Raw genomic sequence first — 55,020 nt, 5'->3', positions numbered from 1 at the left:
CGGAGGGCGACCTCATCGAGCACGACCCCGGACTCACGCTCACTGAGTGGGGGAACCAACAGTGGATGAGCCAGACGCTCAATCACGACCCGGCCTACTGGCGGACCGACGCCGCGGCGGCACGCGGATTCGAGGAGCCGCCGATCCACCCGGACTACCTCACCGCCGCCACCCTCGGCATCACCGTCGAGGACCTGAGCGAGAAGGGGGGCTACTTCCTCGGGCGGACCGACGTGCGGTTCCCCGGGACGCCGGTCTACGCGGGCACTGAACTCCACGTCGAGAGCGAGGTCGTCAACTGCGCGACCTCGAGTTCCCGGCCCGAGTACGGCATCGTCTCGTGGCGCACCCGCGGCAAAGACGCCGCAACCGGCGACGTGCTCTGCTCCTACGAGCGCACGAACATGATCCCGCGCCGCGAGCCCGTGGCGACGGACGGGAGCGGCAGTGCCACGGCCGCCGAGGAAGACGGCGACGAGCCCGAACTCCCCGACGAGTTCATCTCGCCCGAGGGCGGCTACTACGAGGACTTCGTCGAGGCCCTCGAGCGAGCCGGCGACGAGAACGCAGCTGTCGCCTATCGACACGAACGGGGTCGCACGCAGGACGACGTGACCGTCGCGTCCCTGCCGCTGGCGACGCTCAACACGGCCAAACAACACCACAACGTCGACGTGATGGCCGACTCGCCGTCGGGCGACATCGTCACCTACGGCGACGTGACCCGGTCGACCGCGCTGGGCCACGCCCGCTCGGACGAGCGGACGTGGCGCGAGGTCGGCTTCGACGACGAATCGTTCCACACGTTCGTCGCCGTGGGCGACACCGTCTACGCGTTCACGCGCGTGATCGAGGCCGAAGCCACGGCCTCGAGCGACGAGGCCGGCACCGTCACCTTCGAGCACATCGCGTTCAATCAGGACGACGAACCGGTCTACTCGGGGACGCGAACCGCCGAGATCCGAACGCGACCGAACTGAGACGCACGACCAGACGAACGACCGCAGCCAACCGCGAATCCAGACACGACCACAGACACATGAGCGAGGACATCCGACTCTGCCGCACGTTCCAGACCGCACCGGCCGCCGTTCCGAAAGACGACTCGGCGAAGTACCTGACCTCCGCGCTCGAGGCGGAGGGTTTCCAGGCCCCCGACTGGCTCGTCCCCGACATGGAAGACGGGACCGCACCGGACATGAAAGCCGAGGGGCTCGAGAACACCATCGAGAAGGTGCCCCAGTATGAGTTCCCCGGTGAGATCTGGCCCCGCGTCGAGTGGAGCTACGAGGACGAGGAGTACTGCGAGAAAGGGCGCGACCAGATCGACCGCCTCGTCGGCGAGCTCGGCGACGAGATCGACGGCGTCGTCGTCCCCAAGGTCGGCCGCCTCGAGGACGTGAAACGCGCCGCCGAGGTCGTCGCCGAGGCCGAGGCCGAACACGGCTACGACGACGGCTCGATCGGCCTCTCGATCATCATCGAAACCGGCCGCGCCCGCTCGGACCTCCGCGAAATCTCGAAGTTCGGCGAGGACTCCCGACTCACCGCACTCGTCTTCGGCCCCGTCGACTACGCCGCCGAACTCGGCGGTCGGGACCTCGGCGACGGCATGCCCCGCTGGGACGGCCTGCTCGAGGCCCTCTCGAACGAGGCCAGCGCCGGCAGCCTGCTCTCGATCGGCGGCCCCTTCGACGACCTGTTCAAAGAGCGTGCCGGCCTGACCTACTACAACGCCGACGAGTACGCCGACCAGGTCGAACACGAAGCGCAACTCGGCCTTGACGGCTCGTGGTCGCTGTACCCTAAGCAGACGATCCAGGCCAACACCGTCCACATGCCCACGCCTGAGGAACTCGAGCGCGACGTCCACAAGATCGAGCGGTTCAACGAGGCAAAACGCGAGGGCACCGGCGCGGTCACCATCGACGGCCAGATGGTCGACGAAGCCACGTTCAAGAACTTCCGCAACACCGTCCAGAAGGTCCGCGCCATCGACGACATCCGACCCGCACAGACCGAGGAGTACTACGACGAGGATCTGCTCGACCGGGCGCGGGACCTCGAGCTGTCGTACCGCTGAACGGTCGAATCACGCTGAATCGCCGGCCGATCGATCTAGTTTTCGGCGTCGGTAGATCGGTATCGGAGCCGCTCACCGTTTGCCCTCCGTCTCTCGGTAGCGGTGTCCGCGACTCTCGCCGCCGTCGAGTAGTTATCAGACCTGACAGCCGGAAAACAATAATTTACTATGATCGTAAGGATTAATAATAGGTGTGGGATGGGTACGATTCACGCATGGCGTTTATACCGCTGCAAGCGGTGGACTTCGCGCATAGTCCGTTAATTACGTTCGTCATCGGTCTTATCGCAGTCGTCGCGTTGCTGGTCTGGCTCGACCTCCCGGCGTTTATTGGCTTGATCATCGCCGGGTTCACCGTCGGCGTCGTCAACACGGTCTTCGTCGCCGACTTCGGCGCGTCCGATGCCGGCTCTCAAGTCGCGACCGCCTTCGGGGAGAACATGGCCGGGATCGGTATCCCGATCCTGATGGCCGCAGTCATCGGCAAATCGATGCTCGAGAGCGGGGCGGCCCAGCGGATCGTCCGGAGCTTTCAGAACGTCCTCGGCGAGTCCAACTCGGACATCTCCCTGCTGGGAAGCAGTTCCTTCCTCGCCGTCCCCGTCTTCTTCGACAGCGTCTTCTACCTCATGGCACCCCTCGCACGGTCGATGCGCGCCCGCGTGGGTCGGGACTACACGCTGTTCATCGTCGTCGTCGGGGCCGGCGCGGCGACCACGCACGTCTTCGTCCCCCCGACGCCGGGTCCGTTGGCCGTCGCGGCCGAACTCGAGACGGATCTGGGGATGACGATCGCCATCGGAATCGCGACCGCCATCCCGGCGGCGATCGTCGCCGGCCTCGTCTACGGCCGGTGGATCAACGCCAGGCTCGACATCCCGTTGCGCGACACGATGTCGACGACGACCGAGGAACTCGAGACCGTCGCCGACAAGCCGACGAGTTCCCTCCCAGGCATGCTCGAGTCGTCGGCACCGATCGTGCTGGCCGTCGTCCTCATCGCTTCGCTGACCGTCGTCGAGGGGTTCCAGGAAGTCGTGCCCGCGCTTGGCGTCATCGAGCCGGTCGCCGCGTTCCTCGGCGGCAAGAACGTCGCGCTCACGATCGCCGCCCTCGCCGCGGCGTACACCTTCATGCGGCACAACAACCTTTCCCAGAGCGAGTGGACTGACGAACTCACGGAGGCGCTAAAAAGCGGCGGTAACATCGCGGCGATCACCGCCGCCGGTGGTGCCTTCGGTGCGCTCCTCGCCGCCTCCGGGATCGGCGACTACCTCGCAGGTGCCCTCCAGGGCATCGGTATCGGCCTGCTGGTCACTGCGTGGCTCATCGCCGCGATCGTTCGCATCGCGCAGGGATCGGCGACGGCCGCGATGCTCACCGCCGCCGGGATCATGGCCCCGCTCACCGGCCAGCTCGAGGTGCACGTCGCCTATCTCGTGATGGTGATCGGCGCTGGTGCCAACATCTTCTCGTGGTACAACGATTCCGGCTTCTGGCTGGTCAAGGAGATCGGCGGACTCACGCAGGGCGAGACGCTCCGAACGTGGACCGTCCTGACGACGATCATCTCCGTCTCCGGACTGCTCACGAGCCTGCTGCTCTCGACGCTCTTCCCGCTCGCATAGATCCGGAGCGGTTCTTCTGCTTTGGCGCTCTCTTTTCACTAGCTAGCGCTTGGTGTCGCGTCTCTTCGAGCCGTCCGGACTGATCGACCACCGCGATGGCGCGCGCTGTTGGCCGGCTGAGTGAAAGCGAAGCCGGCCGACAACAGTGTGCGAGGGATGAGTGAAGCGAGCAGGGCGAGCGAACGAATCGGTTGGGGAGGGCGTGGCGATTCCGTGTTGCCACGATAACAGGACTAGCGGTTTCAATCACGGTATTAGATCTTGTCCGACCTGTTCTCCCCCCCTTGTTGCGTGTGGTCAAGAATTGTTGGGAATAGTAGGGATTGTATTTGAACCACGGTCGTTTCGCTCGCTGATTCAAATTCTACTGTTTAGATCGCAGAAACGCTCTTGATCGGATGGGTTAGAGCCAGCCAACATCTGTCTTTGCGTCCTCAGCCATTACTCTAACATCTCGTGCCTTTTCGACGGCATTTCTGGTTGGAGGCCCCTGTTCAGAACTGGCGCGTGTATTTCTTATTCTATCAGCTCTCAGGAAGGCCCGTGCGTTTTCACATTCGGCTGCTAACTCTTCACAACGGTTGAGGATTTCAGTGTCAACATCACTTGGGGAATCCATTAAATGCTCCGTCAGTCGTCCAATTACGCCTGATAGTGCATCCCCAATATAATCCCCACTTCCGTTAAAATCCTCTGAGTGAATTCGTTCTACTCGTTTCGCTAATAATATCGTTGTGTTATACCATTCTTTCAATTCTTTACGTTGTTTTCGCCGGCTTTGATATTCTGAATAGGATATTCCAATGAAGCCACTAATAGCCCCACCGAGAACTGTTAGTATCCCGACAGCAAGATCATTCACCATATTTCAGATATAGAAGTGGAATGTATTTAACCCAATGATGAAACGCTATGACAGTCGTAGGATCTTCCTAATAGGGCCCCCATCTGTCTCTCAATATATCTATGATCGATAGTATGCTGTAAATAGAAACTATAAAGATAAATGATAATCCGATGATGGCAATTGGTTGCTCAATGCCTACACCTGTTGATGACTCGTTCACGGTATTCGACCAACCTGCAAGAAGACCGAAGATAAGCGAAAATACGGAAATCAATAGGCCAACGGTGCTGGCAGTGGCAAAATTTAGAATGTCAAACTTATCGTCTATCCGTCCCAACTGAGAGTAGTGTTCTTGGAGTGTTACCCGTCGTGCCATTCTGTGGGTTAATATACTGCTTGTGAGTGACCCAATCCAGAAGACAATTCCATTAATTGTATAAGATGAATTGATAACATTCTCGATGTAGTCACTTCCACCTGTGTTCAATGTCAGAGAAAGTATTGAAATGTATATTACAATTAAATACAAACCTGCTCTAAATATATTTAGGGCATCATCCCCAATCGCTCTAAGAGAGTCTCTCTCATTTGCGCCAATTTCACTCACACTATCTGACATTGCTACGGCCATATACTGCTACTCCTATAAGGATACAGATTCTGTAGCACATTATCGCTTCTCTCGGTGAGATCCTTATCTAGGTGAGAGCAGTTCGAGGATAGAGCTGATGGTGATACGATCCCTTAAAATCGCAAGGAAGCAGTGGGGATGGGATTTGAACCACGGTCGTTCCACTCGCTGCGCTCGTTTCACTCCCTGATTCAAATCCCATCGACCTCGCTGTCGCTCACGGGATTGTTCGCGACAGCAACGGTGGGGATGGGATTTGAACCCATGAGGCTTGACAGCCACCTGCTCTCAAGGCAGGCGCGTTGGGCCGCTCTGCCACCACGTGGAGTCTCCCTACGGTTCGACTCCACTATTCCCGCCGAAATCGTACGATTTCGGACGGAACCCACCTCACCTCGTGTTCGCTCTCGCTAAGGGAGTGACCAAACCATGATGCTAATCCAAGCTCGATTGGATGAATTATTGATCGAAATAGGGTATCGAATATAATGACAGTACACGAGGAAGCTGACTTCGATACTCAACGTACGCCAGATAAGGACACAATCAGTACTGATGAGGGAACGATTGTTCTTATCCCTGAGCCAACGAGAGAGCGATTGAATACTAAGCAGCGGACTGACTACCGACATCACCGTGAAGAACTAATCAACTGGATGCTACACCTCGGGAAAGATCCTGATTCAGCCAAGGGATATTCCTTCGATGTAGTAAAGCGGCGTGCTCACGATACTGACGTATTCTATAGATGGGTCTGGGACAACAACGATGGATACACTACTGCTGTTACGACAGACCATGCAGATACCTATACACAAGAGTTAGCCTATAGTGACTACAGTGAGAGCCACAAGTCGAATATCCAGAAATCGCTGAAGATGTTCTTTCGGTTCAAAGGGGATGAGTGGGAACCAGAAATCACCTTCAATGGCGCTACAGGAACATCACCACAGGACTATTTGACCAGAGAGGAACGTCAGAGGCTTAGAGAAGCAGCACTGCAATGGGACTCTATTCCCGCTTATGCAGCTATGTCGCCAGAAGAACGACAGCGGTGGAAAGAATACCTATCTTATCGTCTTGACAAACCAGTATCAGCAGTACAGCCCTCTGACTTTGAAAACGCAGAGGGATTCAAATACGCCTCTCTCATTTGTGTCTCACTTGATGCTGGTTTACGCCCCATTGAAGTAGCGAGGGCAACAGTCCAGTGGGTCGATATCGATAACGCAGTTCTCCGTATCCCCAAAGAAGAGTCGAGTAAGAACCGTGAGAACTGGATTGTCTCACTACAGCGATCTACAGCAGAGTTGCTACAGAATTGGCTCAGGGAGAGACAACTGTACGATAAGTATACAGATAGTGATCAACTCTGGTTAACCCGTCACGGAAATCCATACCGCTCATCGTCGCTCAAATACGTACTCGAAAAAATAGCAGAGGTAGCAAACATCAATATGGAGAATCGCTCACTAACATGGTACAGTCTTCGCCACTCTGTAGGGACGTATATGGCGAGAGAGGGTGGCCTTGCAGCGGCACAGAGCCAGTTACGGCACCAATCCCCCCGAACGACCTTCAAGTACGATCAAGCCCCTGTAGAAGACCGCAGGAACGCTCTTGATCGTATGGGATAGTTCTCTTTCTGAATCTGTTAATCGGGTTCTCAACCAGTAGCCAGAAATATGGGACCCAATTGGCCGAAGGGGGATTCCATATATGCTGAGATAAATTTGGTTCTCTCACGGAAAGTCATTCCACCCCAGCCCTGTGAATTAGTGCCACGGCAATGGTTCTAATTTCCAAGGGGTGGGAGAAGGGAATATACACAAGTTCTTTGTCTACTTGCTTACGGGGAGTATCATTGAGGCGCTTCTTTATAAGTGATATTCGGCTTGGAGAGACTAACCGCCACTTTGATAAGCGAATAGTTCTAACAACTTGTGTAGAACATGGTAGCCATTGAGGAAGCAAGCAGTGGGCGTAAGAAATGCTGGTTGAACCGTGACGAATGCAAGCAACTCGAGCAAGCAGCAGGTCGAACCGATTGGCAAAGGGAGATCGCTATTCAATTCATGACACAGTGCGGCCTTCGGAGTGATGAAGTACCAAAGGTCACACTGAACGATATTCGGTGGAGCGAAGAAGGTGACTGTTGGCTGTTCCAGGTAGAGGGTAAGAACACAGACGGTGGAGATCCGAAAATGCGTGATGCGTGGATGCCAGAGAGAGTAGAGCGGAATATCTCTAAGTTCACTCGAGAAAGAGATCGGGATGAAGATGAATCAATTATCTCAGTATCAGCATCGTCAGTCCGTAGATGGGTCCGTGAAGCCGCTCAAGACGTAGCAGAGGAAACTGATAATGAAAGATGGATCAACGTATCTTCCCATGATCTACGCCGCTCATGGGCCAATTACCACCTCACAGAAAGGGAAAACACTGTTGACGCCCGTACTATGATGAATATCGGTGGGTGGAATAGCTATAATGCGATCAAACCCTATCTCCATGCGCCAACTGAACGACGTATTGGAACAGCCATGGCGGAATAACCCTCAATTATCTCCTAAGCCAATTGCAGACTCATAGATCCGTCTCAAGATTGTCTGAATGGTTTCCATCGTCTTGAAACCGAAACGTCCCTCGAGCCAAACTATGGACATAGGAAGAGCTTCACCTACTTGGGTAAGTATTAAGTTGATACAGTTCATAGTATTGTAGTAAGGTGGGGAGTGTAGTGGTTGCGGTGCGGTTCTAAGGGAATTTCTGTGTCCTATTCGGATTGATTTTCTTTTTCCTCTTCAGGCTGAAGTACTGCTAAGCGGAAGGAGTTATATTTTTCAAACTCGCAGTATTGCAAATCAACATTCTCAGTCGTGTTATCGCCGAATTTACCCAACTGTTGGCTGGTTGCACCTACCTCTTCCTCGTTTCTATACAATCTCACTCCGATATAGCCTTCCGCTGGTTTCTGATTTGCGAAAACTACAGAAATCGTCGCCCTGCAAGCTCCATCGATTGAATATTCGACTGATTCGATTGCAGTCTCATTGTGCTCTTCAGTGGTCCCAACATACTCTGCGTTCATCACAGGATCTTCCTGTTGCTCACCATTCCCATTACCTTCATTACTGCTACTCGAGAGACATCCACTAACCAGGACAGTACCGAATGCTGTGAGTACCTTTCTCCTTTCCATATCAGAGTGACAGGGTACCGAATGGAAAAGTCTTCTTAGAATGTGAATTGCATTCACTGTTGTTTCTGCGATATCCCTCCTAATGAGATTCTGGCCCTTACGTGCGTGCGCTCAAGCAAGGCATGGCCGTCCGCGAAAATAGGAGGATATCAGCGCGAAAAACTACCTTTCCGTTACTACACTATCCCCATGTCCCTACAACCGATATCGATCTATCCCCTTATACAGTCGATCGAGAGTACCTTGCTGGAATCCATAACACACGTATGGTAGAAGTTCATTCCGCTCTTGAGGATCGTCAGTCACCTGTTCTGCCGCCCAGAGAATCTCTTCCCTCGGATTGATCTTTGTTCCATTGGGGAATTGGTCTGCTACCCCGCTTGCAAGATCCTGCGCGTATTCGTAGCCACTTCGAACTGCTGCACGTTCGTTTTCCGCCATCATGGACTGCATCGGTACTTCCCTCTCTCGAGTACTTTCACTTAATTTCATATCACCAATAACTCCCCAAATGAATACCAGATAGTTACCGAATCACTACCTCTTTCGGTTTTTCAGGCCAAATCGCAAGACTGCATGGCTGTTGTTTTCACTTTCACCCCGATTTTATAAGTATTCGAATTTACCTGTAATTAGTCACATAATAGAGGCAGTAGGACAGAGCGACCTATGAAATTGGCTGACCCAATCACTCGAGTTAGCCAGTGAATCACCAATGTACGAGAGAATTGGTGATCTAAACGGGTGAACTGTCATGCTGTCTGTGCTACACAATTATGGCAAGTCGAGATAAGACCGTACGAGTCTCAGAACGCGAAAAGTTCGTCGTTAAGACCACCAAGCACCTGATTTACGGGGATAGTTTCGTTCCCCAAGGAAAGGTAATTGAAGAGGGTTGCAAGGCCCTACTGCGTGAAGAGGGTGAAGAAACGATTGAGGAAATTTTCTAATAATGGCTGCTATCAATAAATATCGAGTTAGCGAGGGAGAGAGTATCGAACTACCTACAAACATTACTGAAAGTGCGATCCATGTTAGTGGAGAATGGTTGTATGTGGTTGAAGATGAAAGTGAAACTACTGCAACCTATACACGTCGTAGGGAATTGGCGGGTAACAACCCACAGCCCCCTATCGCCACTGATGTGTTAGTTCTTAATTTTGACTCAACCAGTTTCGAGTATCTTGAGGAAGTCTAAGAATGGCTACAGAAATCTATTCAACTGATTTCAAACCCGAGAGCGGGAAAATCGTCGAGTTGCCAAGTAACATCAAGCGGATCACCACTGATAGACTTGGTAGCCCACAGTTGGGATATGGCACACTTCACATTGGAGTAGGTGGTATTGGAGAGATAACTGAATACGTAATTCTGGCTGTTGATGAGGGAGAAATTGAGTTAGAATCTGGCAGCCAGTTTCTTGCAGTTGATTGTGCGACAGAGAAGGCATTTTACGCAGTTCCAAGGAGTGAATATTAATATGATTGAAGCGAAGGACATTATCGAGGGGAGAAAGCGGGATGGAAAGGCAAAAGAAGGGCGTTCAGACGACGTAGAAGAGATTCTGTCTGATAGAGAGATAGTTGGCTTTCAGACTGAATTGCCCCTCTTAGAACGCGGATATAGTGATTACCCAGATGAAGGGGAGTTGTTGAGACCCAGTAACAACGACATCGAAAAACTCGCTAATCATGGGAGTATCCATGACAAGGAAGAGATAGCCGCCGAATTGAACGTGGATGTAGGAGTTGTGGATAAAGCTGCGGAGCTTCACGGGATTGACCTTCCAACAGGCGGGAGTTTTGATGTATCTGTTTCCCGTCTTGACCAACTTCTTGGCGACGAGCTACCAGAGGACATGATCGATCCACAGAACCCGCTTTTCTTGTCAATCCTCTATCTTGAACATGGTCTCTCTATCAGCGAAATGGCTGATATTCTGGCCGAGAATTTTTCTACCGCCAATATCCGCTCGAGTGAAGTTCGACAGACTCTCGTTGATACTCGTGTTTTGAAGGGGAAAACGAGTGCGGAGCAAGAAGAACGCCATAAGCAGAATCGGGGTGAGGTGAACCGAACAACCAACGGTGGAATCAATATCAGCACATCTCAATTCTAATGGATGAAATCACCACTGTTTGCGGTGAGACAGAGTACCGTTCTGAGAACGACACTGAAAATGAAGAGGGGTCTAAGGAATTTAAATAAATATGGTCGAATTTCTACAATTAGAGTCTGTTAACCTACTTGGGAAGTGGGAAAATCCACTACTCCAAGAGGAAACTTATCGGTTCTATGTTGATGTAAGTAACTGTCCTGCTGACGTGACAAGTGCTGTCTATAGTGGAAGTGGTGTGAATCCAAGTGACGACGCAACTGCCAGTGTCATTTCAAGTGAGCAACTTAGCTACAATAGATACAGAGCACACATAGAACTGAAAGTTGAAACTGAAGAGCTTGATCTTGAGAAAGATCAACTTGGAATAACAGTTTCCGCCGAACACGAGGAGAGTTTCACTGGTGCTCGGAGACAGGATTTCAATCTCTCAGAATACGTCGATCCAGACAATCTCACTACTCAAAGTCTCGTTCGCGACCTCTCTACAAAGTCAGAAAACCCGCCAAAAAAGGCTGAGGCTCGAGTGGAGATTAAAGATGGCGACGAATGGGTCCGAATTCCGATAACGCTCTGTGAGTTGTGGATCAACAAAGATGGTCCAGCGGATATCACCCGCACTGCAAAGGTTGAATTCCCCGCTGAATGGGATGGCGAATCTATCATTCAGTATATCAATGGTTTCCAGACCGATGGAGACGAGTACGACGAATGTAGGATCTATCTCTACGATCATGATTATGACACCTACCAGATAGCCCACTATGGCTACGTGGGTGGAGTAGGTCCAGCGAGTCAGAATGGTTCAATGAAAATGTGGGTCTACGACCCTGCGGACCTAATGAGAGGCATTCAGGTCTCCAAGTCGTATGAAGAACCAACGATAGAGCAAGTTATTAACTTCGCCATTGATGGAGTTGATGAAGCGTCACGTCCTGTTGGTATTCAACGTCGTACCATTTTTGACGACGTGAAAACGTATATTGCTGGTATTCAGTCGGTTAAAGCGGAGAAAGAAGATACGTCCAACCTCGGTGGAAACGAAGCTCGTTCGGAAGACTTTGCACTTACTGGCGATCTACCAGTTGTAGGTCAATTCCAACTCAACGTTGACGATCTTGTCGACGATATATTTGATTGGGCGTTTGGCACTGACATAACCAGCGGAATTAGAGGTGGCCAAAAACACTTCCAGATGAATCGTAATAATATGGTTGATCTTCTAAATTGGTTTGCTGGAAGGCTTGATGGGAAGTGGCACTTTGAACCGAGCGAGCAGGGACCAGTTCTCCTTTTCGATAACACGAATGCTGGTCTTGGAGAGCCAAGTGAAGACACTGATATTGGTGCCTTCAGTCGTAGATTGTTTTCCGACGAGGAGTGGAAAGAAGCAGGCGATGCAACTGGCGATATAAGTGACATAACTGATCGTGATGCCTTCGCGACAATAACCACCCTCGAGAATCAGGCTCTCTACGACATTAAACCATTCAACACGTTAGAAGTGTATGGTGAATCGCACATGGAAGCCATGACAAGAAGTGTGGAGGAGGGGAGCTATCGTCCAAGTGCGTGGACATCTTCACGTTTTGCTCGAGTGAAAGTGACGTACCCACCGCTACTCGAGCGGACAGGTGGGTATGAGTATTCTGGTCCTGTTGTAGAAGCTGATACAAAAGTACTTGAAGACACAATTCGGGAAGCAAAGAAGGAATTTAGAAAACATCTCGAAGAAGAAACTGAAGGAAATATCACAATCAAAGGAGAGCCATACATTCTCCCATACGATTATATCAAATCAGTAATGGCTTGTAATGGTGTGTTCGAAAACAGCGATATGCCACCTATCACGTATGAAGTGAATGGTGTTAAACACCGCGTTGCGGCTGATGAGCGGTATACGACCGAACTTGGCGTTAGCATATCATTCGATGAAACGCAACTCGAGATAGAATCCGAATATATGCAAGAATGAAATAATATTCTTTCTCGCCCCACGGTTGCATAAATTTTTAAACAGTTAATTCGACAGCGGAACACTGTCGATTTCTTTCCCATGTCTCAAGCAAGTACATATAGTTACGATTGTAGAGTTGGCGAGCAGATCGGTGAAACAGACGATGAACAACCTGTTGTTGCAGGCAAAGGTGATGGTTCTCTTACCAGCGGTGAAGCCTTAAAAGATCAAGATAGACCGAAAAATCGGCATGCAGCCCAAGGACAGCAACGAACGACGTTTCATGCCGATCAAGCCAAAGACTCAGCAAAATATAGTCGACTTTGGAAACATCAGCATGGCTACTACAATGATGATACTGGTAAAAGATCAAACGCTGATAAGGTGAAACTTGCAGAGTCGTTGTGTGACTCACTCCACCTTTCTACCCGCCTCAAAGACGATGTGAAACGTTTGGTTCAACAGTTGGATGGAAGAGGCTTCAATAGGTTTGGCGGGCTTGAGGCGCTTGCTCTTGGCTCTATTTTAGTTGCTCAAAATAGGACAATAGAGCGGCCAGAAGAGTATGAAGATAGGATTCAGGTGAGAGATATCATGGACCACAATGGTGAACGTGTATACAATCACGATCTCCCTCGATTCAAGCACCTTGCCGAGAAATACAGTGTAGATTGGAGAAAAGCAGCTACAAAAGTAAAAGAACTGACAAGCGAGTGATAAGGAACAGATAGTCTCACCCGCTTATCCCATGTCTGACGATAATACATTCGATATTTCGGTTGATATCGATAATGGTTTGCTTTGTAGAAGTTCTTCTAACTCCTACATCAAGTAAGACTGAATTTGATACTTATAAAGGATTGAAAGACAGATCCAGTTGAATGCGGAGGGGAGTTTCACAGGATTATGCTTTCTTCCCAACCAACACCGTTTTAGGAGTGCTCCGTAGGTGGAGGTGCTATTCTTACGTTCTTTCGTAAAACCCGAATCCCCACCTTGTGTGGGGAGAGGGTTTTGTGAACCTGAATTTTTTCTACTACCTGTATTGGAGTACCAATGTGATCCATCTCACCAACCTACTTCATCAATAGATGCTACTGTTCTTGATCCCTTATAAAAGATAATGTGGTGGAATACCAAGGTGAAGTCGTTCCACTTTCATACCGTATCTGGGGTGGGTAGCACTACTACAAGGCGGTTGCTTGCGGGGAATGCGGTAAGAATCCCTCCCGATGCTGTAACCGTAGCGAGGTTTGAGATTCAATCCTACTTCGATTAGCCTTGGACCACCGTGGCGGAGATTTATCACCGTGGATCAATCTTATCTGGGTGAGAGCGACTCGAGGATTGACAAGTTGGTGATCGGTTTCACCAAAATCGCAAGGAAGCGGTGGGGATGGGATTTGAACCCATGAGGCTTGACAGCCACCTGCTCTCAAGGCAGGCGCGTTGGGCCGCTCTGCCACCCCACCTCACCTCCCGCTTTGCCACACGTTCAAAAAGGGTTGTCGGTCTATTCGCGCTCGAGGCTGCCGTCGTCCCCGACCGTCAGCCCGAGTTCGTCCACGAGCGCCGCCGTCGCTTCCGCGCCCGGTCGCTTGGCCGCCTGCCGGGCCTCGAGTCCGGCGACGGTCGCTCGGAGCCCGGCCGGGGTCGCCACGGTCGGGAGCGTGGGCGCGAACCCGACGCCGAGACCGCCCTCGCTCGCGCGGCGGCTCAGCGTCGAGAGCGCCGGCGTGGCGTACGCGTCGGCGAAATCGATCGGGTCCGAAAAGCCCGCGAAATAGACGCTCCCCTCGTCGGACGGGCCGAGGACGACCTCGTGGCGGCGCAGCGACATCGCCGCCCCGTCGATCTCCGTCCGGTTGACCAGCGGCACCGTGGGCTCGAGCACCCCCACGCTCTGGGCCCCTTCCTGCTCGAGCAGGTGCGTGACGGTGTTGCCGACGCGAGCCGACCGGCTCGAGCCGACCTGCCGTTCGAAGCGGACCTCTGCATCGCCGCCGAGCGCGTCGAGGGCGAGCGCCCGAACCTCGGCTTCGGCGTCGCCGTCGGCGTGTGCCTCCGGCAGGGTCTCGGCGTCGCGATAATTGAGCAGAAGGTCGCCGCCGCTCCCTGCGACGGCCCACAGGACATCGGCGACGGCGGCCTCGTAGAGCGAGCGCGCCTCGGCGTCGGTCAGCGGCGTCTGGTCGACGAGCGACGAGAGAACGAGCCCGTCTCGCGGCGGATCGACCGGAACGACGACGATCATACTCGATACTCGAGCGCACGGTCCTTGAACGCGGCGCTTCCGCGGATCGAGTGGCCGAACGAGCGACGGGATGGCGACGAATTATAATGGAGTAGCGTCTCCGGTCCGGTATGGACGAACGATCGATCGCCGGCCTGCTCGGGACGCTCGTGATCGTCGCGCTCGCAGCCCTCGGCGTCTACGGATTCGGCAGCGGCTACCTGACCAATACCTCCGGCGAGTACTTCGCGTCCACGATCGGCGTGCTCGCCGTCGTGGTCCTCGTCGTCGGCGCGTTGACCCTCGTCGGTGCCCGATCGAAACGCTGGCTCGAGAACGCCTACTGGTAGTCACCTGCAGTCGCAGGTATCGCAGTCACCTATCGTCCCCGCCGGCCCTTCGTCTGCCGATAGTCCGTCGCCATCAGCTCCGCGAAGGCCTCGAGCCACGCTTGGGTCTGGTCGTCCGTCTGCTCGCGCGGCTCGATCATGGGGACGAGTTCGAACCCGCGACCCCGAATCCGTTCGGCGTGATCGTCGGGCAGCGCGAGATCCTCGACCGGCGTCGTCGTGTACTCGACGCCGAGTTCCGTCAGCGCCCGCTCGCCGACGGGAACGAGGATCTCGGGGTTGATCATCCGAATCTCGGCGCTGAGATAGGGTTCGCAGTTGCCGATCTCCTCGTCGGTCGGCTGCCGGTCAGGGTCCCGACAGCGGGTGAGGTTCGTCAGGTAGACGTTCTCGAGTTCGGGTTCCTGGGCCGGCGCGGTCACGTCACAGAGGCCCAGCCGCTCGAGCATCCGTCGCAACCCGCCGTCGCCGTCGCTGCCACCCTCGCCGGCGAAGGGGATGCCGGTCTCGTCCGCCCGCGCCGTCGGGCGCTCGCCGACGAACAGGAAGTCAGCGCCGACGTCGCCGTAGCCGTGGACGACCTGCGTGCGCGTCTCACAGAGCGCCGGACAGTTCGTACACTCCTCGTCCATGCCGTAGGGGTTCGCTCGAGACCGTTGATTCGCGTCCACACTCGTTTCTCGCGTGGCAGCCCCAAAAGCGACGCGCTCCCGCTGGCTCTCGGTCCGCCGCCCGAAAAGGTGGGGGACGACTCGATGGCGAGCTCAGCGGCCGAGACCGCCGCGCTCGTTGACCTCGAGAATGAACTTCACGTTGCGGACGATCTCCTCGGGCGAGGTCTCCTCGGTCTCGTCGTAGAGGTCGCTCGTTCGGTACAGGATGTTGGCGAGCTGTTTGCTCTCGCTGGTGTCGCCGCGAACGTCATCGGCGATCTCGCGGAGGCGCTTGACGCGCTCGGGATCGGGGTCGAACCCGTCGTCGTTGTCGGCGGCGGTTCCCTCCCCGCCGTCGTCGCGGCCGGAACTCATCGGTCGGGCGAGGCGGCCTCGCTGCGCCGGGTCTGGGAGATCCCTTGCCGGTGGACGATCCCGGTGTTGTTGGCGACGTTCTCGGTGATCGTGCGCAGGGCGTCGCTGGTCCCGTCCGCGTCCTTGAGGACCGTCGGCTTGCCGCCGTCGCCGCCCTCGCGGACGGCCGGATCGAGCGGGATCGAGCCGAGGAAGGGCAGTTCGTGTTCGTCGGCGAACTCCTCGCCGCCGCCGGAGCCGAAGATGTCGTGTTCGCCGCCGCAGTCGGGGCAGGCGAACGTCGACATGTTCTCGGCGATGCCGAGCACGACGGTATCGTGTTTGGCGAACATCTCGAGGCCCTTGCGGGCGTCGTCGAGCGCGACGTCCTGTGGCGTCGTGACGATGACCGCGCCGGTGACGGGCATCGTCTGGAGCATCGTCAGCTGGGTGTCGCCGGTCCCCGGCGGAAGGTCGACGACGAGGTAGTCCAGATGGCCCCACTCGACGTCCTCGGTCAACTGGGTGATGACTTTGTGGACCATCGGACCGCGCCAGATGACGGGGTCGTCCTCGCCGGTGAGGAAGGCCATGCTCATCAGCTTCACGCCGTACTTCTCGGGGGGAACGAGGGTTTCGTCCTCCGTCGCCATCGGCGGCTCGTCGGCGTCGACCATCCGCGGGACGTTCGGCCCGTAGACGTCGGCATCGAAGAGGCCGACGCGCGCGCCGAGCTGCGAGAGGCCGGCCGCGAGGTTGACCGCAACGGTCGACTTGCCGACGCCGCCCTTCCCGGAGGCGACGGCGATGACGTTCTTGACGTTCGGCAGCACCTGTTCCTCGCTGGTCAGATCGTCGCGATCGGGGACGCTCGCGGTCAGGTCCGGCTCGAGGCCCTCGGCGGTCAGGACCTCGCGGACCTCCGCGGCGATGTCGCTCTCGGTCGGCGAGTAGGGAGCCCCCAGCGCGAGGTCGATGTCGACCTGCTCGCCGTCGACGGTGATGTCGTTGACGAGCCCGAGCGACACGATATCGTCGCCGAGTTCCGGATCCTCGACCGCACGGAGATGGTCGCGAACGGCGTCTTCGTCCATGTCACTAGCTACTTGCCAGCGTCGAAAAGGGTTGTGTTCGAACCCGTTCGGCCGACGCAGCTGTCCGCTTCAATGGCGAACCGACGATCAGTCCCGCGTGACGGGCTCGTTCCTGTCCTGCCAGATGCTCTCGCCGTCGGAAGCGCGTTCGAGGCCGAGGAGACCACCGACGACGCTCGGATCTTCGGGACTGTCCATGCGGTACAGATCTAGCGACGAAGCGCCATCGTACTCGGTCGAAATCACGAGCGAGATCATCTCTCGGTGGTCCGGAACGCCGTCGGGCATTTCCCCGATGGGACGGCCGTCCACATCGACCAACCGACGAACGAACTCGCCGTTGTTCCCTTCCCAGAGCGTGTCGCCGTCGCGACGAACACAGAGTACGTGACATCGATCGCCCCTGTCGAGATCGTCGGGGAACGACGGATCGTCCATCCCCTCGAACTCGAAGGGTGCGTGGTCTTCGCACATCACGATGTCGCTGGCCAATTCGCCCTCCTCGAGGTCGCGAAACGGGTCCACGTACGTGCGCCGTTGACGTTCGATTTCGGCGCGTAGCTCCGCGAGTGATTCGCCCCCGAAGAGGTAGTCGTCCGTCGACGGAGCGGGTCCAGAGTCCGTGTCACTGCGATCAGTCCCCGGTATCGTCGACTCGCGGACGAGTACGGCACCGTTTTCGAGGTCGCAGACGTTCCGCGCCGGTGCCTCGAGTAGCCGCTCACGACCCCCAAACTGCTCGTGAAACGGCTCACCGAACACCGTTACCCACCCCAGCCGCTCAAGGCGGGTCTTCGGCGGATACCCCTCCGGATACGGATGGACGTCCTGATGGGGATAGGGGATCCATCCGACGGCGAGCCACGGGTCGATCTCGACGGCAAGGTCCGCAATCGCATCGGCGAGCCGATCTGCGCGGTCGCGGGCCGTATCAAGCGGGACATCATACTCTTCGAATGCGGATTCATCCGGCCCGTCAAGCCACAGTACCGTGTCCGGCGCCTCGGCTGATGCCTCGAAATCGAACCGAACCTCGATGGGATAGTCGTCGAGTCGAACTTCGATACTCCCGCCGTTCCCTGTCGCGATGTCGGCGGCAGCGTCGTCGAGCGCGGTGTCTGTATCAAGACCGTTCTCGCGAAGTCGCTCGACGGTCCGGCGGACGAACGGCTCGCCATCCGGCATCTCGTCGGCGAAAAAGAGCGTCCTCGTCGAGTAGCTCCCTCCCATACGCCGACCTGAAGTGGTATCCTAATGCCTGTTTCTACTCCTCGGTGCTCGCGGTCCAGTCAACTTCAGTGATCTGGCACGGACCGAAAGCAGAGCTACGCGTTGAAATCGAACCGCGGCCCGCCGTAGGTCGGGGGATCGGGATCGAGTTCGACCCCCTGTTCGTAGCGCACGAAATTGAGGTAGAACGGCCGGCCACAGCCCTCGAGCGGCTCGCCCTCGAGGTCGGTGACGGTGCCGTCCTCGCCGCAGATGAACTCGATCCCGTCGGCCGACTCGCGGTCCGGATCGTCCGGGGCGGCGTACTCCCAGCCCGGCTGGCTGACCGTCGTCACCGACCGGTCCGCCAGATCCGGCGGGCGCTCGAGGCTCACGACGGCTCCGCAGTGGGGACAGGTGTACCGGACGGTGACTGTCATCGGCGGTCCTAGGGGCCTCGAGAACGTAAGCGTGCGGGCGGCGGCGAGACTGTGGGGAGACGGCGGCGTCCCGAACCGTTTACCCGGCCGCGCGCCGACGGACGGTCTATGACCGAGTTCGACCCCGAGAAGTTCGAGGAGAAATACGTCTACTACTTCGAGGAACTCGAGGAGGCCTACTCGTCGGCCTACCAGCAACTCCACGGCCAATACGACTCGACGGTTCTCAAGGCGATCGACCGGCAGGTGCTGAGCGAGAGCGAGCCGTTCTACGAGGGGAACGGCGAGTTCCGCGTCGAACTCCCCGAGAACCCGCAGGAGCGAGTCGGTGCGGTGGCCGACCACGAGCAGTTCGATGCCGTCCTCGCGGAACTCGTCGACCGAATCGAGAGCGAGTTGCAGCGGCTATTCGAATTCGACGGCGACGCGTAACGACGGCGGCGGAGGCCGGCGACCGCGCGACGGGACCGCTGAGAGCACCCGGAACACCTTTTGCGCTGACCGGAAACCATCAGAGTATGATCGACGAGACGGCCGAGGAAATTCGGGAGATGCAGACGCACAGCTCCTCGGTGGTTGCGGTCCACGCGGCCCAGGCCCTCGAGGAGTTAGTCGAGCGGGACTTTGCCACCGTCGAGGAGTACACCCGTGCACTCGAGCGCAACGGCTCCGTGCTCCGGCGGGCGAACCCCTCTCACGCCTCGCTGCAAAACGCCGTGCGGGAGGTCGTCGGCGACGTGACCGACGCCGATCCCGACACCGTCGAGGCGGCCCGGCGGCTCACCAGCGAGAAGATCGACGAGGTCGTCTCGCGAATCGAGTCCGGCAAGCGGCTGGCGGCCGAAAACGCCGCCGAGGCCCTCGAGGACGGCGCGACGATCTTGACTCATGACTACTCTTCGACGGTAATCCAGGCCCTCGAGCAGGCGACTGCGGCCGGCAAGACGTTCGAGGTCTACGTCACCGAGGCCCGGCCGCGGTACATCGGACGCAAGACCGCCCGGACGCTCGCCGACCTCGAGGGCGTCGAGACGACACTGATCACCGACAGCGCCCACGGGCTCTACCTCGAGGAGTGTGACCGGGTCATCGTCGGCATGGACTGTATCGTCGACGACACGCTGTACAACCGCGTCGGGACGTTCCCGATCGCGGCGACGGCCGCCCAACTCGACGTACCGGTCACCGTCCTCGGCTCGGCCTCGAAGATCGTCAGCGAGGGGTTCGTCTTCGAGAACGAGTTCCGGCCGGGCAGCGAGGTCATGCCCGAGCCCGCCGACGGGTTCGACGTCGAGAACCCCGCCTACGACGCGACGCCGGTCGAACTGCTCGAGAGCGTCGTCACCGACGAAGGCCGGCAGGAACTGTAAGCGCGCTCACGCGCGCTCGCCGAACGTCCGTGGCGAGCCCTCCGTCGGAGCGGCCCAGTCGACGGCGTTGCGTAGCACCCGTCGAACGACCTCGTTCTCGTAGATCGGATACGTCTCGTGGCCCGGTCGGAAGTAGAAGATCCGGCCGTTGCCGCGCCGATAACAGATACCCGACCGGAACACCTCGCCGCCCTCGAACCAGCTGGCGAACACCTGCCGGTCGGGTTCCGGAACGTCGAACGGCTCGCCGTACATCTCGGTTTTCGGGAGTTCGATCGATTCCTCGAGTCCGTCGGCGATCGGATGTCCGGGATCGACGACCCAGAGCCGCTCGGTGCCGCCGTCCTCGCGGTACTGCAGGTTACAGGAGGTTCCCATGAGCCGCTTGAAGGGCTTCGCGTAGTGACTCGAGTGCAGGGGGAGAAAGCCCATCCCCTCGAGGACGCGTTCCTGGACGCGGTCGGCGATTTCGTCCGCGACCTCGTCGTGAGCCTCGTGACCCCACCACAGCAGGACGTCCGTCGACTCGAGGGCGTCGTCGGTGAGTCCGTGCTCGGGTTCGTCGAGCGTCGCGGTCCGAACCTCGTGGTCGTCGACGAGGATTTCGGCGAGGGTCTCGTGGATGCCGTCGGGATAGACGGCCGCGACGGCGTCGTCCTCGCGTTCGTGGCGGAACTCGTTCCAGATCGTGACTGCGACCATGGCGGACCGGTCCGCGCGACGGATGCTTATACTATCGGCTGTTACCCGTGTGATTCCGACGAGCGATCGCGGCAACGCGTCGCTGTCACACCGCCGGTATCGCTCGGTCGATCCGCGCGACGTAAACGTCGAATTGGAATACTAGATTCAGTCAATACATCTGAAGTCTGCTGCCGTAATTGTATAGTAATACGTGAAATACGGAATGGTTGCACAGATTAATCGGTCACAACCCTTATTTCGATCGCCGACTCCCATCCTCTATGGAACGGGATCGGACACAACTGACATCGAAACAAATGGTTTCTCACTGCACCTTTCTCTCTGCTGGGACGGAACCGAGGGCCGACACATGATCGGCGACGGAATCGGTGTCGGCATCGTCGGCCTCGGTGGCATGGGCAATCTCCACGCACGAAGCATTCGCGACCTCGGCGCTGATGTCGTTGCGGGCGTCGACCTCGTCCCGGAGCAACGCGACCGCTTCGCCGAGGAGTTCGGCGCGCAGACCTACGAGACCCACGACGAACTCGTCGTCGACGACGCAGTCGACGCCGTCATCGTTACCACGCCCAACCGGTTCCACGAACCGATCGCCGTCGCTGCCCTCGAGCAGGGACTCGACGTCCTCGTCGAGAAGCCGCTCGCACACACCGTAGAGAGCGCGGAACGGATCGCCGAGGCGGCGGCCCGATCGGACGGCATCTGTATGGTCGGCTTTCACAACCGCCACGCCGCGTCGATGGCCATGTTCGACGAACAACACGCCCGCGGCCGCTTCGGCGACCTGACCCACGTCGAGGCCGACTACGTCCGCCGGCGCGGCGTCCCCGGTCCCGGCTCGTGGTTCACCGACCCCGAACTCGCCGGCGGCGGTGCCTTACTCGACATCGGCGTCCACGCGCTCGACCTCGCGCTCTACGCGCTCGACTTCCCCGAGATCACCGAAGTGTCGGGCGTCGCCCGGACGACGTTCGGTACCGACGCGGAGTACGCCGATCCCGACGGCTTCGGCGACAACTGGGACGCCGAAGCGGAGACCTACGAGGTCGACGACTCCGTCAGCGCCTTCATCCGCACGGCGGAGGGCCAGACGATTTCCCTCGAGGCCGCGTGGGCGACCAACCGCGAGGAGAGCATGGACTTCAAAGTCCGCGGCACGCAGGCGGGTGCCCAGTTCGATATCGGCGACACGAACCTGCGGCTTCTCGAGGCCGGCACGGCCGGCTGCGATCACTACGCCGATGTCAATATGACCGGCGACGAGACGCTGACCGGCTACGGGAAGCAAGACGAGCAGTTCCTCGAGACGATTGCCGTGGGTGCGACGCCGGAGTCGAACACGGTCGAAGAGGCCCTGACCGTCCAACGGGTCATCGACGCGATCTACCGCTCGAGCGAGTCCGGACGGGCGACCCGGCTCGAGGAGTCCCGGATCTCGGAGGCGCAACTCGAGCAGACGACGCGACTCGACTAGTCGGCAGTTTTCTCCCGTCGTTTATTCGCGGCCCCTTCGCTCGCACGGTCCTCGTGTCCACTACTCGTCGAACTCGAAACGCCGCTGACTCGACAGGCTGACCGCTGGGCGGCGGAGAAAACAGAGAAGCTGCCCGTTTCGACCCGTTAGAGGACCTCGTCGAAGTCGTGGTGGCCGTGGATGTCGACGCCCTCGTCGGTGATCTCCGCGAGGAAGACGCCGTTGCCCGAGCCGGTGTCGCGCTCGACGGCGGACTTGATGCCGCGGGCGGCGACCGTCTTCGCTTCCTCGTTGGACATGTCCGGTTCGTAGGCCTGTTCTAAGTGCCCGTAGGCGAGTTGCATCCCGCTCCCGGTGACGGTGTAGTCGTCTTCCATGACGCCGCCTGCGGGGTCGATGCTGTAGACGTGGCTTCCCTCCTCGTCGACGCCGCCCAGAATCGGGTGGATGGCGAAGAACGGGCCGCCGCGGGCGAAGTTACCGGCCAGCGTCGCCAGCGCGTCGATGCTCATTCCCTCGCCGCGTCGGGCCTCGTAGAGGTTGACCTCGGCGCGGAGCGTCGAGATGAACGACTGGGCACCGCCGACCGATCCGACCAGCGTGAGCGCGGCGGTCGGGTGGATCTGCTCGACCTTCTGAACGTTCTTGTTCGAGACGAAGCGGCCACCGAGGCTGGCGCGCATGTCCGTCGCGATGATGACGCCGTCGGCGGTGGAGATGCCGATCGTCGTCGTCCCGGTCTTGTTGACGTTGTCCAGATCGGCCTGCGTCAGGTCGTTCTGGGGCATCGATCCGACCTCCGGCTCGTAGGGGTTCGGATCGTCGGCCAACTGGTCGACCGTCCGAGAGAAATCGGAGTCGTGTGTGGGCGTACGCATTGATCGTACCGTACGACCGGGACGGTATAAAACACCGGCGGTCACCACTGCGGTTTCCGCTTCCCTTGGCCCCCGATCGCGGCTCGAGCGGCGAGCCGGCCGCGGCTTCGAGTCCTGCGGGTCGGCGGTCGGTGGGCGGGAAAATCAGTCGGCGATCAATCGCCGTCGATCAGTGCCGTCCTTATCGCTGCGTGTCTTCGTAGGCTTCTTCGACGTTTGCGAGGACCCGGTGGATCGGGAGGGTGAGACCGGCCTGACGGGCGGCCATCGCGACCGGCATCGCGACGATGCCGACCACGATACAGAGTTGGTACAGTGCGAACAGGGTCGCGTGGTACGCGCGGGATATCATCAGCGTTCATCGATGCCCAGACGGAGGGTGTATATAAGTCTTCTTGAAAAACTGAATTTATAACGGTAGTTAACACACAATTGGGTCGACGCCCGCTCGCGATTAAACTGTAGTTGTTGGAGGAACAACTGGATATTCACTCGAGCCGATGTACAGGTATGTCGGTGGCAATCGATGCGGGGGTGTCTCGTAACGTATGAGAATTATCCCGTTCACGTGCGCACGCTCGGCGGCCGGGAGCGCGACGGCGCGGACGAACCGCAAAGCAGGAAACCCCTCGGACCAACCACCCCGTATGGGAAACTATCTCGTCGCGATGGAAGCGGCATGGCTCGTTCGTGACGTCGATGCGATCGACGACGCGATCGGAGTCGCCGTCAGCGAAGCCGGGAAGCGACTCAACAGCGAAGACATGGACTACGTCGAAGTCGAGGTCGGCGCGACGGGCTGTCCCGCCTGCGGCGAACCGTTCGACTCCGCCTTTATCGCGGCCGATACCGCGCTCGTCGGACTCGCACTCGAGATGGAAGTCTTCAATGCCGACGGCGAAGAACACGCCTCGCGAATCGCGAAGAGCGAGGTCGGCGGGGCGCTGCGCGACGTACCGTTGTCGGTCGTCGATCTCATAGAGACCGAAGAAGACGACGAGGACTAAGACCGAATCCACCGATTCGGTGCTCGAGCCGTTCGATCGGTGTTGCAAATACTTATAGTAGCCACTGAAAGTCATTGTACATCTGATCGCACGACAGCGTGGCGATCAGTATGTAAATCGTTTCAGTGGCTACTATAGTGAGCGTCGGCTATTCTAGCAGCTGTTTCGAACGCCGGCTCCGAGGACCGACCGATGCGGGACTCCGGCCGGAGAGCCCTCTAGTCACCGAATGTGACTTGTCAAAGGGAAGCGTACGGTCAGACATCCCTCATGACTGCGAGAACGTCGCTCCGGTCGCGGGTCAGACTGGGCGGGAGCGTACTGGTGATTCTGGGCGCTATCGCCCTCGTTTCCGCCGACCTCGAGACGGCCGTCGCTCTGGTGGCCCTCTGCGCGGTCGGATACGCGTTCCAAGCGGGGGTGGCATCGGCCGACGGCGGGGAATCGATTCGCCGGTCGCTGGGGCCCGGAGCGAAGTTCGCGGTCGGGACGCTGTGTGTCGCGGGGGCGATCGCCGTCGCCGCCAGCGATGTGATCGACGCGCTCGCGCTGGCGACGACCGCCGTCCTCGGCTACGCGGGCTACCGGTTGGGAAGCGTCGTTCGCGGTGGGATCTACGGAACCGCACTCGGCCTCGTCGGTTCGATCGTCGTCGTTTGTCTGTTCGCTGTGGCCGCGGGACTCGGAGCGCACTCGGCGGGCGGCGTCGGAGCGGTGCTCCTCACCGTGGCGTTTCCGCCGGCGGTCATTGGTTTTCTTCTATGGGCCGGATTCGTCCTCTTGGTCGGTGCACTGTGGGGCCTCGTGTGGGGCAGCGTCGGCGGAGCGATCGCTCGAGTGACTCGCGGCCTCGAGTAGCCCCGCCGTCCCGCCAAAATCGATAGCCGACCCAAAACCCTTTCTATAACCCGTGGTTATTGTTCGATATGGAACTCCCAACGCCTGCCGACCTCCGACAACGCCGCACCGAACTCGGACTCACGCAGAGCGAACTCGCGGACACGGCCGACGTCTCGCAGCCGCTGATCGCCCGGATCGAGGGCGGCGACGTGGACCCGCGTCTCTCGACGCTCCGCCGGATCGTCAACGCCTTGGAAAAGGCCGAAAGCGACGTCATCCGTGCCGAGGACCTGATGAATGAGGCCGTCGTCAGCGTCGGTCCCGGCGACCCCGTCAGCGACGCCGCCCAGAAAATGGAGGAAGAGGCCTACTCCCAACTCGCGGTCATTCAGGACGGCATTCCAGTCGGATCGATCAGCCAGAGCGACCTCGTCCACCTCGACTCCGAGGACCGCGACGAACCCATCGAGGAACACATGAGCGAGAGCTTCCCGACCGTCTCGAAGGACGCCACGTTAGACGAAATCAGCAACCTCCTCGAGCACTACAAGGCCGTGATGATCACCGAGGCCGGCGAAACCGTCGGGATCATCACCGAAGCCGACATCGCCGCACGACTGTCCTAGGCGACTCCGCGATTTGCCGCTGTTCGACCCGATTCGGTTCCGAACTGGTCTCGATCGCCGCTCGTCGACAACCAGCTCATATCAGCCACTAATATTAGCGTGGCGACCGTCTTCCCGATCATGGCAACCAGTGATCGACTCCTCGAGGCGGGCGCAGACGTCTGGGACGCACAGACGAGCCATCCCTTCGTGACGGAACTCGCGGACGGCACGCTCGCCGACGACGCGTTTCGAACGTGGGTGCGACAGGACTACCGGTACCTGCTCGACTACGCGCGCGTATTCGCGATCGCGGGAACGAAGGCGCGCGAGGAGGACACGATGACCCACCTGTTCGGGGTCGCACACACCACACTCGACGAGGAGATGGACCTCCACCGCGAGTTCGCCGCCGACTACGGGCTCTCTCCGGCGGATCTCGAGTCAGTCCGGAAGGCGCCGACCTGTGTCGCCTACACGAACTTCCTGTTGCGAACCGCCCACGAGGGAACGCTTCCGGAAATCGCGGCCGCGATCTACCCCTGCGGACAGGGCTACCTCGACATCGCCGAGCACATGGCCGAACTGGCACCCGACGAAGACCACCGGTACACGCCCTTCATCGAGACGTACACGAGCGACGAGTTCCGTGAGGTCGTCGACTGGATGCGGACCTTCGTCGATCGCTGCGGCGAGCGCCACCCCGACCAGTACGAGGCGATGGAAGACGCCTTCCTCACGAGCGCCCGGCTCGAGTACCGGTTCTGGGAGATGGCCTACCGACAGGAGGGGTGGGGAATTCCGGGGGACGAGCAGTAGATCCCTCCCGACCGGTGGCTGAGTTCTCGAGAGGGGGCACTGGCCGCAGCGAGTTGGGTTTCGATGGGCGCCTCGAGGAGCCGTGTCACGTCCGAATTGACGGACCGTAGATTCCCGTCCCGACTCCGACCGCGTTGGAACCGACTGCCGATTTTTCCTGCAAGAGATACTAGCCTCCGATAGGGATGGATTACTACGATCGACTGCTCGCCGGGATGCTCGCGTCGCTGCTTCTCGGTGCCGCTGTTGGGCTCTACACCGGGATCACTCCTCGATACGGGCTCCTCGGTGGCGCACTGCTGGCGACGCTGTTCCTGTGGGAGGCGGTCGTCCGCCACCCGCCGGTCCCGGCGACCGATCCGCGGTACGCGGCCGCGGTCGTCGTCTGGCACGGCGGGCTCCTCGTCTCCCTTGCACTCGAGTGCTGGTAGTCACGGCGGTGTGCCGGGTTATTCGGACACGCCCCACTGCTCGCCGAGCGACGTGTTCCCGATGCGCAGGAATTGCGGGGTGGCTTAAGGAGCGCGCGACCCAACGGAAACACGGTGTCGACGATGTACAACGCTATTCTCGTCCCGACGGACGGCAGCGAGCACGCGGTCCGGGCCGCCGAACACGCGCTGGCCATCGCCCGCTGGTTCGACGCGCCGGTTCACCTCCTCACCGTCGTCGACGTGGCCGCCGCGGGCGGGCTCTTCAACGCCGGCGGCGTCGACGAGGAGTTCGTCGCCCGACTCGAGGAAGACGGCGCGGCGGCAATCGAGCGAATCGAAGCGATAGCGACTGAGGGGGACGACATTCGCTCGGCGATCCGCAGAGGATACCCGCCCGAGGAAATCCTCGAGTACGCCGACGAGCACGGGATCGAATTGATCGCGATGGGGACCCATGGCCGAACGGGAGTGAACCGCTACGTCGCGGGCAGCGTCACCGAACGCGTCGTCCGCCAGTCACCCGTTCCGGTGCTGACCGCGCGGGCGACCGACGGTGACGAGCCGATCGAGAACTACGACGAAATCCTCCTGCCCACCGACGGGAGCGACGCCGCGGCCGCCGCGGTCGAGCACGGGCTCGCGATCGCAAAGCGGGCGGACGCACGCGTGCATGCGGTCAACATCGTCGATGTCAGCACCCTCGCAGCCAGTCCGCACGTTGCCGCGCCGAGCGACCTCCTCGACGCGTTCGAATCCGAGGGCGAAGCGGCGACTGAAGCGGTCGCAACGCGAGCGCAAGACGCCGACGTGGACGCCGTTACCGCCGTCCGAGAGGGGATTCCGTCCACCGGCCTCCTCGAGTATGCCGACGAGAACGACATCGAATTGATCGCGATGGGGACCCACGGGCGAACCGGCCTCGAGCGCTATCTCCTCGGAAGTACGACCGAACGAACCGTCAGGCACGCGGACGTGCCGGTGCTCACCATCGGGGCGAGCGACGGCGACTCGAGCCAGGACTGAACCGGACCTATCTCGAGGCGCGGCGATTGATCACCGGTCGGCGGTCACCGCTCGCTGAAAGCGGTGCGCGCCGGGACTCACTCGAGGTCGGGACGGGGGGCGTTCTCGTATCGGATCATCTTCTCGGGCTTATCGGAAATCGTCTCGTAGATCCGTCGCAGCGTTTCCTCGGCCGCGAGCAGGTTGTGGTTTGCGAGGAACTCGCGGCCCTCGTCGGTCAGGCGGTAGAACTTCCACGGATAGCCCTGCTGGCGTTCGTCCTCGGGCAGCGCGACCGCCTCGACCATTCCGGCGTCGATCAGTTTCTGGACGTGCTTGTAGACCGTCGCGTCGCTCACGCTCGGGTTCAGCTGCTCGAGTTCGTACATCGACGGCAGCCTCTCGGGATGCTGGAGGATATTGGAAAGCAGCGCAAAGCGCGTTTCTTGGGTCACGAAGCGGACGAGTTCCCGGGCGGTCTGCCCCTCGGGAGTCCCCACGTCGGTGCTCATACGGCCGGATACGGATCGCGGCACCAAGTAGTTTACCCTGCAGTAAATTACTCTGCGGTAAACCCCTCTCCCTCTCGACAGTATCGGAAACGGAAACGACACGGAAACCACTATCAGTAATTCACGAGAATCAGTGGGTATGACAGGCGACGATCCGCCGGTTCCCGAGGAGGTTCTCGCGAGCGCGACGGAGCGACTCGAGGCCGAGGAGCTCTCGCTCGCGGACAACGAGGAGGTCCTCCACGCGTTGAGCGATCTCCGACCGATTTACGAGAGCGAGCGGTCGTACTTCGTCCTCGGGAACTACGACAGCGAGCCGATCCGCCGGCTGAACCTCGTCGTCGACCGGCTGAACCGCCGTCGGGACGCCTACGCCGTCCGGATGGTCGACGTCCGCGGCGAGTGGGACAACGGGATCCAGAAGTTCTGTCTGCTCGCGGACCTCGTGAGCCACGTCGTCGGCGTCGCCGAGCGGGAACCCAGCGGCTTCCTCGTCGAACAGGGGCTGCTCGCGGGCACCGAGGAGTACTTCGAGAAGACCCACGTGCTCAAGCGGACCTACCCCGACGCCGAGGCGGACCACCCCTACGGCTGGATGGAGGACGGGGTGTTCGATCTGCTCGAGGCGAACGATCGGCTCTACCGGTGGGAGACCGAGTCGGACCTCCGCGAGGCCGCGGAGCGGCTCCCGTGACCCGGGTTCGCGAAACCGCCGGAGCAACCGGTCACCGATCAAGCAGGGATCCCATCACCGTCGACTCGGCCTTCTGGAGGTGCTCCGCTGCGGTCGCGGTCGCACACCCTAACTCGCGGGCGACATCCTCGCTGGTCGCATCGCGCGGAACGTCGTAATAGCCGAGTTCGAGGGCGATTTCGACCGCTTCTCGCTGGCGGGCGGGCAGTCGGCTGACGACGCTGTCGGCGGCGACCCGTTCCCCACCGACCGTCTCGATGGTGACGTCGACCGCGTCGGGAGCCCCCTCGACCGCGGCCTGAACGTCGGCCGCCGTCCCGACGATGGTAAACGTGTTCGTCCCGTCCGCGTTGCATTCGATCGGTGGCACCGTCACGAGGCCCCCGCGAGTGAAGGTCTCGAACAGCGAGCGCGCGGCCCGCGAGACCTCGCCCTCGAAGAAACAGTAACACTCCCGATCGGTGACCGGGAGCACCTCGTACTCGGTAACCGTCTCGCTCTCCGCCAGCACGCGTTCGAAGCGGCGGTACTCGCCCTCGAGTCGGAACAGGAACGCCGTCGGCGGGGTCGCGACGTTCCAGTTGACGATCAACGCTCGCTCGAGATAGGTCGCCCCGCCCGCGAGGCGGTCGTATATCGGCGGTGCGTAGCTCCCCTGCGGATCCAGAGTGATGCGGACGCGCTTCATAGTTCACCGTACGACTGTTCGATCGAAAACGATTTTCCCGGGGGTGAGCCGAGTGCAAACGGACGCTCGGGGAACGGTATAAACGTGGACGAAATCTTCGGCCGTATCGATTACTGCCGGGAGCCCGTTCGGTCGGGTATGCAGCGAAACGTCGGCGGATTGGACCGAATCGTCAGGGGAGCGCTCGGAATTTGGTTGCTCGCAGTCGCCGTCGCGGCGGCGATCGCCGATCGACGCCTCATCGCGGTGACGGCCGGGATCGCAGCGTCCGGTCTGCTGTTCAACGTCGCGACGCGGTTCTGCGGCGGGAACTACCTGCTGGGTATCGACACGACCGACGCCGCGTCCTGTTCCCGGGAGTGAGACCGGAACGCGACCGATTGCCGCGACGGCTCACTGGTGACCGGACACCGGAACCGGCTCGTAGGGCTCCTCGAGGTACGCCATGTCTGACTCCGATAACTCGATCTCGAGGGCTTCGACGGCCTGCTCTAGGTGTTCGACGCTGGTTGTGCCGACGATGGGCGCGTCGACCCAGTCCTTGTGGAGCAACCACGCGAGCGAGATCTGGGCCATCGTCGCGCCCTTCTCGGCGGCGATTTCGGCGACACGGTCGTTGATCTCGCGGCCGCCGCCCTCGCGGTAGGGATGGTCGTACATGTGCTCTTCACTCTCGCCGCGGGTCGTGGCGTCGATCTCCTCGTGGGGACGCGTGAGATAGCCCCGAGCCAGCGGCGACCACGGGAGGACGCCCACGTCCGCCTTCTCACAGAGTGGTAGCATCTCGCGTTCCTCCTCGCGGTAGACGAGGTTGTAGTGGTTCTGCATCGTGACGAACCGCTCGAGGTCGAGCCGGTCGCTCGCGTGCAGCGACTCGGCGAACTGGTGGGCCCACATCGAGGAGCCGCCGATGTATCGGATGTGACCCCGTCGAACGGCGTCGTCGAGCGCGCGCAGCGTCGTCTCGATTGGCGTGTCGTCGTCCCAGCGGTGGATCTGGTAGAGGTCGATGGTGTCCATCCCCAGTCGCTCGCGGCTCGCGGCGAGTTCCTGTTCGATCGCCTTGCGGGAGAGCCCGCCCGAGTTCGGGTCGTCCTCGCGCATCCGGAAGTAGCCCTTCGTCGCGACGACCGACTCCTCGCGGTGGCCCTCGAGCGCCTCTCCCAGAATCCGTTCGGACTCGCCCTTTGAGTACAGGTTCGCGGTATCGAAGAAGTTGATTCCGAGGTCGATCGCGCGGTCGATGATCGCTGTACTCTCCTCGTCCTCTAAGACCCACTCGCGCCAGTCGCTCGAGCCGAAGCTCATACAGCCCAGACAGAGCCGGCTGACTTCCATCCCGGTCGAACCGAGGGTCGTGTACTCCATACCGGTTCTACGCGAAACTGCGGGAAAACAGTACGTGGGGCGGCAATCGATCACGGGCTCGTCACGCTTCGGTTCGTGCGACGACGGGCGACGAGGAGACGGCGTCGCCGGCGGTCGGGCGAAATTCCGGTTACCGTCCGAACAGTCTCCGGAGGACGTTCCGCTTGCTGGGTCGTTCGGCCAGCAGTACCGAGCTGTCGACCTCGTTGACGACGTCCATGTGGAGGGAGTCGCTTACGAGCCGCGACAGCAGCCCCGCTTCCGTCGCGCCGATGATCACGAGCGAGTGATCGGCCGCTTCCCGACAGATCGCTCCTTCGATGTCGCCGGTGTCGTCGATCGTGAGATCGGCATTCTCGAGGTCGTGTTCGGCGGCCCAGTTCGCGAGGAACGTCCGGCCACCGGCGCGCTCCTCGGCGTCGTCGACGACGTGCAGGAGCGAGACAGACGACCCGTCCGCCTGCTCGAGCGTTCGCGCGACTTCGGCGCTCAGGTCCGAGTCCGGACCGCCCGCGGTCGGGAGGAGGATTTTCGAGGTGTCCAGATCCCGATCCTTCAGGACGAGGAAGTCACAGGGGAGGTTGCTGGTCAGATTGCTGATTCGGCCCTCGGAGCGCCCCGCGCCCCACGGCCGATCGTCGCCCCAGCCGAGCACGACGAGGTCCGCCCGCTCGCGCTCTGCGGTGTCGAAGACGTCCTCGAACGAGCGGTGGGAGACGACCGTCGAGGTCTCGCAGCCGATATCGTACGACGAGACCGTCTCGCGGATCTCCTCCATCTGGTTTTCGGACTCGGAGACGATCCGTTGGTTGCGCCCGGAGCCGTACCGCATCGATCGCCGGTCCGGTACTTGGACGATGTGGACGGCGTGGACGACCGCGTTCTCGTGGTTGTTTGCCAGCGTACAGGCCAGGTCCACGATCCGCGACTCGGTTCGGGGATTCGATATCGGGACGAGCACGCGGTAGGTCTCCCCGTTGTCGGTCACCGACGACTCCGCGGTGTCGATCAGGGGAACGTACGACCGACCGGCGTACCCTCCGAACAGCCACTCCCGCATCGAGAGCTGGCGCTCGTTGCCCTCGAACCGGGCCGACTCGAGGCGGCGTTCGCTCGTCTGGAAGTAGTTGACGACGGTCACCAGTAAGATGCCGCCGATGGTGTTCCCGAGGAGGACCGGCAGGACGAACTGCGAGAGGCCGACGAAGAGGTCGAATTCGCCGAGGAAGACGACGTAGGCCATCTCGGTAAAGGAGGTGACGACGTGGAACAGGTTCCCGATCGGGATCGCGAGGAAGGCCATGTAGACGATGACGATCCTGGCGATCGTCTCGCGGGCGGCGTACTCCACCCAGACGACGCCGGCGACGATCAGGCCGGCGAAGGTCGCCTTGAAGAAGAGATCGAGCCACGCCGTCTCCATGCCGTGGGTTCCGAGATACATCGCCGCGTCGGCCGCTTCGGGCGAGAACACGCCGCCCCACGCGAGCGCCGCCGCACCGAGCGCGCTGCCGGTGAAGTTGCCGGCGAGCACGATCGTCCAGTGGCGCAGGAGGGCGGGGATGCTCGCGATTCGCTCGAGGGAGAGCGCGACCGGCGGCAGCGTGTTCTCGGTGTAGAGCTGGTAGCCGCCGATGATGATGTAGATGAAGCCGAGCGGATAGAGCAGCGCGCTCAGTATCGGATGGCCGCCGGTCGAGGCGTACAGCGAGGCGTACAGCAAGACCGTGATCGTAATCGCGAAGCCGGCGGCGATACCGCTGAAGAACAGTTCGCGGCTCCCCGAGGTGACCTCCTCGTCGGCCGCGGCGACGATCCGCTGGAAGACCTCGTCGGCGGAGAATCGATCGCGGACGACCGCGCCGACCGCTGGCGCACCGCTTCTGGACCGTTCGACGGCCTCTCGAACCTGTTCCTGCTCGGGCGGCGCTTGCGCTCGCCGCTCCTGGTCGGGCGGATCGCGGTCCGTCCGCTCCTGATCTGGATTACTCATTAGCAGACACGCACTCGTAGACGGACAAAGCGTTTAGGATCTGCCATTGCAGCGGTTCCGAAATCCGGGCGGGTCGAATCCGCCTCGAGCACCTACAGCGAATCCGGCTCGAGCCGGTCGATCCACCGCCTGAGCGCGACGAACGCGCCGACCGCGAGCAGGCAGTAGCCGGCGAGTAACGCCCACGTCGTCGCCGTCGGATTCCCGATCGAGAACTTCGCGACGGTGTTCGCGGGGTGTTCGGGCAGGATCGTCGCGACGACCAGCGCGCCGACGGTGGCCACGGAGTAGAGCAACTGGGCCTGCCGGCGGTCCGGTGCCCACAGTGCGATCGCGACCCCGACCGTGACGACGAGCAGGGAGAGCGCGGCCACCAACACGACCAGGGCCGCGGGACCCGCGATCGACGTGCCGTTCGCCGTCAGCAGGAAGAGCCACGCGATCGCCTGCAGCGGTGCCAGCGCCGCGATCGCCAACAGTTTCGCGTCGATCACGTCCGCGAGCGAGAGCGGCGCGACCCGGAGCAACTCGAGGGTCCCCCGCTGGCGCTCCTCGATCAGCGAATCGACGACGATCGAGCCGCTGATGAACACCGGCAGGAAACACAGCAGCGGCAGCAGGATGGTGTAGGTGAAGCCGGCGTAGGGACTCGCCTGAACCTGAGACGGGACTGGGACCGGCGACTGCTCGAGTCGCCCGGACTCGGCGTTTTGCTGGCGCTCGACGCGCTCGACGTTCTCTAAGGTGTCTCGAAGCTGAACGACGAGCAGGGTGGTCTGTAACCCTTCTTCGGGGGCGGTGACGATGACGCTAAGCCGGCCCTCGTCGTTCCGGTTCGCGTCGAGGACGGCCGACACCGCGCCGGCTTCGAACGCCTCGTAGGCGGCCGTGCGGTCGTCGTACCGCTGGGCGGTGACGCCGTCGCGCTGGTTCGAGACCGAAAGGAGGGCCTCGGTGTCGTCGCCGGTGACGGCGACCTCCGTCTGGTAGCCGTCGACCGAGCCCGGATCGTACAGCGAGACGAGCCCGACGACCAGAAACGACGAAAAGGCCGCGATGAACAGCTGAATCGCCAGCGCCAGCACGATCGTCTTCTCGGAGCGCAGCGAGCGCAGCTCCCGGCGAGCGACCGCCCAGCGGGCACCCCACGTCGATCCCGACTCGGTGCCGCCGTCGGCTCGAGCCGGCGGATTCGGGCCTCGTCGGCTCGAACTCGAGTCCGACTGCCGCTCGGGATCACGACCGCGGTCGCGATCACGAGACAAGGAGGATCACCCCCAGATTGTAGGCCGCGTGAACGAGCGTCGCGGCGAGGAAGCCGGCCGCGTAGCCGGTCCGACCGCGGCTCGCGCCGACCGCCGAACAGACGGCGGTCGCGACGTGCAAGGCAAGCGGCGCGAGAAAGACCGCGACGAGTATCAGCGGGTCGCTCGAGACGGCCGGCCCGAAGGCGGCGAGGCCGACCGACAGGTCGGGCAGGCCGACGAACTGGACGACGTGGGTGAGCTTCTCGCCGACGAAGAAGCCGGCTCCGGAGAGCACGCCCAGGACGGCGGCGGTCCGGAGCGTCGCGTCGAACCGCGAGCGGGCGAAGCCGGCGTAGACGTGGACGCTCTTCGCGACTTCCTCGATCGCGGCGGCGACGACGACGATGACCGGCACCGCGAACGACTCCGGCAGGGCGAACAGCAGGGCGACGGCGAGGAGTTGGCCCGCGAAGACGAACGGGATGAAGAGGATCGAGAGGACGAAGACGCTTCGCCGGCCGCGGATGCGACTCGCGATCGCGTCGACGACCTTCGTCGGGATCGGCTTCTGGGCGAACATGTCCTCCTCGCGGTAGACGCCGATCCCCAGCAGGAAGAGCACGGCCGCACACAGGTAGAACGGCCCGGTCGAGAAGAGGTACTCCCCCAGTCGGATCGAGCCGTCTTGGAGGTCGGTCACGACCAGCGTCAGCGGCGAGATCAGCGCGATCGAGTGGACGTCGGTGAAGATCGCCGGAATGAACGTGTACGTCGTCAGCACGACGCTGATTGTGACCGTGACGAAGGTCAGTTCCTTGAACGAGCGGGCGAGCATCGCGCCGGCGAACGTCGCCGCCAAGAACAGCAACGCGATGGGCAGCGCCGCGGCGACGGCGATCGGCCCGCCGCCGATCGCGAGCGCGATGGCGACGACGATGCCGATCAGCCCGAGCAGGTACGGCAGCGTCTTCCCCGCGACGATCTCGTAGCGAGAGACCGGCGAGACAAGCAGCAGTTCGCCCCGCCGCTTGACCCGTTCGTCCATGATCGTGCTCCCGTAGGCCTGAATGACGAAGTTCATCGGGACGACGAACAGGAACGCGAGCACGAGCGACTGGAAGGGGAACGGCGGCGCGATCGAACCCGGCGTTCCCGGCGCGGTCGACGCCGTCGACCCGTCGCCGACGTTCGGAACCTGCAGGGGGCCGTCCCCGCCGCCGTCGGTACCGTCCGCTCCCCCGCCGGTCGCGGGGTCGCCTCCACCGCTGCCGTCCGCACTCTCGCCGGCTCCGTCTCCGCCGCTGGTTTCGTCCCCGGTCCCACCGCCGCTGCTCCCGCTCCCGTCGGTCGTTCCGGAATCGCTCGAGCCGCCGAGATCTCGTTGCTGGTACTCCAGCGAGACGAGCACCGGATACGCGGCCGCCTGATCGTCCTCCTCGTCCATCAGCTTCGCGTTGTACTCACCGACGGCGTCGCGAAAGGCGTCGTAGGCGGCCTCGCCGTTGTCGCCGGTGTGGCCGATCCGCCCGTCTCGAGTCACCACGACGTCGACGGTCGCGTCGCCGCGGATCGAGACGGTATCGGCGTTCGCATCGCCGCCGCCCTCGGACTCGATCTCCGAAAGCGACACCGGCCGGAACTGCTCGCTGTGGACTGCGACGTCGTGATAACGGCTGTCCTCGTCGACGCCGACGACGTAGATCTCCCGCTCGAGCCCGAGGCCGTCGCCGGCGGCCGTGAACCCGGCGGTGCCGATCGCGAGCGCCATCACGAGGAGGACCAGCACCGTCTTCCGGTCGACGGTGCCGACGCTCCGGGAGACCTCCCAGCGGGCGATTCTGGCCGTGCGTGCGAGAACCCCGCGGAGGTGACGGACGAACAGCCGAAGTCGCGCGACAATTCCGCGGAGGCGACCGTCGCTCACGCCTCGGATTCCTCCGCTGGCTCGCTCGCGACCTCGAGGAAGATCTCCTCGAGGCTCGGCGTCTCCGTCTGGATGTCGGTCACACGGCCGCCGGCCGCTTCGACAGCGTCCCGGACCGCATCGACGGCGGCCATGTCGCCGACGACGTGGCGGACCTGCCCGTTCTCGCGGGTGACCTCGAGCGGCCCCACCGTCGCGTCGAGACCGGCGCTGCCGTCGTCGGTCGCGTAGACGTGGTACTCCGTGCCGCCGTGGGCGTCTCGGATCGCCTCTAACGTACCGCGGGCGACGATCCGGCCGTCGTTCATGATGACGATCCGGTCGCAGATGCTCTCGACGTGAAAGAGGTTGTGCGCGCTGAAGACGATCGTCTTGCCCTCCTCGCTCAGTTCGCGGGTGAACTCGATGATGTAGTTGGTCGTCAGCGGGTCCAGCCCCGACGCCGGCTCGTCGAAGATCAGCACGTCGGGGTCGTTGACCAGGGCCCGCGCGATCGCGACCTTGCGCTGCATCCCCTTCGACATGTTGCCGATCCGCCGGTCGCGGTGCTCGAGATCCAGTCGATCCAGCGAGTCGTGAATCCGCTCGCGGGCCACGTCCGCGGGCACGTCGTAGAGGTCGGCGAAGAACTCGAGGTAGTCGATCGCGGTCATCTCCTCGTACAGCGGTGACTCCTCGGGGAGGAAGCCAAGCCGGCGCTGCATCGCCGGCTCGCCGGGCGTGTGACCGGCGACGACGGCGGTGCCGGCGGTGGGCTCGATCAGCCCGGCCAGCATCTTCAGCGTCGTCGTCTTCCCCGCGCCGTTGGGACCGACCACGCCGAAGACCTCGCCGCGCTCGATCGCGAAGGAGCTTCCCTCGACCGCGGTGAAGCCGCCGTACTCCTTCCGGAGATCGTCTACCTCGAGTATGGCCATTGGATAGGCCGACGGAGGGAGCCACCCCAGTAAAGTCTAGCGGCCGGCGACTGTCCGGCTCGAGCGACTGCTGCTCGCGTCGCGGAAACCCCATTGTCGTGGACACCGAACTCCCGACCGATGACTCAGATCCGGACCGCGCGGACCCCGGACGGGCGTCGGCTCGAGGTCTCGCACGTCCTGTCCGTCCCCGCGGTCGAGGCGTGGGACGCCCTCGTCGATACGACACAGTGGCCGGAGTGGTCGCCGCTCGTCAATGGCGTCGAGGCGACGGACCACCGGATTCGAGCCGACACGACCGGCCGGATTCGCGTCCCCGGCGCGTGGCTGCCGTTTCGGATCACATCGTGTACGGCCCGCCGCTGGACGTGGCGCGTGACCGGGTTCCCCGCCGCCGGCCACCGGGTCGACGACCTCGGCACGGATCGCTGTCGGATCGCCTTCGAACTACCGCTGCACGGCACGGGCTATGTCCCCGTCTGTCTGCGAGCACTGGAGAACCTCGAGGCGCTGCTCGAGGGAGGCGAAACGGTCGATCAGTAGCGACAGTCTCGTATCCGAACCGATTATCGAAGCCGACGGGCCGCCAGCAAACATATAACTTTACTAACTAGCGGACGGAAGCCGCCGATGCACAGTCCGCCAGCCGATCGAGCGATGGAGCGGATCGCGGCCCAGAGACGATGACGAGTACGGCAACGGAACGCGTTACGAGCGCCCGCCGTTTGGTCGATCACGGCGTCGACATCGCCCGCATGGAGTGGCGATGCTACCGCCGCGAAGCCGGTTGGTCGCGGGCTCGCAGATGGCTCCTCGTTGGGGTCGGACTCGCAATCTCCATCGCGCTCGGCGTGGCCGCCCACTCGGTCGCTCGCGATCTCGCGTTGGGCCGGCCGTTACCGGCCCACGAACTGTGGATCGCCGGCCTCTTCGCGTTCGTGTGGCCGGTCTGGCGGAGCGCCACGCTGACACACGACCGGTTCTCCCGCCTCGAGCCCGAGATGCTGTTGACGACCGTCACGGCGAGAGCCGCCGGGCTGGGGTTGCTCGGGTTCGTCTTCGCGTGGATCACCGTCTCACTGGTCGCACCGACACTCGCCGTCGCCTGCGGGATCGCGCTCGGACTCCGATCGCCGGCAGTCGCACTCACGGTCGTCGTCGCGGTCGCAGGGACGACGGCGCTGTCGGTCGTGGTCGGCGTTGCGGGCAGGCTCGCCGTGCAGTTCGTCGGGACGCGACTCTCGAGTGGCCGGTTCTACAGGGATTTGTTCGCGCTGTTCGGCTGGGCGGTGATACTCGGTGTGGCCCTCGTATTTCGGGATGCGGTCGCGGCGGCCGTTCCCGCCCTCGCCGGCTTCGGTTCCCTCTCGGGGACCTGGTTCGTCGATCTGGCGCTTCTGGGTGCGGGCGACCGAGCAGGTATCGAAGCGCGTCACGGACTGGCCGCTCTCGGCCTCCTCGTTCCCGCGGTAGCGCTTCTCGCGGGCGCGACGACCGTTCTCGTTCGCCGGCTCTGGGAGGCCGAACCGGTCGGTTCCGGCGGCACCGGCGGCTCGCACCCCCTCGTCCGTGAGGGACGGTTAGACCGTCTCCTCGAGAATCGGATCTCCCGGCCGGTCCGGACGGTCGCTCGAGAGCGGTGGCTCGTCGAACGCCGCGCCCCGCGGGGCCTGTTGAACACGGCGTACGTCCTGGTGTTCGTGAGCGTGATCGTCCTTCCCGTGTTCGGAATCGTCGGCGTGCCGCTGTTGGTGCTGGTCGCGGCGTCGCTGGGACTGGCGGCCGGTGTCGCCTTCGGCTCCGATCCCGTTGCGGTCGCGTATCGCGTTTTCCCGATGCTCCTCACGACGGTCGGAGGACGGCAGTTCGTCGCCGGCTTGGTGCTCGCCGCGGTCGTCGCCGGCGTCCCGGCCGTGGCTATCGTCGTCGTCCCGATCGGGCTGTTCAGTTCTGCCACGCTCCTCGAGTCGCTGGCGGTTGTCCTCCTCGGCGTCGCCGTCTGTGCGTGTGCGACCACGGTCGCCGCCGCGATCGGGTTGGGGGTCGACCGCGAGGCGCTTGCCCCCGTCCCCGCGTTTTTCACCGATATTCCAACGTACGCAGAGCGCGGCTGGGAACCGTTTTACAGGCTCGCGATCGTGTTCGGGGTTGTGTCGGTCGCGGGACTGCCGGCGGCGCTGGGCAACGTTTCGGCGGTCTACGAAGGCGGGGTCGGGATCGGCGTGCCGGCGACCGCCGTTCGGGTCGGCTCGCTCCTTCTCTCGGCGCTCATCGCTGTCGCGATCTCGAGCGTGGCGTACCGAATCGCAGTCAGGCGATACCGACAGTACCGAACGACGTGATTTCAGATGACAGAAACGAGCGACGAGCCGGCGATCGTGACGGACGGACTGACCAAGGAGTACGGAGACACGACCGCCGTCGATGACCTAACAATCGCGATCGATCCCGGCACGGTCTACGGCTTTCTGGGACCGAACGGCGCGGGGAAGACGACCACGATCCGGCTACTGACGGCGCTGGTTTCGCCGACCGGCGGATCGGGTCGCGTCGCCGGCGCACCGATTACCGACCGAGAAGCGATTATCGACCACATCGGCTACCTCCCGGAGTCGCCGCCGATCCGCGAGACGCTCACGGCCCGCGAGCAACTCCAGTACCACGGCGGCTTGCGCGATATGGACCCGGCCGAACTCGAGGGACGCATCGAGTCGCTCCTCGAGCGGTTCGACCTCGCCGACGATGCCGACGACCGAATCGTCACCTACTCGAAGGGAATGCGACAGAAGACGGGGCTCATACAGGCGATCATGCACGAGCCGGACGTGGTCTTCCTCGACGAACCGACCAGTGGGCTCGATCCGCGGGCAGCGCGGACGGTCCGCGAGACGATCGCCGACCTCGCGGCAAACGGAACCACCGTCTTCCTCTCGACGCATGCCCTCCCCGTGGTCGACGAACTGGCCGACGTGGTCGGCGTCCTCTACGAGGGGTCCCTCGTCGCCGAGGGCGACCCCAAAACGCTCGCGTCCCGCGCCGAGCGCGGCGACGCCACCAGCCTCGAGGACGCGTTTCTCGAGATTACCGGCGACCTGCGGGAGGACTGACCGGTGCCGAGACGGTGCCGAGAGACCAGTACTGCCGGCTCGAGTCGCCACTCGGCGGCGTCGAGGACAGCCTACGACGGCCGCTCGAGCGAGAAGCGATCATCCGTCCGCGCGTAGAGACTCCCCGCGAGCCGGCCGACGGCGTCGATCTCGTCGATGTCTATTTTTCCGTCGGTCGTTACCGACTCCGCGAGATGGACGTGGCGGACCTCGCCGAGGACGAGCGTCGAACCGCCGACGTCGATCAGATCGCGGAGGGTACACTCGAAGGCCACCTTCGCGCCGGCGACGCGCGGCGGGTCGACCGCGGTCGAGTCGGCCCGCTCGAGGTCGGCGTGGTCGAACTCGCTCTCGCCGGCCGGCAGCGTGGCGCTGGTCTCGTTCATCGCCTCAGCGAGGTCTTCGGTGACGAGATTGACGACGAACTCGCCGGTGTCGCGGGCGTTCCGCGGCGTGTCCTTGAGCCCCTCGGCACCGTCGACGGGTGCGAACAGCAGGACCGGCGGGTCGACCGACGCGACGGTGAAGAAACTGTACGGCGCGAGGTTGTCGACACCGTCCTCGCTTTTGGTGCTCACCCACGCGATCGGCCGCGGGACGACCGCACTCGAGAGGATCCGATAGAGCGAGCCCTCGCGCTCGTCGACATCGATCTCGAGGCCGTCAGTCTCGTCGCCGGCCGTCGACCCGTCGTCCGTCATCGTCCGGCCTCCGACGACCGATCCGCGGTCGCTGCTATCACAGGCGTTCGCCGGCAATCTACTAACACGATGTTACCCGGTTCGGATCCGAACTACTAAAGCAGTTCGCGACGTAGTCGCTGGCAGAACCCATCGATGTCATCCCCGCAAACGCAATCCCGCGAGCAACTCGACGACGCCTGCCCGGTCATCGCCTCCCTCGAGCAGATCGGCTCCCAGTGGCGGCTGGCGGTGCTCCACGAACTGCTCGACGGCGAGCAGCGCTTTAACGAACTCAAGCGCTCGACCGGCGCGAACGCGCGGACCCTCTCGCGCGTGCTCGACGACCTCGGCGAAATGGGGTTCGTCCGACGCCGTATCGAAGAGGACGCGCCGGTCGCGACCTACTACAGCCTCACCGGCAAGGGCGAGTCCCTCGAGCCGGTCTTCAACGAGATCGAGTGCTGGGCCGGCTCGTGGCTCGAGGAGAGCGCGCTCGAGGAGCAGTAACGCCGCCCGACGCGTATCGCGTTCCGTTCTCCGACGCTTCGAGACCGCTCGACCGACCGGTCTCGAGATCCGAACCGCCAACCGATCCCGTTCAGTACGGCAGCACGAACAGCACGACCGCCAAGAACGGGATCAATGCGAGCAACATCGTGACAGCGTAACCGAACATCTCTCGCGCCCGGATCCTCGTGATCGCGAGCAGCGGCAGCGCCCAGAACGGGTTCAACAGGTTCGTGTGTGCGTCCCCGACGGCGTAGGCGATCGTCGCCTGTCCGACCGGTATCCCGACCTCCTGTGCGGCCTCGAGGACGGGCGGCCCGAGGACGATCCACTCGCCGCCGCCGGAGGGAACGAAGAGGTTGACGATCGCGGCCGTGAGCCACGCGATCACCGGAAACGTCTCGGGCGTCGAGACCGCCAGTAGCGCCTCGGCCATCGTTTCCGCCAGCCCGGACCCGCTCATCATTCCCTGGATGCCGGCGAAGAAGGGGAACAGGAGGATGATCCCGGCGGCGGCGTCCGCGGCGTCGCCGAACCGCTCGCGATAGAGCGCCGGGCGGGTGTAGATCGCGAGGCCGGCGAACAAGAATCCGAAGTTTAGGACGTTCAGATCCAGCGCATCCAGCCCTCTGGTCGCGAACTCCCAAACGATTACCGCGACGCCGGTCAGCGCGATGACGCCGCCCAGCAGCCGGCTGTTATCGATCGTCTCGGCCGGGACGCGGTCGTCGCTCCGCTGGTCCGCTGCGACCACGTCGTCCGCCGCAGCGTCGTCGACGTCGCCGTCGGCCGCCGACTCGAACAGTTCGCTCTCGGGAATATACTCGGTGATCTCCCGCGAGCGCTCCGTCGAGGGCGTCAGCAGGAACAGGACGACCGCGGCGAAGAGAATCGACAGCGCGGTGAGCGCGAGCGCGTAGCCGCTGAAGACCGTCGCCGAGGTACTGACTGGCTCGTCGATGACGCCGAGTTCGATGAACTCGTTGCCCGACGTCGCGAGCAGGAGCGGTGCCGAACCGGACAGGCCCCAGTGCCACGTCAGTCCCAGCCCCATGTAGCCCGCCACGCAGAGCAACGGGTAGTGGACCGCGATCCCCTCGCGGTAGGCGGCCTTCCCCATCTCTCGAGCGAAGATCGCTCCGACGACCAGGCTCAGTCCCCAGTGGATCCAGGCCAGCGCCATCGAGACCACGCCGACCAAGACGACGGCCTGTCCGCTGGTGTTCGGGATCGTCGCCAGCCGCTGCAGCGCGTCGTTGACCCGCGGGTGATAGGCGATCACGAATCCGGTCATGATGATCAGAACCATCTGCATCGCGAAGGTGAGGAACGCCCAGAACCCGTCGTACCAGTGTTGGATCATCTCCGTCGGCCCCTGTCCCTCGACGATCATCCCGACCGCGAACACGACGTAGGACAGAATAATCGCGAACAGGAACGGACTCGGCATCCACCGCTCGACGACGTTCGCGATTCGGTTCCCCAGCCGTTCGATGACGTTACCGGTCGTGGCCGCTCTGTCTGCTGCCCCCATATGTGTGGCGATAACAAATCCCGTGTTAAGCGTTATGTGCCGCGACAGAAGAGTACGACCGAATGCGTCCCGATGACGGTTCGGATCGACCGCGCGAGACGGCCGGAGCGATCGACGGCGCGGCCTCGACTCCCGACAGCCGCGTCTACCGCGGCTGGTACGTCGTCGCCGGCGGCTTCGTCGGCGCGTTCGTCGTCTTCGGCCTCTCCTATGCGTTCGGCGTCTTTCTCGAGCCGATTCAGCGGGACCTCGGGATTTCGCGCTCGGCCGTCTCGCTGGTCTTCTCCCTGCAGACGGTCGTCATCTACCTCGCCGCGGCGATCTTGGGCGTGGTTGCCGACCGCCTCGGCGTCCGTCGGCTGCTGGCGTTCGGCGCGGCATCGCTGGCGATGGGCGGTCTCTGGACAAGTCGGACGGACTCGTACGGCGGGCTCTTGGTCGCCTACGGGATCCTCACGGCCGTCGGTCTCGGTGCGATCTACGTCGTCTCCTACGCCACGGTGCCGCGGTGGTTCCAGCGCCGCCGCGGCCTCGCGACCGGTATCGCGACCGCCGGCCTCGGCATCGGGATGGTCGCGATGTCGCCCGCCGCGAGCGCGCTCGTCGGCGTCCTCGAGTGGCGACTTGCCCTGCTCGCGCTCGTCGTCGCCGCGACGGTCGCCGTCGCGGTCGTAACGCCGCTGTTCGACGACGATCCGTCCGCGAGCGAGACGGGAGCGGAGTTCCCGGACGGCGTTCCCGACCACGAACCGCCGGAGTGGGAGACCTATCGACGGGAATTGGTCGCGGTCGCGACCTCGCGAGCGTTCCTGCTGGTGTTTGCGGGCTGGGTGTTCGTCTACGCGACGCTGTACGCCGTCCTCGTTCACATCGTCCCCTATACCGGTGACATCGGTCTCGGTGAGGGGACGGGTGCCATCGCGCTCGCGGCGATCGGTGGGACGACGGCGGCGGCCCGGATCGGGATCGGTGCGCTCGCGGATCGGTTCGGTCGTGTTCGGACGTTCGTCGCCTGTTCAGCCCTTATGGGCGTGTCGACGCTGTGCCTCCCGCTCGTCGACTCCGCTGCGGGGCTGTACGGCTTCGCCATCGTCTTCGGGATCGCCTACGGCGGAAACGGGGCCCTGCTCTCGCCGCTGACGGTCGAGCTGTTCGGGACGGCGAACCCGAATGCCGTCTTCGGACTCGTCTCGCTCTCCTTCGCCGTTTCCGGGCTCTTCGCCCCGTGGGCTGCCGGCCTCACCTACGACCTCACGGGAACGTATACGCCCGCCTTCCTCGGCGCGGGGATCGCAGGCCTGCTCGGTGCCGGACTAATCGTGCTGGCCGACGCCAACGCGTAGCGGCTGGTAGGCCGTACTCGCGCTCGGATTCAGCGGAGCGCACCCGGCGAAAAACGAGATCTTCGAGACGCGCCGAGTCGGGGAATTCGTCGATCCGGTCGGCGAGTTGATTGGTGCGTTCGGCCGAGCGGTCAGCCGTCGGTCTCGAGTTCGACCAACTCGAGCGAGCGATCGAGGTGACAGACGTCGTGTGGCGGCTCGCCGACGATTTCCGAAATTCGGTACTCCTCGTCGAACTCGACGCCGTCGGGTTCGCAGTACTCGTGGCTCGGACACTCGACGTACGGGCAGGGGCCCGGCAGGCTCGTTTTACTGCCGGCGAAGGCACCCTTCGAGGTGATGTTCGCACGCGTCGGGGCGGGTTCGACTTCGACGGCGCGAACGCCGCCGTCGTGCATGGCACACTCGAGGGTCTGGGCGTTCTCGCGGACGGACGTGACGCGGTACTTCGTGCCGGTGGAGAGGTTGAGACACTGACTGCGGTAGGGACAGCCGGCGCAGGCGTCGGCTTCGCCCTCGTAGACGAACTCGGTTCCCGGCTCGGCCAACTGGGAGCCGATGAGCGTAACGGTCGACATAGTATTCGGTACTCGCCACTGGCGGTTAAGGCTCACGTCCCGAGTGCGCGGTCCCGAACCGCGGCACGGACCGCTCACGGGTCGAAAATCGGGCAGTCAGTCGTCGCTGCCGTCGCCCGTGAGGTCGTCGAGCCGGTCGAAGTACGTCTCTCGAGGCACCTGATACAGCCCCCGGTAGTCGATCTCGCCCGCGTCGAACGCCGTCGCGAGTTCGACGGTCCGCTCGAGGGCCTCGTCTCGAGTCGGGAATCGCAGCGTCTCGTTCAGCGACACGTCCGGCTCGAGGTAGAGCGTGACGAACCAGTCCGCGGAATCGGCGGTATCGGTGGGGTTGACGCCGGGGCGACGGGTCCGCTTGCCGTGGGTGAGATACAGCGTCGGCAGACACGGCGCGGGAAAGTCCTCGGCGTTGAAGACGTCCGGCCGATACGCGAGCACGAGCCGGCCGTCCTCGCCGCGGCTCCAGACGGTCCAGCCGTCCGGCAGCCGCGAGCGGTCCAGCCCGTCGTCCGCATCCGAATCCGACATGGCGACCGGTAGGACCGCCCGCCCTAAATCCTCGTCGTCACCGCCGCCGGTCGCGGGGGCGGCTCCGGCCAGTGGACCGATCCCGATGGATCGGGTGATCCGGCGCGGTCGCCTCAGCGGGTGCCCCGTGGCCCGAATCGAGTGTCGCGTTACCATTCAGCCAGCGCGCGCGAGTTCACGTGGACGTTGCAGGCCGGTAGCTTATGCCGCCGACCCCCGAATGTGGGGTGTGATACCGAACATCAGCACAGAGTTCTGGCAGTATTTTCCTGCAATAAAGTTCTGACAAATACCTTTTGGGGCTAAGGCTAAGTAGCTGGATTACTCACTCATTAAATACTATCGGTATCCGTTTGCCGGACCGATCCACTCCGCGCCCGTCCCCGGCGCATCGTTGCCCGAGCCCTGACGAGGCATCGCGCAACGTCAAGTGGTACGAGATGACATATGACACGGCACATCCACGCCGCCCGCGACAGGGTCGCGCTCCCCGAGCGCCCGCTCGAGGAGTTCGACGAATACGACGCGTTCACGTCGGGTGACGCGAGGCGACGGATTCCGACGGTTCGGCCACGAGACGCGGCTGGTCGAACGACGTCCGCTCACACCGTCCGCACTCGCGCGGACGACCGCACTGCAGACGGGGGAACCCCATGATACCATGACCGGTGACATCGAAACACTCGAGCAGCTCAGTACGGACTACAAGGAATCGATGCCCGCAGACCTGCGGGAGACCAAGTCCTTCGACTGGTACCTCGAGGAGGTGTACGAGGACCCGAAGGTGGCCCGCAACGCCCACCAGCGCGTCGCGGACATGTTCGACTACTACGGCACCACCTACGACGAGACCGAAGGGATGGTCGAGTACCAACTCGCGAGCGAGGACCCGCTGGGCGACGGCGAGAACACCTTCTACGGGAAGGTGATCCATCAGTCGATCCACGAGTTCGTCAACAAGGTCAAGTCGGGAGCCCGGCGGCTGGGTCCCGAGCGCCGGATCAAGCTCCTGCTCGGTCCGGTCGGCTCCGGGAAGTCCCACTTCGACAAGCAGGTCCGCAAGTACTTCGAGGACTACACGCTCCGGGACGACGGCCGGATGTACACCTTCCGCTGGACCAACCTCTGTGACGTGATTCAGGATCAGGACCCGGCCGACGACACCGTCCGGTCCCCGATGAATCAGGACCCGCTCGTGCTCCTCCCCTTAGAGCAGCGCCAGCGGGTCATCGACGACCTGAACGAGAACCTCGATGCGCCGTACACGATTCAAAACGAGCAGGCACTCGACCCCGAAAGCGAGTTCTACATGGACAGGCTGCTGGCCTACTACGACGACGACCTCCAGCAGGTCCTCGAGAATCACATCGAGATCGTCCGCTTCGTCGCCGACGAGAACAAGCGACAGGGACTCGAGACCTTCGAGCCCAAGGACAAGAAGAACCAAGACGAGACGGAACTGACCGGCGACGTCAACTACTCCAAGATCGCCATCTACGGCGAGTCCGACCCGCGCGCGTTCGACTACTCGGGGGCCTTCTGTAACGCGAACCGCGGCATCTTCTCCGGCGAGGAGCTGCTCAAGCTGCAGCGGGAGTTCCTCTACGACTTCCTGCACGCGACCCAAGAGCAGACGATCAAGCCCAAGAACAATCCCCGAATCGACATCGATCAGGTGATCGTCGGCCGGACGAACATGCCCGAGTACAAGGACAAGAAGGGCGACGAGAAGATGGAGGCGTTCAACGACCGCACCAAGCGGATCGACTTCCCCTACGTCCTCTCCTACGAGGACGAGGCCAGCATCTACGAGAAGATGTTGCAAAACGCCGACGTCCCCGACATCAACGTCGAGCCCCACACGCTCGAGATGGCGGGCCTGTTCGGCGTCCTCACCCGCATCGAGGAGCCCGACACCGAGACCGTCGGGCTGCTCTCGAAGGCCAAGGCCTACAACGGCGAGATCGACGAGGGCGACGACCTCGACATCAAGAAACTCCGCGAGGAGGCCGAGCAGAAGGCCGAAATCGGCGAGGGCATGGTCGGCGTCTCGCCCCGGTTCATCGGCGACGAGATCGCCGAGGCCATCATGGACTCGAAACACCGCCAGCGCGGGTTCCTCTCGCCGCTGACGGTGTTCAACTTCTTCGAGGAGAACCTAGAGCACCACGGCTCCATCCCCGAGGAGAACTTCGAGAAGTACTACCGCTACCTCGAGACCGTCCGCGAGGAGTACAAGGAGCGGGCCATCGAGGACGTCCGCCACGCGCTGGCCTACGATATCGACGAGATCCAGCGCCAGGGCGAGAAGTACATGGACCACGTGATGGCCTACATCGACGACGATACCATCGAAGACGAGTTGACGGGCCGCGAGCAGGAACCCGACGAGACGTTCCTGCGCTCCGTCGAGGAGAAACTCGACATCCCCGAGGACCGCAAGGAGGACTTCCGGCAGGAGGTCTCGAACTGGGTCAGCCGCCGGGCCCGCGAGGGCGAGGCGTTCAACCCGCAGGACAACGAGCGCCTGCGCCGTGCCTTAGAGCGCAAACTCTGGGAGGACAAGAAACACAACATCAACTTCTCCGCGCTGGTCAGCGCCAACGAATTCGACGACGACGAGCGCTCGGCGTGGATCGACGCGCTGATCGAACAGGGCTACTCCGAGGGCGGAGCAAAGGAGGTGCTCGAGTTCGCCGGCGCGGAGGTCGCCAAGGCCGAGATGGAAGACTAGCATGACCGGACATGACTACGTCACCGAGGCGGACCGCGCCCTCGAGGAGACCTACGAGGAGCCGATGACTCTCGCCTCCTACGTCGATCGGATCTTCGAGAACCCGTCGATCGCCTCCCACGCGTCGAAGTATCTACTCAAGGCGATCGAGGCCGCGGGTACGCGAACCGTGGTCGAGGAGGGCGAAGAGAAGGAGCGCTACCGTTTCTTCGACGATCCGCACAACGACGGCGAACACGCGATCCTCGGCAACACCGAGGTCCTCAACGGGTTCGTCGACGACCTGCGGTCGATCGCCGCGGGCCGGGCCAAAGACGAGAAGATCATCTGGTTCGAGGGGCCGACCGCGACCGGGAAGTCCGAACTCAAGCGCTGTCTGGTCAACGGGCTCCGGGAGTACTCGAAGACGCCGGAGGGACGGCGCTACACGGTCGAGTGGAACATCTCGACCGCCGAGGGCAGCGACCGCGGGCTGAGCTACGGCAGCGATGCCGCGAGCGCCGCCGACGAGCAGAACTGGTACGAGAGCCCCGTCCAGGCTCACCCGCTGTCGGTGTTCCCCGAGAACGTCCGCGAGGAGTTGCTCGAGCAACTCAACGGGGAACTCGACGATCACGTTCCCGTGCAGGTCGACGCCCAACTCGACCCGTTCTCCCGTGAGGCCTACGACTTCCTCGAGGAGCGCTACCGCCGCGAGGGCGAGGACGAGCTGTTCTCGGCGATCACCGACGAGAGCCACCTCCGCGTGAAGAACTACGTCGTCGACACGGGACAGGGCGTCGGCGTCCTCCACTCCGAGGACGACGGGCCGCCCAAGGAGCGCCTCGTCGGGTCGTGGATGCACGGTATGCTGCAGGAACTGGATTCCCGCGGGCGCAAGAACCCGCAGGCGTTTAGCTACGACGGCGTCCTCTCGCAGGGCAACGGCGTCCTCACGATCGTCGAGGACGCGGCCCAACACGCCGACCTGCTCCAGAAGCTGCTGAACGTCCCCGACGAGCAGTCCGTGAAGTTGGACAAGGGGATTGGGATGGATGTCGACTCCCAACTGCTGATCATCTCGAACCCCGACCTCGAGGCCCAGCTCAACCAGCACTCGGATCGGAACGGCATGGACCCGTTGAAGGCGCTGAAACGGCGGCTCGATAAGCACCGCTTTGGCTACCTGACGAACCTGAGCCTCGAGACGGAACTGATCCGGCGCGAACTCACGAACGAGACGAACGTCTGGGAGGCCGAGAGCTACGACGAACTCGCCGATCGGATCCGCGCGCCGGTGCGGGTGACGGTCAAGGATCGCGACGGCGAGACGCGGGTTCAGGAGTTCGCCCCGCACGCGATCGAGGCGGCGGCGCTGTACGCGGTCGTCACGCGGTTAGACGAGGAGGATCTCCCGAACGGGCTGGACCTCGTCGACAAAGCACTCATCTACGATCAGGGCTTCCTGCAGGAGGGCGACAGCCGCCGGGAGAAAGAGGAGTTCGACTTCGGCGACGACGGCGACGACGGCGATCACGGGATCCCGGTCACGTACACGCGGGATCGGCTCGCGGAACTCCTCCAGACCGATCGGGACCGCCACCACGCCGATCTGTCGGTCGAGGACATCGTCATGCCCCGGGACGTGCTCAACGCCATGGTCGAGGGGCTGATCGACGCGCCGGTCTTCTCAGCGGGCGAGCGCTCGGAGTTCGAGAATCGCGTCGTCCCGGTGAAGAACTACATCTACGACCAGCAGGAGAGCGACGTCATCGAGGCCATCATGCACGACAAACGCGTCGACGAGGAGACCGTCGCCGAGTACGTCGAACACGTCTACGCGTGGGAGACCGAGGAGCCGCTGTACAACGACCGCGGCGAGCGCGTCGAACCCGACCCGCTGACGATGAAGCTGTTCGAAATCGAGCATCTGGGTCGGTTCTCCGAGTCCGAGTACGACGGCAACCAGCCCCGCGAGAGCGTCCGGAGCTTCCGGCGCGAGAAGGTTATCACGTCGCTGAACCGCCACGCGTGGGAACACCGCGACGAGGACTTCTCGGTCGAGGACGTTGATCTGACCGCGATCCCGGTGATCAAGACCGTCCTCGAGAGCCACGACTGGGACGATGTCGAGCGGACCTTCGAGGACTTCGACCCGCGGCAGTGGAGCGATCCGCCGAGCGGAACCGAGACGGCCGCCGTGAAAGCGAACACGATCGACACGATGGTCGACCTCTTCGGCTACTCGGAGGCGTCGGCCGAACTGACCAGCCGACACGTCATGGGACAGGTGAGCTACAGATGGGACTGAGAGACGACCTCGAGCGATTCCGCGAAGTCGGCGAGCAGCGCCGCGAGGATCTGGCCGACTTCATCCAGTACGGCGACCTCGGACAGAGCCGGCCGGGCGAGATCAACATCCCGGTCAAGATCGTCTCGCTGCCGGAGTTCGAGTACGACCAGCGCGATCAGGGCGGGGTCGGCCAGGGCGAGGACGGCACGCCCGATACCGGCCAGCCGGTCGGCCAACCCCAGCCCCAGCCGGGCGACGACGACGGCGAGGACGGCGAACCCGGCGAGGAGGGCGGCGAGCACGAGTACTACGAGATGGACCCCGAGGAGTTCGCCGAGGAACTCGACGAGGAACTCGGGCTCGACCTCGACCCGAAGGGCAAGAAGGTCATCGAGGAAAAGGAGGGGCCGTTCACGGACCTCACGCGGACCGGTCCCAACAGCACGCTCGACTTCGAGCGGATGTTCAAGGAGGGACTCAAGCGAAAGCTCGCGATGGACTTCGACGAGGAGTTCCTACGGGAACTCTGCAAGGTCGAGGGGATCGAGCCCCGCGAGGTCTTCGAGTGGGCCCGCGGCGAGAGCCTCCCGGTGTCGATGGCCTGGATTCAGGAGGCCTACGACGACGTTCCGGACGAGGAACGCGGGAAATGGGACTCCATCGAGGATGTCGAGGAGAACGTCGAGCGCGAGAGCGTCCAGCAGAAGATCCGCCGCGAGGGGGTCAAACACGTCCCCTTCCGACGGGAAGACGAGCGCTACCGCCACCCCGAGATCATCGAGGAGAAAGAGAAGAACGTCGTCGTCGTCAACATCCGCGACGTCTCCGGCTCGATGCGCGAGAAGAAACGCGAACTCGTCGAGCGGACCTTCACGCCGCTGGACTGGTATCTGCAGGGCAAGTACGACAACGCCGAGTTCGTCTACATCGCCCACGACGCCGACGCGTGGGAGGTCGAGCGCGACGAGTTCTTCGGCATCCGAAGCGGCGGCGGCACCAAGATCTCGAGCGCGTACGAACTCGCGAACCAACTGTTAGAGGAGTACCCCTGGAGCGACTGGAACCGCTACGTCTTCGCGGCCGGCGACTCCGAGAACTCCTCGAACGACACCGAGGAGCGGGTCATTCCGATGATGGAGCAGATTCCGGCGAACCTCCACGCCTACGTCGAGACCCAACCCAGCGGCAACGCGATCAACGCCACCCACGCCGAGGAACTCGAGCGCCACTTCGGCACTGACGCCGAGGATGTCGCGGTGGCGTACGTCAACGGCGAGGACGACGTGACCGACGCGATCTACGATATCCTCTCGACGGAGAGTGAGACCGATGAGTAACGAAGCACACGCCGTTCGCTTCGAACTCACGAACCCCGGTGGTTTCCATGAGTAAGTCAAATTCCAACGCGGACCGATTCCGCAAACAGGCGATCGCCAGCGACCTCGAGGAACCGGTCGAGGAGGCGCGGAACCTCGCGGAGAAGCTCGGCCTCGATCCCTACCCGGTGAAGTACTGGATCATCGACTACGACGAGATGAACGAACTCATCGCCTACGGCGGGTTCCAGTCCCGGTACCCTCACTGGCGGTGGGGCATGCAGTACGACAAGCAGCAAAAGCAGGGCCAGTACGGCGGCGGGAAGGCCTTCGAGATCGTCAACAACGACAACCCGGCCCACGCGTTCTTACAGGAGTCGAACACGGTGGCCGACCAGAAGGCGGTCATCACCCACGTCGAGGCCCACTCGGACTTCTTCGCGAACAACGACTGGTTCGGCATGTTCACCAGCGGGCGCGCCGACGAGGATCAGGTCAACGCGGCCGCCATGCTCGAGCGCCACGCGCGGGCCATCGACGAGTACATGTCCGATCCCGAGATCGACCGCGCGGAGGTCGAGAAGTGGATCGACCACTGCCTCTCGCTGGAGGACAACATCGACCAGCATCAGGTGTTCAGCCGCCGGCTCGACGTCGACGGGCCCGCGATCGAGGAGATCGACGAGGACCTCGCCGAAAAGTTAGACGAGCTCGAGCTCTCCGACGAGATCAAGGGCGAAGTGTTCAACGAGGAGTGGGTCGAGAAACTCGAGGACGAGGACATCACGGGAAGCTTCCCGGAGGAGCCCCAGAAGGACGTGCTGGCGTTCGTCCGCGAGCACGGCAAGCAGTACGACGACGAGGCGGACCGGGGCGTCGAGATGGAGGAATGGCAACGCGACATCCTCGACATGATGCGCGCCGAGGCCTACTACTTCGCCGCCCAGAAGATGACGAAGGTGATGAACGAGGGGTGGGCCGCTTACTGGGAGTCGACGATGATGACCGACGAGGTCTTCGCCGGCGACGACGAGTTCCTCAACTACGCCGACCACATGGCGAAGGTGCTCGCCTCCGGCGGGCTCAACCCCTACAGCCTCGGCATGGAACTCTGGGAGTACGTCGAGAATACGACCAACCGCCGGGACGTGCTCGAGCACCTCCTGCGCGTCGAGGGCGTCTCGTGGCGCAACCTCACCGATGTCGTCGACTTCGAGGAAGTCCTCGAGACCCTCGAGCCGCCGACGGCGATCGAGACGATCACCCCGGAGACGCTCGATCAACTCGATGACGTTCCCGATGAGTGGCTCGACCGACAGGCCATAGAGCGGGCCCGCGAGGGCGAGATCGACGTGTCGAAATACCCGTGGAAGGTGCTGACCTACGAGGGGGTGGCCCGCCGGCACTACTCGCTGGTCAAGCGCCAGAACCGCGGGTTCCTCGCGCGGGTCAACCAGAACGAACTCGAGCGGATCGGCCGCTACCTGTTCGACGACGCCCGCTATTCGTCGGTCGAGGAAGCGCTCGAGAACGTCGACTTCACGGCCGGCTGGGACCGGATGTTCGACGTCCGGGAGAGCCACAACGACGTGACCTTCTTGGACGAGTTCCTGACCCAGGAGTTCATCACGGAGAACAACTACTTCACCTACGAACACTCCCAAGCGACCGGGCAGTTTCACGTCGCCAGCGACGCGGCCGAGGACGTAAAGAAGAAACTGCTCCTGCAGTTCACCAACTTCGGGAAGCCGACGATCGCGGTCTACGACGGCAACTACAACAACGCCAACGAACTGCTGCTCGGCCACCAGTACAACGGCGTCATGCTCGATCTGGGGCAAGCGAAGGAAACCCTCAAACGCATCTTCGAGCTGTGGGGACGGCCGGTGAACCTCCTGACGATCGTCAAGGAGGTCGACGAACACGACATCGAGGTCGCCAAGCGCCGCAACCGCGAGCCCGAGCCCGAAGAGCAGGGTAAGCTGATCCGGTACAACGGCGAGACGATGACGACCGAGGACGTGCCGTGGGAGGAGGTCGAACACCTCGCGGCCGACGATGTCGATTACGACACCAAGCCCGACGAGTGGCTGGCGTAGAGTCACTCGGCTGCCGCTCGCTTCCGATTTCGAACAGGTTCGGTTTCGCCGACATCCGGCTCGAACAACCGGTTGTACGGACTCGATCGGCCAGAACGGCTTTATAGTCCATCTCCAATGCAGGACACGATGACTGGGGACGGGGGCGAGGCCATCGAGCCCCGGGGCCGGGGGGCCACCGGAGTCGATCTGCCAGCGATCCTGACGCGACTCGACGCCGAGGAACCGACTGCACAACGAACCGCGGTCCGACGAATTCGAACTGCAATCGACGAACGGGGGCAAACCGCAGCGTACGCGCCGACGGTTCCGAAGCTCCGAGCGCTGCTCGAGCGGCCCGAGATAGATTTTCACGACGAGGTAGCCGCCTGTCTCGCCGATCTGGCGACCGAAGCGCCCACCGATGTCGCGCCGTCGACCGCGGCCATCGTCGGCGTCGCCGTCGAACGCACGGAGCAGCCGGCCACGGGAGAACTGCTTCGATGCATCGCCGCCGTCGCCGCCGAGCGGCCGGACGTCGTGGCCGATCACGCCGCGGCGATCGCCGACGTACTCGAGCGGCGGCGCGGCTACGATCGAGAGGGGCTGCAGGCGATAGCGCACGTCTCGAGGGAGGAGCCGACGGCGATCGAACCCGCGGTACCGGTCCTCACCGACGCGCTGGCGTCGGACCCGGACGAGTACGGGCTCCCGGCGCTTCGGGCGCTCGGCCGGCTGGCGCGTTCCGACGGAACGCTGCCCTCCCTCGAGTTCGTCGCCCACGCTGCCGCGCTCGTCGATCACGACGAGACGGCCCTTCGCCACGCCGCGATCGGCTGTCTCGGCGACGCGGCCCGCTGCGATCCCGCCGCCGTCGAACCGGTCTGTGACGAACTCGGCGCGGCGCTGTCGCGCGACGATCCGGAGACGCGAGCCGTCGCCGCGGACGCGATCGCCCGCGTCGCCGCCGAGAGCGACCCCGCGATCGAACCGGTCCGCGGACGGCTCCTCGAGTTGCTCGCGGACGATCACCCGCTCGTCCGGGCGAACGTCTGCACCGCGCTCG

56 protein-coding genes and 2 tRNA genes (2 of these 58 cut by a window edge) are annotated in these 55,020 nt (G+C 62.4%); 33 read left to right on the top strand and 25 right to left on the bottom strand.

Annotated features, from left to right (window positions below):
- The 3 genes from mch to FEJ81_RS11885 form a co-directional block, all read left to right on the top strand.
- Positions 1 to 980 carry the 3' portion of a 2-methylfumaryl-CoA hydratase gene (mch, locus tag FEJ81_RS11895; protein ID WP_138245494.1) on the top strand. 148 nt of this gene lie to the left of the window's left edge, so only the last 980 of its 1,128 coding nucleotides appear in the window; the start codon falls outside the window, past its left edge; its stop codon occupies positions 978 to 980.
- Between the two features lie 59 nt (positions 981 to 1,039).
- Positions 1,040 to 2,083: an L-malyl-CoA/beta-methylmalyl-CoA lyase gene (gene citE / locus FEJ81_RS11890; RefSeq protein WP_138245493.1), complete on the top strand. Its 1,044-nt coding sequence runs from the start codon at positions 1,040 to 1,042 to the stop codon at positions 2,081 to 2,083.
- Between the two features lie 215 nt (positions 2,084 to 2,298).
- Positions 2,299 to 3,711 carry a GntP family permease gene (locus FEJ81_RS11885; protein WP_138245492.1) on the top strand — a complete coding sequence of 471 codons (1,413 nt, stop codon included), beginning with the start codon at positions 2,299 to 2,301 and terminating at the stop codon, positions 3,709 to 3,711.
- A gap of 403 nt (positions 3,712 to 4,114) precedes the next feature.
- On the opposite strand, the gene FEJ81_RS11880 is transcribed toward FEJ81_RS11885, so the two are convergent.
- The 3 genes from FEJ81_RS11880 to FEJ81_RS11870 form a co-directional block, all read right to left on the bottom strand.
- Positions 4,115 to 4,576 (bottom strand): hypothetical protein, encoded by a 462-nt coding sequence (locus FEJ81_RS11880; protein ID WP_138245491.1) that lies wholly within the window; start codon positions 4,574 to 4,576, stop codon positions 4,115 to 4,117.
- 67 nt (positions 4,577 to 4,643) lie between these two features.
- Entirely contained in the window at positions 4,644 to 5,177 is a 534-nt protein-coding gene (locus FEJ81_RS11875; protein ID WP_138245490.1) for a hypothetical protein, read from the bottom strand.
- 251 nt (positions 5,178 to 5,428) lie between these two features.
- A tRNA-Ser gene (locus FEJ81_RS11870) sits at positions 5,429 to 5,513 on the bottom strand.
- A gap of 164 nt (positions 5,514 to 5,677) precedes the next feature.
- On the opposite strand from FEJ81_RS11870, the gene FEJ81_RS11865 reads away from it, so the two are divergent.
- Together FEJ81_RS11865 and FEJ81_RS11860 are read left to right on the top strand one after the other, a co-directional pair.
- A complete protein-coding gene (locus FEJ81_RS11865) occupies positions 5,678 to 6,826 on the top strand; it encodes a tyrosine-type recombinase/integrase (protein ID WP_138245489.1) in 1,149 nt (382 codons plus the stop codon).
- Positions 6,827 to 7,141: 315 nt separating this feature from the next.
- On the top strand, positions 7,142 to 7,744 hold the full coding sequence (locus FEJ81_RS11860; protein ID WP_138245488.1) for a site-specific integrase: 603 nt from the start codon (positions 7,142 to 7,144) through the stop codon (positions 7,742 to 7,744).
- A gap of 221 nt (positions 7,745 to 7,965) precedes the next feature.
- Here the strand turns inward: FEJ81_RS11860 and FEJ81_RS11855 are convergent, their stop codons facing one another.
- The gene (locus FEJ81_RS11855) at positions 7,966 to 8,391 is read right to left on the bottom strand and encodes a hypothetical protein (RefSeq protein ID WP_138245487.1); all 426 of its coding nucleotides are present in this window, start codon (positions 8,389 to 8,391) and stop codon (positions 7,966 to 7,968) included.
- Between the two features lie 952 nt (positions 8,392 to 9,343).
- On the opposite strand from FEJ81_RS11855, the gene FEJ81_RS11850 reads away from it, so the two are divergent.
- From FEJ81_RS11850 to FEJ81_RS11830, 5 genes are all read left to right on the top strand, one after another.
- Entirely contained in the window at positions 9,344 to 9,589 is a 246-nt protein-coding gene (locus FEJ81_RS11850) for a hypothetical protein (RefSeq protein WP_138245486.1), read from the top strand.
- 2 nt (positions 9,590 to 9,591) lie between these two features.
- Entirely contained in the window at positions 9,592 to 9,870 is a 279-nt protein-coding gene (locus FEJ81_RS11845) for a hypothetical protein (protein WP_138245485.1), read from the top strand.
- Position 9,871: 1 nt separating this feature from the next.
- Positions 9,872 to 10,510 carry a hypothetical protein gene (locus FEJ81_RS11840; RefSeq protein WP_138245484.1) on the top strand — a complete coding sequence of 213 codons (639 nt, stop codon included), beginning with the start codon at positions 9,872 to 9,874 and terminating at the stop codon, positions 10,508 to 10,510.
- Positions 10,511 to 10,601: 91 nt separating this feature from the next.
- A complete protein-coding gene (locus FEJ81_RS11835; RefSeq protein ID WP_138245483.1) occupies positions 10,602 to 12,482 on the top strand; it encodes a hypothetical protein in 1,881 nt (626 codons plus the stop codon).
- Between the two features lie 81 nt (positions 12,483 to 12,563).
- A complete protein-coding gene (locus FEJ81_RS11830; RefSeq protein WP_138245482.1) occupies positions 12,564 to 13,181 on the top strand; it encodes a hypothetical protein in 618 nt (205 codons plus the stop codon).
- A gap of 671 nt (positions 13,182 to 13,852) precedes the next feature.
- Here FEJ81_RS11830 and FEJ81_RS11825 read toward each other — a convergent pair.
- Together FEJ81_RS11825 and FEJ81_RS11820 are read right to left on the bottom strand one after the other, a co-directional pair.
- A tRNA-Ser gene (locus FEJ81_RS11825) sits at positions 13,853 to 13,936 on the bottom strand.
- Between the two features lie 41 nt (positions 13,937 to 13,977).
- The gene (locus FEJ81_RS11820) at positions 13,978 to 14,718 is read right to left on the bottom strand and encodes a hypothetical protein (RefSeq protein ID WP_138245481.1); all 741 of its coding nucleotides are present in this window, start codon (positions 14,716 to 14,718) and stop codon (positions 13,978 to 13,980) included.
- A gap of 110 nt (positions 14,719 to 14,828) precedes the next feature.
- Between FEJ81_RS11820 and FEJ81_RS11815 the strand changes: the two genes are divergently transcribed.
- Positions 14,829 to 15,047, top strand: a complete 219-nt coding sequence (locus FEJ81_RS11815) for a hypothetical protein (RefSeq protein WP_138245480.1) — start codon at positions 14,829 to 14,831, stop codon at positions 15,045 to 15,047.
- 29 nt (positions 15,048 to 15,076) lie between these two features.
- Here the strand turns inward: FEJ81_RS11815 and FEJ81_RS11810 are convergent, their stop codons facing one another.
- The 5 genes from FEJ81_RS11810 to FEJ81_RS11790 form a co-directional block, all read right to left on the bottom strand.
- Positions 15,077 to 15,679: a uracil-DNA glycosylase gene (locus tag FEJ81_RS11810; RefSeq protein WP_138246775.1), complete on the bottom strand. Its 603-nt coding sequence runs from the start codon at positions 15,677 to 15,679 to the stop codon at positions 15,077 to 15,079.
- A 132-nt stretch (positions 15,680 to 15,811) separates the two neighbouring features.
- Positions 15,812 to 16,075 (bottom strand): hypothetical protein, encoded by a 264-nt coding sequence (locus FEJ81_RS11805; protein WP_138245479.1) that lies wholly within the window; start codon positions 16,073 to 16,075, stop codon positions 15,812 to 15,814.
- Positions 16,072 to 17,148, bottom strand: coding sequence for an Mrp/NBP35 family ATP-binding protein (locus FEJ81_RS11800; RefSeq protein ID WP_138245478.1), 1,077 nt, complete (start codon positions 17,146 to 17,148; stop codon positions 16,072 to 16,074). The genes FEJ81_RS11805 and FEJ81_RS11800 overlap by 4 nt, the downstream gene beginning before the upstream one ends.
- An 87-nt stretch (positions 17,149 to 17,235) precedes the next feature.
- Positions 17,236 to 18,378 (bottom strand): hypothetical protein, encoded by a 1,143-nt coding sequence (locus tag FEJ81_RS11795; protein WP_138245477.1) that lies wholly within the window; start codon positions 18,376 to 18,378, stop codon positions 17,236 to 17,238.
- A 95-nt stretch (positions 18,379 to 18,473) separates the two neighbouring features.
- Positions 18,474 to 18,797: a hypothetical protein gene (locus FEJ81_RS11790; protein WP_138245476.1), complete on the bottom strand. Its 324-nt coding sequence runs from the start codon at positions 18,795 to 18,797 to the stop codon at positions 18,474 to 18,476.
- Positions 18,798 to 18,905: 108 nt separating this feature from the next.
- On the opposite strand from FEJ81_RS11790, the gene FEJ81_RS11785 reads away from it, so the two are divergent.
- Positions 18,906 to 19,229: a DUF5783 family protein gene (locus tag FEJ81_RS11785; RefSeq protein WP_138245475.1), complete on the top strand. Its 324-nt coding sequence runs from the start codon at positions 18,906 to 18,908 to the stop codon at positions 19,227 to 19,229.
- A gap of 86 nt (positions 19,230 to 19,315) precedes the next feature.
- Complete coding sequence (locus FEJ81_RS11780; RefSeq protein ID WP_138245474.1) at positions 19,316 to 20,167, top strand: eIF2B alpha/beta/delta subunit family protein; 852 nt, start codon at positions 19,316 to 19,318, stop codon at positions 20,165 to 20,167.
- A gap of 6 nt (positions 20,168 to 20,173) precedes the next feature.
- Here FEJ81_RS11780 and FEJ81_RS11775 read toward each other — a convergent pair whose 3' ends face one another.
- A complete protein-coding gene (locus FEJ81_RS11775) occupies positions 20,174 to 20,869 on the bottom strand; it encodes a ThuA domain-containing protein (protein WP_138245473.1) in 696 nt (231 codons plus the stop codon).
- Positions 20,870 to 21,221: 352 nt separating this feature from the next.
- Here FEJ81_RS11775 and FEJ81_RS11770 point away from each other — a divergent pair, with 352 nt between their 5' ends.
- Complete coding sequence (locus tag FEJ81_RS11770) at positions 21,222 to 22,346, top strand: Gfo/Idh/MocA family protein (RefSeq protein WP_138245472.1); 1,125 nt, start codon at positions 21,222 to 21,224, stop codon at positions 22,344 to 22,346.
- Positions 22,347 to 22,492: 146 nt separating this feature from the next.
- Here the strand turns inward: FEJ81_RS11770 and psmB are convergent, their stop codons facing one another.
- Positions 22,493 to 23,224: an archaeal proteasome endopeptidase complex subunit beta gene (gene psmB / locus FEJ81_RS11765; protein ID WP_006429909.1), complete on the bottom strand. Its 732-nt coding sequence runs from the start codon at positions 23,222 to 23,224 to the stop codon at positions 22,493 to 22,495.
- Positions 23,225 to 23,405: 181 nt separating this feature from the next.
- Positions 23,406 to 23,576, bottom strand: a complete 171-nt coding sequence (locus tag FEJ81_RS23200) for a hypothetical protein (RefSeq protein ID WP_175416408.1) — start codon at positions 23,574 to 23,576, stop codon at positions 23,406 to 23,408.
- Positions 23,577 to 23,871: 295 nt separating this feature from the next.
- On the opposite strand from FEJ81_RS23200, the gene FEJ81_RS11760 reads away from it, so the two are divergent.
- The 6 genes from FEJ81_RS11760 to FEJ81_RS11735 all read left to right on the top strand — a co-directional run bounded on the left by FEJ81_RS11760 (position 23,872) and on the right by FEJ81_RS11735 (position 27,952).
- Positions 23,872 to 24,231, top strand: a complete 360-nt coding sequence (locus FEJ81_RS11760) for a DUF555 domain-containing protein (RefSeq protein WP_138245471.1) — start codon at positions 23,872 to 23,874, stop codon at positions 24,229 to 24,231.
- A gap of 270 nt (positions 24,232 to 24,501) precedes the next feature.
- On the top strand, positions 24,502 to 25,089 hold the full coding sequence (locus FEJ81_RS11755; RefSeq protein ID WP_138245470.1) for a hypothetical protein: 588 nt from the start codon (positions 24,502 to 24,504) through the stop codon (positions 25,087 to 25,089).
- 68 nt (positions 25,090 to 25,157) lie between these two features.
- Positions 25,158 to 25,697: a CBS domain-containing protein gene (locus FEJ81_RS11750; protein WP_138245469.1), complete on the top strand. Its 540-nt coding sequence runs from the start codon at positions 25,158 to 25,160 to the stop codon at positions 25,695 to 25,697.
- Between the two features lie 120 nt (positions 25,698 to 25,817).
- Positions 25,818 to 26,495 carry a thiaminase II gene (tenA, locus tag FEJ81_RS11745; RefSeq protein ID WP_138245468.1) on the top strand — a complete coding sequence of 226 codons (678 nt, stop codon included), beginning with the start codon at positions 25,818 to 25,820 and terminating at the stop codon, positions 26,493 to 26,495.
- A 185-nt stretch (positions 26,496 to 26,680) separates the two neighbouring features.
- Positions 26,681 to 26,926, top strand: coding sequence for a hypothetical protein (locus FEJ81_RS11740; RefSeq protein WP_138245467.1), 246 nt, complete (start codon positions 26,681 to 26,683; stop codon positions 26,924 to 26,926).
- A gap of 123 nt (positions 26,927 to 27,049) precedes the next feature.
- Positions 27,050 to 27,952 carry a universal stress protein gene (locus tag FEJ81_RS11735; RefSeq protein ID WP_138245466.1) on the top strand — a complete coding sequence of 301 codons (903 nt, stop codon included), beginning with the start codon at positions 27,050 to 27,052 and terminating at the stop codon, positions 27,950 to 27,952.
- Positions 27,953 to 28,029: 77 nt separating this feature from the next.
- Here FEJ81_RS11735 and FEJ81_RS11730 read toward each other — a convergent pair whose 3' ends face one another.
- Complete coding sequence (locus FEJ81_RS11730; protein ID WP_138245465.1) at positions 28,030 to 28,443, bottom strand: MarR family winged helix-turn-helix transcriptional regulator; 414 nt, start codon at positions 28,441 to 28,443, stop codon at positions 28,030 to 28,032.
- A gap of 139 nt (positions 28,444 to 28,582) precedes the next feature.
- On the opposite strand from FEJ81_RS11730, the gene FEJ81_RS11725 reads away from it, so the two are divergent.
- Positions 28,583 to 29,137, top strand: a complete 555-nt coding sequence (locus FEJ81_RS11725) for a hypothetical protein (RefSeq protein ID WP_138245464.1) — start codon at positions 28,583 to 28,585, stop codon at positions 29,135 to 29,137.
- 31 nt (positions 29,138 to 29,168) lie between these two features.
- On the opposite strand, the gene FEJ81_RS11720 is transcribed toward FEJ81_RS11725, so the two are convergent.
- Positions 29,169 to 29,825 carry a helix-turn-helix domain-containing protein gene (locus FEJ81_RS11720; protein WP_138245463.1) on the bottom strand — a complete coding sequence of 219 codons (657 nt, stop codon included), beginning with the start codon at positions 29,823 to 29,825 and terminating at the stop codon, positions 29,169 to 29,171.
- Between the two features lie 138 nt (positions 29,826 to 29,963).
- Here FEJ81_RS11720 and FEJ81_RS11715 point away from each other — a divergent pair, with 138 nt between their 5' ends.
- Positions 29,964 to 30,188: a YgaP family membrane protein gene (locus tag FEJ81_RS11715; protein WP_138245462.1), complete on the top strand. Its 225-nt coding sequence runs from the start codon at positions 29,964 to 29,966 to the stop codon at positions 30,186 to 30,188.
- 30 nt (positions 30,189 to 30,218) lie between these two features.
- Here FEJ81_RS11715 and FEJ81_RS11710 read toward each other — a convergent pair whose 3' ends face one another.
- The 5 genes from FEJ81_RS11710 to FEJ81_RS11690 form a co-directional block, all read right to left on the bottom strand.
- Positions 30,219 to 31,193 (bottom strand): aldo/keto reductase, encoded by a 975-nt coding sequence (locus FEJ81_RS11710; protein ID WP_138245461.1) that lies wholly within the window; start codon positions 31,191 to 31,193, stop codon positions 30,219 to 30,221.
- 130 nt (positions 31,194 to 31,323) lie between these two features.
- Entirely contained in the window at positions 31,324 to 33,186 is a 1,863-nt protein-coding gene (locus FEJ81_RS11705) for a formate/nitrite transporter family protein (RefSeq protein WP_138245460.1), read from the bottom strand.
- Positions 33,187 to 33,278: 92 nt separating this feature from the next.
- Complete coding sequence (locus FEJ81_RS11700; protein ID WP_138245459.1) at positions 33,279 to 34,451, bottom strand: ABC transporter permease; 1,173 nt, start codon at positions 34,449 to 34,451, stop codon at positions 33,279 to 33,281.
- Positions 34,441 to 36,357, bottom strand: a complete 1,917-nt coding sequence (locus tag FEJ81_RS11695) for an ABC transporter permease (RefSeq protein ID WP_138245458.1) — start codon at positions 36,355 to 36,357, stop codon at positions 34,441 to 34,443. Before FEJ81_RS11695 ends, FEJ81_RS11700 begins: the two co-directional genes overlap by 11 nt.
- On the bottom strand, positions 36,354 to 37,274 hold the full coding sequence (locus FEJ81_RS11690; RefSeq protein ID WP_138245457.1) for an ABC transporter ATP-binding protein: 921 nt from the start codon (positions 37,272 to 37,274) through the stop codon (positions 36,354 to 36,356). The genes FEJ81_RS11695 and FEJ81_RS11690 overlap by 4 nt, the downstream gene beginning before the upstream one ends.
- A gap of 120 nt (positions 37,275 to 37,394) precedes the next feature.
- Here FEJ81_RS11690 and FEJ81_RS11685 point away from each other — a divergent pair, with 120 nt between their 5' ends.
- From FEJ81_RS11685 to FEJ81_RS11675, 3 genes are all read left to right on the top strand, one after another.
- Positions 37,395 to 37,817, top strand: a complete 423-nt coding sequence (locus FEJ81_RS11685; RefSeq protein ID WP_138245456.1) for an SRPBCC family protein — start codon at positions 37,395 to 37,397, stop codon at positions 37,815 to 37,817.
- Positions 37,818 to 37,957: 140 nt separating this feature from the next.
- Positions 37,958 to 39,616: a hypothetical protein gene (locus tag FEJ81_RS11680; RefSeq protein WP_138245455.1), complete on the top strand. Its 1,659-nt coding sequence runs from the start codon at positions 37,958 to 37,960 to the stop codon at positions 39,614 to 39,616.
- Positions 39,617 to 39,622: 6 nt separating this feature from the next.
- A complete protein-coding gene (locus FEJ81_RS11675; protein WP_138245454.1) occupies positions 39,623 to 40,381 on the top strand; it encodes an ABC transporter ATP-binding protein in 759 nt (252 codons plus the stop codon).
- A gap of 71 nt (positions 40,382 to 40,452) precedes the next feature.
- Here the strand turns inward: FEJ81_RS11675 and FEJ81_RS11670 are convergent, their stop codons facing one another.
- Positions 40,453 to 41,082, bottom strand: a complete 630-nt coding sequence (locus tag FEJ81_RS11670; protein WP_202979383.1) for a flavin reductase family protein — start codon at positions 41,080 to 41,082, stop codon at positions 40,453 to 40,455.
- Positions 41,083 to 41,217: 135 nt separating this feature from the next.
- Here FEJ81_RS11670 and FEJ81_RS11665 point away from each other — a divergent pair, with 135 nt between their 5' ends.
- On the top strand, positions 41,218 to 41,571 hold the full coding sequence (locus FEJ81_RS11665; protein ID WP_138245453.1) for a winged helix-turn-helix transcriptional regulator: 354 nt from the start codon (positions 41,218 to 41,220) through the stop codon (positions 41,569 to 41,571).
- Positions 41,572 to 41,662: 91 nt separating this feature from the next.
- On the opposite strand, the gene FEJ81_RS11660 is transcribed toward FEJ81_RS11665, so the two are convergent.
- Positions 41,663 to 43,105, bottom strand: a complete 1,443-nt coding sequence (locus tag FEJ81_RS11660; RefSeq protein WP_138245452.1) for a short-chain fatty acid transporter — start codon at positions 43,103 to 43,105, stop codon at positions 41,663 to 41,665.
- Between the two features lie 62 nt (positions 43,106 to 43,167).
- On the opposite strand from FEJ81_RS11660, the gene FEJ81_RS11655 reads away from it, so the two are divergent.
- Positions 43,168 to 44,448, top strand: coding sequence for an MFS transporter (locus FEJ81_RS11655; RefSeq protein WP_138245451.1), 1,281 nt, complete (start codon positions 43,168 to 43,170; stop codon positions 44,446 to 44,448).
- A 131-nt stretch (positions 44,449 to 44,579) separates the two neighbouring features.
- Here the strand turns inward: FEJ81_RS11655 and FEJ81_RS11650 are convergent, their stop codons facing one another.
- Positions 44,580 to 45,026 (bottom strand): UPF0179 family protein, encoded by a 447-nt coding sequence (locus FEJ81_RS11650; protein ID WP_138245450.1) that lies wholly within the window; start codon positions 45,024 to 45,026, stop codon positions 44,580 to 44,582.
- A 96-nt stretch (positions 45,027 to 45,122) separates the two neighbouring features.
- Positions 45,123 to 45,554: a DUF5820 family protein gene (locus FEJ81_RS11645; protein WP_138246773.1), complete on the bottom strand. Its 432-nt coding sequence runs from the start codon at positions 45,552 to 45,554 to the stop codon at positions 45,123 to 45,125.
- 447 nt (positions 45,555 to 46,001) lie between these two features.
- Here FEJ81_RS11645 and FEJ81_RS23195 point away from each other — a divergent pair, with 447 nt between their 5' ends.
- The 6 genes from FEJ81_RS23195 to FEJ81_RS11620 form a co-directional block, all read left to right on the top strand.
- Positions 46,002 to 46,211: a hypothetical protein gene (locus FEJ81_RS23195; RefSeq protein WP_175416326.1), complete on the top strand. Its 210-nt coding sequence runs from the start codon at positions 46,002 to 46,004 to the stop codon at positions 46,209 to 46,211.
- A 4-nt stretch (positions 46,212 to 46,215) separates the two neighbouring features.
- Positions 46,216 to 48,288, top strand: coding sequence for a PrkA family serine protein kinase (locus FEJ81_RS11640; protein ID WP_138246772.1), 2,073 nt, complete (start codon positions 46,216 to 46,218; stop codon positions 48,286 to 48,288).
- A 1-nt stretch (position 48,289) separates the two neighbouring features.
- Positions 48,290 to 50,578: a PrkA family serine protein kinase gene (locus tag FEJ81_RS11635; protein WP_138245449.1), complete on the top strand. Its 2,289-nt coding sequence runs from the start codon at positions 48,290 to 48,292 to the stop codon at positions 50,576 to 50,578.
- Positions 50,569 to 51,897 carry a YeaH/YhbH family protein gene (locus tag FEJ81_RS11630; protein ID WP_138245448.1) on the top strand — a complete coding sequence of 443 codons (1,329 nt, stop codon included), beginning with the start codon at positions 50,569 to 50,571 and terminating at the stop codon, positions 51,895 to 51,897. The genes FEJ81_RS11635 and FEJ81_RS11630 overlap by 10 nt, the downstream gene beginning before the upstream one ends.
- 47 nt (positions 51,898 to 51,944) lie before the next feature.
- Positions 51,945 to 53,975: a SpoVR family protein gene (locus FEJ81_RS11625; RefSeq protein ID WP_138245447.1), complete on the top strand. Its 2,031-nt coding sequence runs from the start codon at positions 51,945 to 51,947 to the stop codon at positions 53,973 to 53,975.
- A gap of 129 nt (positions 53,976 to 54,104) precedes the next feature.
- A protein-coding gene (locus tag FEJ81_RS11620; RefSeq protein WP_138245446.1) for a HEAT repeat domain-containing protein crosses the window boundary here: on the top strand, positions 54,105 to 55,020 show its 5' portion. 110 nt of this gene lie beyond the right edge of the window; only the first 916 of its 1,026 coding nucleotides appear in the window; its start codon is at positions 54,105 to 54,107; its stop codon lies beyond the right edge, outside the window.

It is taken from the genome of Natrinema versiforme (assembly GCF_005576615.1).
GTDB classification, from domain to species: Archaea; Halobacteriota; Halobacteria; order Halobacteriales; family Natrialbaceae; genus Natrinema; species Natrinema versiforme_A.
Note: the sequence above shows the minus strand (reverse complement) of the source record. Positions and strands in the feature narration are given on the sequence as shown.

What these genes read in the sequence shown, in the direction of transcription:
- citE (WP_138245493.1), top strand. Translation starts at nt 1,040, where the DNA reads ATGAGCGAGGACATCCGACTCTGCCGCACGTTCCAGACCGCACCGGCC.
- FEJ81_RS11885 (WP_138245492.1), top strand. Translation starts at nt 2,299, where the DNA reads ATGGCGTTTATACCGCTGCAAGCGGTGGACTTCGCGCATAGTCCGTTA.
- FEJ81_RS11880 (WP_138245491.1), bottom strand. Translation starts at nt 4,576, where the DNA reads ATGGTGAATGATCTTGCTGTCGGGATACTAACAGTTCTCGGTGGGGCT.
- FEJ81_RS11875 (WP_138245490.1), bottom strand. Translation starts at nt 5,177, where the DNA reads ATGTCAGATAGTGTGAGTGAAATTGGCGCAAATGAGAGAGACTCTCTT.
- FEJ81_RS11865 (WP_138245489.1), top strand. Translation starts at nt 5,678, where the DNA reads ATGACAGTACACGAGGAAGCTGACTTCGATACTCAACGTACGCCAGAT.
- FEJ81_RS11860 (WP_138245488.1), top strand. Translation starts at nt 7,142, where the DNA reads ATGGTAGCCATTGAGGAAGCAAGCAGTGGGCGTAAGAAATGCTGGTTG.
- FEJ81_RS11855 (WP_138245487.1), bottom strand. Translation starts at nt 8,391, where the DNA reads ATGGAAAGGAGAAAGGTACTCACAGCATTCGGTACTGTCCTGGTTAGT.
- FEJ81_RS11850 (WP_138245486.1), top strand. Translation starts at nt 9,344, where the DNA reads ATGGCTGCTATCAATAAATATCGAGTTAGCGAGGGAGAGAGTATCGAA.
- FEJ81_RS11845 (WP_138245485.1), top strand. Translation starts at nt 9,592, where the DNA reads ATGGCTACAGAAATCTATTCAACTGATTTCAAACCCGAGAGCGGGAAA.
- FEJ81_RS11840 (WP_138245484.1), top strand. Translation starts at nt 9,872, where the DNA reads ATGATTGAAGCGAAGGACATTATCGAGGGGAGAAAGCGGGATGGAAAG.
- FEJ81_RS11835 (WP_138245483.1), top strand. Translation starts at nt 10,602, where the DNA reads ATGGTCGAATTTCTACAATTAGAGTCTGTTAACCTACTTGGGAAGTGG.
- FEJ81_RS11830 (WP_138245482.1), top strand. Translation starts at nt 12,564, where the DNA reads ATGTCTCAAGCAAGTACATATAGTTACGATTGTAGAGTTGGCGAGCAG.
- FEJ81_RS11820 (WP_138245481.1), bottom strand. Translation starts at nt 14,718, where the DNA reads ATGATCGTCGTCGTTCCGGTCGATCCGCCGCGAGACGGGCTCGTTCTC.
- FEJ81_RS11815 (WP_138245480.1), top strand. Translation starts at nt 14,829, where the DNA reads ATGGACGAACGATCGATCGCCGGCCTGCTCGGGACGCTCGTGATCGTC.
- FEJ81_RS11810 (WP_138246775.1), bottom strand. Translation starts at nt 15,679, where the DNA reads ATGGACGAGGAGTGTACGAACTGTCCGGCGCTCTGTGAGACGCGCACG.
- FEJ81_RS11805 (WP_138245479.1), bottom strand. Translation starts at nt 16,075, where the DNA reads ATGAGTTCCGGCCGCGACGACGGCGGGGAGGGAACCGCCGCCGACAAC.
- FEJ81_RS11800 (WP_138245478.1), bottom strand. Translation starts at nt 17,148, where the DNA reads ATGGACGAAGACGCCGTTCGCGACCATCTCCGTGCGGTCGAGGATCCG.
- FEJ81_RS11795 (WP_138245477.1), bottom strand. Translation starts at nt 18,378, where the DNA reads ATGGGAGGGAGCTACTCGACGAGGACGCTCTTTTTCGCCGACGAGATG.
- FEJ81_RS11790 (WP_138245476.1), bottom strand. Translation starts at nt 18,797, where the DNA reads ATGACAGTCACCGTCCGGTACACCTGTCCCCACTGCGGAGCCGTCGTG.
- FEJ81_RS11785 (WP_138245475.1), top strand. Translation starts at nt 18,906, where the DNA reads ATGACCGAGTTCGACCCCGAGAAGTTCGAGGAGAAATACGTCTACTAC.
- FEJ81_RS11780 (WP_138245474.1), top strand. Translation starts at nt 19,316, where the DNA reads ATGATCGACGAGACGGCCGAGGAAATTCGGGAGATGCAGACGCACAGC.
- FEJ81_RS11775 (WP_138245473.1), bottom strand. Translation starts at nt 20,869, where the DNA reads ATGGTCGCAGTCACGATCTGGAACGAGTTCCGCCACGAACGCGAGGAC.
- FEJ81_RS11770 (WP_138245472.1), top strand. Translation starts at nt 21,222, where the DNA reads ATGATCGGCGACGGAATCGGTGTCGGCATCGTCGGCCTCGGTGGCATG.
- psmB (WP_006429909.1), bottom strand. Translation starts at nt 23,224, where the DNA reads ATGCGTACGCCCACACACGACTCCGATTTCTCTCGGACGGTCGACCAG.
- FEJ81_RS23200 (WP_175416408.1), bottom strand. Translation starts at nt 23,576, where the DNA reads ATGATATCCCGCGCGTACCACGCGACCCTGTTCGCACTGTACCAACTC.
- FEJ81_RS11760 (WP_138245471.1), top strand. Translation starts at nt 23,872, where the DNA reads ATGGGAAACTATCTCGTCGCGATGGAAGCGGCATGGCTCGTTCGTGAC.
- FEJ81_RS11755 (WP_138245470.1), top strand. Translation starts at nt 24,502, where the DNA reads ATGACTGCGAGAACGTCGCTCCGGTCGCGGGTCAGACTGGGCGGGAGC.
- FEJ81_RS11750 (WP_138245469.1), top strand. Translation starts at nt 25,158, where the DNA reads ATGGAACTCCCAACGCCTGCCGACCTCCGACAACGCCGCACCGAACTC.
- tenA (WP_138245468.1), top strand. Translation starts at nt 25,818, where the DNA reads ATGGCAACCAGTGATCGACTCCTCGAGGCGGGCGCAGACGTCTGGGAC.
- FEJ81_RS11740 (WP_138245467.1), top strand. Translation starts at nt 26,681, where the DNA reads ATGGATTACTACGATCGACTGCTCGCCGGGATGCTCGCGTCGCTGCTT.
- FEJ81_RS11735 (WP_138245466.1), top strand. Translation starts at nt 27,050, where the DNA reads ATGTACAACGCTATTCTCGTCCCGACGGACGGCAGCGAGCACGCGGTC.
- FEJ81_RS11730 (WP_138245465.1), bottom strand. Translation starts at nt 28,443, where the DNA reads ATGAGCACCGACGTGGGGACTCCCGAGGGGCAGACCGCCCGGGAACTC.
- FEJ81_RS11725 (WP_138245464.1), top strand. Translation starts at nt 28,583, where the DNA reads ATGACAGGCGACGATCCGCCGGTTCCCGAGGAGGTTCTCGCGAGCGCG.
- FEJ81_RS11720 (WP_138245463.1), bottom strand. Translation starts at nt 29,825, where the DNA reads ATGAAGCGCGTCCGCATCACTCTGGATCCGCAGGGGAGCTACGCACCG.
- FEJ81_RS11715 (WP_138245462.1), top strand. Translation starts at nt 29,964, where the DNA reads ATGCAGCGAAACGTCGGCGGATTGGACCGAATCGTCAGGGGAGCGCTC.
- FEJ81_RS11710 (WP_138245461.1), bottom strand. Translation starts at nt 31,193, where the DNA reads ATGGAGTACACGACCCTCGGTTCGACCGGGATGGAAGTCAGCCGGCTC.
- FEJ81_RS11705 (WP_138245460.1), bottom strand. Translation starts at nt 33,186, where the DNA reads ATGAGTAATCCAGATCAGGAGCGGACGGACCGCGATCCGCCCGACCAG.
- FEJ81_RS11690 (WP_138245457.1), bottom strand. Translation starts at nt 37,274, where the DNA reads ATGGCCATACTCGAGGTAGACGATCTCCGGAAGGAGTACGGCGGCTTC.
- FEJ81_RS11685 (WP_138245456.1), top strand. Translation starts at nt 37,395, where the DNA reads ATGACTCAGATCCGGACCGCGCGGACCCCGGACGGGCGTCGGCTCGAG.
- FEJ81_RS11680 (WP_138245455.1), top strand. Translation starts at nt 37,958, where the DNA reads ATGACGAGTACGGCAACGGAACGCGTTACGAGCGCCCGCCGTTTGGTC.
- FEJ81_RS11675 (WP_138245454.1), top strand. Translation starts at nt 39,623, where the DNA reads ATGACAGAAACGAGCGACGAGCCGGCGATCGTGACGGACGGACTGACC.
- FEJ81_RS11670 (WP_202979383.1), bottom strand. Translation starts at nt 41,082, where the DNA reads ATGACGGACGACGGGTCGACGGCCGGCGACGAGACTGACGGCCTCGAG.
- FEJ81_RS11665 (WP_138245453.1), top strand. Translation starts at nt 41,218, where the DNA reads ATGTCATCCCCGCAAACGCAATCCCGCGAGCAACTCGACGACGCCTGC.
- FEJ81_RS11660 (WP_138245452.1), bottom strand. Translation starts at nt 43,105, where the DNA reads ATGGGGGCAGCAGACAGAGCGGCCACGACCGGTAACGTCATCGAACGG.
- FEJ81_RS11655 (WP_138245451.1), top strand. Translation starts at nt 43,168, where the DNA reads ATGCGTCCCGATGACGGTTCGGATCGACCGCGCGAGACGGCCGGAGCG.
- FEJ81_RS11650 (WP_138245450.1), bottom strand. Translation starts at nt 45,026, where the DNA reads ATGTCGACCGTTACGCTCATCGGCTCCCAGTTGGCCGAGCCGGGAACC.
- FEJ81_RS11645 (WP_138246773.1), bottom strand. Translation starts at nt 45,554, where the DNA reads ATGTCGGATTCGGATGCGGACGACGGGCTGGACCGCTCGCGGCTGCCG.
- FEJ81_RS23195 (WP_175416326.1), top strand. Translation starts at nt 46,002, where the DNA reads ATGACACGGCACATCCACGCCGCCCGCGACAGGGTCGCGCTCCCCGAG.
- FEJ81_RS11640 (WP_138246772.1), top strand. Translation starts at nt 46,216, where the DNA reads ATGACCGGTGACATCGAAACACTCGAGCAGCTCAGTACGGACTACAAG.
- FEJ81_RS11635 (WP_138245449.1), top strand. Translation starts at nt 48,290, where the DNA reads ATGACCGGACATGACTACGTCACCGAGGCGGACCGCGCCCTCGAGGAG.
- FEJ81_RS11630 (WP_138245448.1), top strand. Translation starts at nt 50,569, where the DNA reads ATGGGACTGAGAGACGACCTCGAGCGATTCCGCGAAGTCGGCGAGCAG.
- FEJ81_RS11625 (WP_138245447.1), top strand. Translation starts at nt 51,945, where the DNA reads ATGAGTAAGTCAAATTCCAACGCGGACCGATTCCGCAAACAGGCGATC.